This is a genomic window from Klebsiella spallanzanii, from assembly GCF_902158555.1.
Taxonomy (GTDB): domain Bacteria; phylum Pseudomonadota; class Gammaproteobacteria; order Enterobacterales; family Enterobacteriaceae; genus Klebsiella; species Klebsiella spallanzanii.
In genome coordinates, this window is sequence record NZ_CABGGS010000034.1 from 283,771 (window position 1) to 340,054 (window position 56,284).

The window sequence follows — 56,284 nt, forward strand, 5'->3', positions numbered from 1 at the left end:
GCACCCTTGATGATGAGGACATCCTTTGTTTGGGGAGGGTTTCGAGCGCCCTGCAAACAGCAACAACATCAAGAAAATGGGATGAGCTTTTCGGGAAGAAGAAAGGCTGAGTCTCAGGAATGAGACAAACGTGCAGTATTACCAACACTGCACGTCCTTTATTGTGCGAATTTTAAACAGTAAAAAAGGATCAAAAGGATGAGTAGAAATAACGAAACAAGCGGCGTTGAACTGGTTGTCTTCGGCGTATTTGCTTTCTGTCTGGCAGTTGTTGCCTGGCTAATGAAAACTTTTGATGTTGAATGGCAAACAGCACTGGAAACTGCGCCTGGCCTGATAGTCTGGTTGCTTGTTGTCGGTGCGGGGATCTTTTTCGGGATCAAAATGGAAAAAGGTCTTGTTCGCTGGGGTGCCCCACTGGCGATCGCCCTTCTGATTCCGGTATTCAAACCAATTCTTAAGGAAGCCGCCGGAGTTCGTGAAATGGGCGGGCTAGTTTTCGATGATATGGTTTCGTGGTACGGAACTGGCTGGGGAATGTCGCTGATGTTCTTCGGGATTCTTATCATCGGATACGGCTTGCTTTATTGGTGGCACCGCAAGAATTCATATTACTGGTAACCTAAATAATGAGTACCATTATGTAGTTAATTTAAATAAAAAAGGATATTACAGATGTCTAAATTAGTAGAAGAGTTGAAAACAGCACTTGCTTTTGATCACAATAAGATCATCACAGGAGAGCTAACAGAAGAGCAAGCTCTAAAAATTGCTAATGACCTGCATCAATTAGGAAGAAAGCCAACAGATCAAGAAGTTTATGATGTAATTAAAAAATACTATAATGGAGAATTATTAAGTTCCGCTAATGAAAGTCGAGATCAAGCAAGAACTAACACTTTGCAGAAAACAATTTTAAAAATGATTCAAAGTCAGAAGAAATAATAACAAGGGAATGATATAAAGTGAAGCTGGAAGATTTAGTTCAGAATCAAAATGAAACAATTGATTTACTCTATAATGAATATGATTCTATTATGGAAGATATTAAATCTTCCGGCCTTGATAATGAAAAAATTAATAAGCTGCATGATGCTGGGTTAAAGCTATTCAATTTCATGGATGGATGCTATGCGGCATTAGATGCTGCGGAAGAAAGTTTAACCAATGAAAAAACAACACAACTAGCTGATTTGGCTGGACTTTTTTGTGATGCGCTTGAAGAGACGATCCCGAACCATTATTCAATAATGTGTGCGTATTATGGTGATAATTATAAGCCAAGTAAACATGCCTTTGCAGGGCTGCAACAACTAATAGTTCAAGTAAAGAATAAAAAAGAAATTAAGGAATTAAAAGAAAAATGTATAGACAATGGCCTACCTGTGAAAGGGTTTGATAAAAAAAGAAGATTCAGAATGACAAAAACACATGAGCGTATCTATTCTGCCATACTTGGAATTTTAAGTATTGCTGTTATGGTAACACTTCTATTTTTCCTAGAGATCGATGACTCATCAAAGAGCAAATACATTATATTAAGTGTTGTGGTTTCTCTTTTAGGTGGAATTGGTGCTCGATTACTATCAGGCGCTTTAAACTTTAAAATAAAAGATACTACAGCAACTGCTGGTTATGCTGCATTTGTTATTATATTTCTGATATTGCAGGGAGTCAGGGTTTTTTAACTAATGATTCGCATAATGCACTCTATGTATAAAGACGAACCTTCACCATTCCGGTAAACAACAACCCCATTTTACCGGAATGGCTCAGAACCCTTTTGTAACATAGCGTCATACATTATGCGCACTAACTTCAAGCCACGAGGATTGTAGCCAGATTGGTGCAGTCGTTAGTTCGCATAACAGTTGGATTGTCTTGCGCCCTCTGGTTCAGAATCGCGGCAAAACCGCTATGTGGAAGTCTCCAGCTAAGCTCTCACTGCGTTCGAGGGATTCTTTGGTTTTGTTTCGTCCGTGTCTGGTCCACCATCGAGCAGCGTCTGACATTAGCTGGAGTGCCGGATCGCGGAACCAGTCGAGCATAAACAGCGTTCGCTCTCATCCGGAACGGGGATCCGTATCTACAACGGTTCGTCACAACCGCTCAATCTTCTATAATGGAACAACCACAGTCGTACCAGGGAAAAAAATGCTCTGTGCGCTTAATGCTGCAGCGTGATGGGACAGTGGATAATCCACAAGTTGAGAGTGGCGATCCGGTATTATGTGCAGAAATTATGTCAGCGCTAAAAGAAGCAAAAATTCCCCCTGCGCCTGATGAACAAACCTATCTGGTATTCAAGAATGCCACGCTGGATTTCACCCTGTAAAGCTTATTCAGGGCATAAGTTGCCAGCGTCCACTCGGCAGAAATGCGGGTAAATAGGTAAAACAGATTTGGGGCCATCAGGCCCCTGCATCATTTTTAGAACTCGACGCGGCCGCCGAAATTATAACGCCGCCCTTCCAGCATCGACGTTTGCCGATATGACGTGGTGTAAATCGGGTTCACATTAAACAGATTGTAGATACCGCTCATCAGCGTAACGTGCTTATTCAGGTGATAACGCGCACCTAAATCAACCAGCGCATAGGCCTCTGTTGAACTGGATTTGCCGATATCCGGTGAATTGCTGCGCCAGCTTGCCTTGGTCCACAGTTCCAGATCGTTCGTCGTATTCCAGGTCAGTGAAACGTTGGCCATGCTGCTGGGGAAATCGCTCAGCGCGTAACCCTTATAGTCACCGCTTTTCTGCTCACTGTGCGTATAGGTGTAGTTCACGTTGGCTTTCAGCGCGGCGGTGGCCTGCCAGTCGCCGTTCAGCTCCAGACCATAAATCTCCGCATCACCCACGTTAATGTATTGCGACACGGTGTCAGCGGTATAGCCATTGTATTGACACTGCTGGGTAGCAGAGGAAGTACAGATGGTGTGATCGCTGATTTTGTCCTTGAATTTGGTATGGAAGATGGTGGCATCCAGCGCCAGCGCATCTTTCTGCCAGTACACGCCCAGTTCGGTGTTGATGCTCTGCTCCGGCTTCAGGTCATCATTACCAATACCAATTTCAGAATAGGGATAAGCACCATAGACGCTGGTAAAACCGGCATTATTCTGACGCAGGTCCGGCTTCTTATAACCCGCGGAAACGCCCCCTTTCAGTGCCCAGGCCTCATCGATGGTCCAGTTACCGTACAGCTTCGGCGTCACGTGGTAGCCAAAGTAGCTGTCATGATCCAGACGCGCCGAGGTCGTCAGCGTGAAGTCCGGCACCATCATCCACGCATCTTCCGCAAATACCGCCCAACCATGGCGGGTGATCTTGCTGACCGGGGTCACGCCAGGTGCCTGTTTATCTTCTATGCCGAAGGTGTCATTCAGTTCATTGCGCGTAAAGTTCATGCCCAGCGTTAACTTGTGATCGGCCAGCGTAAAGGTGTTCGCACTATTGGCTTCGAAGTTATTCTGCTTAATAAACTGCGAATCCATGCCGGGCACGCGATACTCCGTGCGGGCTTTCTCGTAGCTGATAAAGTTCTTCACTTCTACGAGGTCATCGCCGTACCAGGCGTGCTGTGAAAGCGAGGCCGCATCGCGGTCAAAGCCCCAGTACCACTGCTTATCGTTGTGGGTTTTCTCCTGATTGCCTTTGGAGGCGTTCAGATCCCAAAGCTGAGTATCGGTGGGCGACATCGAAATCGTTGCATCCAGATTCCCTGCCTGATGTTTAACAAAACGTTCTTTGGTCGGGCTATCATCATCGCGGCGGTCAAGGTAATCCGCCCCCACGCTCACCCCGAGCTTGCCCGGGATCACAGGCCCCATAAAGAAAGCGTTGGTCTGGTTGGTATTACCGTATTCGCTTTTCTCCTGCAGGAAGTAATTATCCTCCAGCACTCCCGTCCATTTATCGAGGTTGTAAGCCTTTTTGGTGATGACGTTAACCACGCCGCCGATGGAGTCCGAACCATACAGCGAGGACATCGGCCCGCGAATCACCTCAACCCGTTCGATGGCGGCCAGAGGCGGCATAAAGGCCGCCTCAGTCCCGATATGGTGTCCGTAAGGCCGGGATTCGCGGGTAGACTGCTTGATGCCGTTGACCATGAATGAGGTATACGACGAATCCATACCGCGCATCTGCACATCGCCGGTTGCCAGGCTGCCGTGACCGTTGCCCACCAGCACACCCGGCATTTCGCGGATGGCTTCCGTCACGTTCTGATTCGAACGGGTATTCAGCGCTTTCTCATCGAGCACCGAGATCGTCGCGGGTCCCTCGCGTCTCTCCTGACTGAAACCGGTAGCCGTTACCACCATCTGCTCTTCGTTGACGGGCGTGCTGTCTGCTGCGTAAACGGCCGCTGGCAGGTTGGCGAAGGCGAGCGCAATCGCCACGTCCATGCGTGTCTTAATCGTCACAAAAAAGTCCTTAGAATTTGGTTAGATCAATCTTGAGAACGTAGTCAGACTGGTCGCTTTTCTCGTCCTGTTTAACGCTGGCATAAAGCGTTCTGCCATCCGCAGAAAGCACCAGGCTGTTGGGCATGGCCGCCGTTTTGATAGTGTGTTTGACATCGTTGGTTTTCGCGTCAATCACGCTAATCGAGCGATCGTTGCGATGGGTAACGTAGATCTCATTGCGCGCGGCGTTATACAGCACCGCAATCGAGTTAGGCGTGGCAATACGCTGAACCAGCTTGCCGGAGTCCAGTTGCACCACCAGCACATCGCGGGTATTGGTATCAGCGATGTACCCGACTCCCGCAGCGCTATTCAGGGCGATATTGAGGAAATAATGCTCAGTTTCAGCCGGATCAACCTTCACACGGGAAAGCAGTTTTGATGTTTTGCCATCAAGGGTAACCAGCTCCCCATTACCGGTGACCACATAAACCTTCTCACCCGTAGCATCCACAGCAAAACCCACCGGCTCGATTTTGCCGATTGTTTCCAGCAACTGTTGTTTACGCGTATCGACGACCCAAAGCAGGCCTTTGTCTTTACGTCCAATCCCGGAAACGTACAGGCGTTGATTCTGCTTATCGAGCACGATTTCACGCACGTGGGCCTTTTTATCAGGATCCGAATCATCGCTGAGCTGAATAGTTTTAATCACTTTGTTGGTCAGCGTATCCAGAAGCGTGACTGAACCGTCCAGGGCGTTACCCAAATACAGGATATGGTTTTCTTCATCCAGAGAGAGCGCAAAGGTACGGCGCTCGGTGGCTATCTTCTCATTAATCTGCAGAGAGTCGGCGGCCAGGCGAAACACCACGCCGGCCGTTTTATCTTTCTCAAAGGAGGGTGCCGAGGCGGCAAAGATCGTCTTCTGACCGTTATCATAGGCCAGCTCATAAACCCCATGACCCAATGACTGTGAGCGGAAATCCTTCTCGCTGAAATCCTTTGCCGACGCGCAAAAAGCATGAAGAGATAATGAAATGGCCAGCGCGCAGAGCGTGGTTTTCTTTACAGATGCTGTAGACATGTAATTTTTCTTTACAGTAGTTTACGGAATGCAAACAATAATGAAAATGAATATCATTTGCAATTGAAGGGTCCTCCATATTCCCTACCAAATTTTGTGTTGTAATCGAAGCGGCAGCGGTTTACACGTGCGCTGAAATGGCTACAGGTCACGCAGAGGATTAACTACATAACCTGCTGTAATATCCGGACTAATTCCGCCAGACTCCCCGCTTGCATCTTCTCCATCACTCTTGCGCGATGCACCTCTACCGTGCGTACAGCAATGTTCATCATCTCCGCAATCTCCCGATTCATCAGCCCTTTCACCACCAGCAGGGCCAGTTCACGCTCTTTGGGCGTCAGCTGCTGATAGCAGGCCAGGATTTGATGCCGCAAAAAAGCTTCGCCGGAGACCATCAAAGCGCGTTCCAGCGCCGTTTGCAGTGGCTTAACCGAAACCGGCTTTTGCAGAAAATCCACCGCGCCGTGTTTCATCTGCTCTACCGCCATCGGTACGTCGCCGTGCCCGGTGAGAAACACCACCGCCAGCGTACTGCCGCGTTGGCGCAGCGCTTCATGAACGCCCTGACCATCCAGCACCGGCATACGCATATCCAGCAGCACCACCCCGGTCTGATAGAGACAGGCCTGCGACAGGAATATTTCCCCCGCCTCCCAGCACATGACCTCATAGCCCAGGCTTTCCAGCAAAAACGCGCATGCCCTGGTGACCTCTACGTCATCATCGAGCAGATGAATTAATGCCATTACCGTTCCTCTTGTCGGTTGAATGCCAGTACCACCGCAGCGCCGGGCTGTCCGTCAGGCGCGGTCTGGTTTATTATGCTTATCTCTCCTCGCCCATAGCGCACCAGCCGCTGACAGATAACCAGCCCCAATCCCATTCCCTCTTTTCGACTGGTCTTAAACGGCTGGAACGCCTGATCTAACTGGGATGCGTCAATACCGCCGCCGTTATCCTGCAAGGTAATACGCACCCCAGTGGCTTCACGTACAGCGCTGATCCACAGCATTTTCGCTCCCGCCTGCGCCGCGTTAAGGATCAGATTCGCCAGCACCTGCTCCAGCAGTACCGGCGGCAATACGAGCGTCACTGAACGATCGACATCGCTGTTCAGCAGCAGTTGGGGAAATTGCTGCGGCACACGCAGCCACTGCCAGACATGGTCAATCGCCTGGCGAACGCTAATCTGTTCCCACTCATCCGCCAGCATGGGCTCCCCTTGCGCCTGACTGACCCAGTGACGCAGATTACGTAATGTATCCGCCCCGCGCTGGGCCTGCTGATCAATATGCTCCAGCGCGGGCAGCAACGGATGCTGCCGATCCTGTTTCTGCAAACGGATCGTACACCCCTGCGCATAATGGCGGATGGCTGACAGCGGTTGATTCAGTTCGTGGGCGAAGCCCGAGGTCATCTCACCCAGGACGCTCATCTGCCTGGCCGTTTGCAGGGCCTGCTCTTGTTCGCGTAACTGCACTGCGTTGTGTACCAACTGCCTGCCACGCCGTCGCACCAGCAGCATCACCCAGATATAGTTTAGCGTCAGCAGCAACAGGGCCAGCGCGGTTCCGCCCATGATGAACCGGTGCTGAATCAGCCAGCTTTTGACATCCAGCCACAGCCGGCGCTGCTGTGGATGCTGCCGGACTTCGCGCAGCAGCGCTTCTACCTGGCTGGTCGAGGCCGACGCCCCCCAGTGAAAGGCGGCATCCTCTGGCGCATTAAACAATGCGCGGGTCACCCGATCGGCCAGCGCATCGCTGACTTCGGGCAGCGCGGCAAACGACCAGTCGGGATACAGCGGCGTACTGGTCAGGCAAGGAATGACCGCAGGACGGCGAATGACCGCCACAAAATCGGCTTTATTTACCAGCCCTTCGTCGGCCATTTTTTCCAGCAGGCAGACCGGCACAATCGCCGCCTGCACCACCTGTTCACGCAGCAGATAGATCAGCGCATCGGCGGGAAAGCCGGTAAAACGCAGATGGAGGTCACGCTCCGGCCTCAGTCCGGCGTCGCTCAGCGCCTTCACTCCCAGCAAATAACCGCCGAAAGCCTGGGGATCGATGGCTCCTACCGTCTTGCCGATAAGATCGGTCGCTGACGAAATACCGCTATTGCGACGTGTTAAAATCACGCTGCCTATCACGTTGCCCGATCCGGGCGATGAGCGTAAAGACGCCAGCCAGCGCAGCGGAGAGTGGCTATTCAACTGCACAAACTGCGCCGGATTGGTCACCACAAACTGCACGGAACCGTTATTCACCGCTTCCTGCATCTGCTGCAAATCCAGCGGCTGAATATGGAACTGCTGGTCCGGTAACTGTTGATTAAGTGCGGCTTCCAGCGGCTGCCAGTGGCTGCGGGTAAAAACCTCGCCCCGCATCGCCAGAACGCCGATATTCCATGAGTCCGCCCATGCCTGAGCATTCAGCAGTAATGCCGATGCCAGCAGCGCCAGACGTCGCCGTTTTTTTGCTCTCACCCGATTATCCCTTTTCATTATGTTGTTTTAGATCAACAACCCGCCGGGTATGTGGTTAACCACAATAGAGCTGCCCCCGCCGCGATTTTTACACTGTAAATCATCAACATTCTTTATTCATCACATGCAAATCAACGACGTGACAAATGTTTAGTTGTTGCCGCGCGAGGGAGAAAATATGGACAGCAGTAAACGACAGTTTCTGGCGCAGCTGGGCGTTCTCAGCGCCGGCGCGTCTCTGGTTCCGCTGGCGCAGGCAAAATTCCCTTTTTCGCCGGATCGCCGTGAAGGTTCCCCTCGCCACCGCTACGCGATGCTCGTCGATCTGCGCCGCTGTATCGGTTGCCAGGCCTGCACCGTCAGCTGTGCGATAGAAAATCAGACGCCGCAGGGGGAGTTTCGCACTCACGTCAATCAGTATCAGGTGCAGCTTGATGATGAAGTGACCAACGTTCTGCTCCCGCGACTGTGTAACCATTGTGACAATCCGCCCTGCGTCCCGGTCTGCCCGGTGCAGGCCACTTTTCAGCGTGAAGACGGCATTGTGGTGGTGGATAACACCCGCTGCGTGGGCTGTGCCTACTGCGTACAGGCTTGTCCCTACGATGCGCGTTTTATCAATCATGAGACGCAGACCGCCGATAAATGCACCTTCTGCGTCCACCGTCTGGAAGCCGGGCTGCTCCCCGCCTGCGTGGAGTCCTGCGTCGGCGGCGCGCGGATCATCGGCGACATCAATAACCGTCAGAGTCGCATCTCGCAGATGCTCGCTTTGCACCATGATGCCATCAAGGTACTGAAGCCGGAAAACGGTACCTTGCCCCACGTTTTCTATCTCGGGCTGGATGAGGCGTTTGTTACACCGCTTATGGGGCGTGCTCAAGCCGCGCTCTGGCAGGAGGTCTGAATGACACATTCACTGATTATTGAAGAGGTGTTGGCGCGTCCGCAGGAAGTGAGCTGGTTACCGTGGGCGGTGCAATACTTCTTTTTTATCGGCATTGCCGCCTGCGCCGCGCTCTTTGGCTGCGCGCTCCACTGGCGTAAAAATCCGAACCCGAAGCTGGAAAACCTGACGCTGCTAATTGCCCTGACCTGCGCCATTACCGCCCCGCTGGCGCTGACGGCGGATCTGCATCAGACCGCTCGCTTCTGGCATTTCTACGCCTATCCCACGCCCTGGTCCTGGATGCCCTGGGGCGCGCTGTTCCTGCCGCTGTTCACGTTGTTTTTAGGCTTGTGGTTTGTGGCGCAGTGGGTCAAACAGCTCTTCAATAAAAGTTACAGCGTCACCAAATGGATTGCTCTTGCCAGTGCCCTCACGGCGGTTGGCCTGCTGGTCTACACCGGACGTGAAGTCTCTGTGGTGCAGGCGCGCCCGGTCTGGTTCAGCTATGCCTTCCCACTGGCGATGTTCTTCAGCGCTCTGCAAACCTTTTTCGCCCTGCTGATTGTGGCAACACGCGATGATTTTCCCCTTCAGCGACGCCTGGCGCAGTGGCAGCTCTCGGCGCTGATTCTGCTGGCCGTGGTGGTGGCGATGTGGGCCAGCGGCGATACCCTTTCCGGCACCGCTATTCGGCAATGGCTGGCAATTTCGCCATCCGCCCGCCATTACGCACTCGGCTGGCTGGCCTTCTGGCTGATTTCACTGTGCTTTTGCACACTGGCGTTGCGCCGCCCGTTGGGGTTGCCGCTGCGCAGTATGCTGGTCCTCAGCGCCATGGCGCTGTGCTGGTTAATGCGCTGGACGCTGCTGATTCAGGTGCAAACCCTGCCAAAATTCAACGCCCAGTTTAATCCCTATACTCTGCCCGCCGGGACCGATGGCTGGCTGGCTATCCTCGGGACGTTTGGCCTGTGGATAGCGCTGCTTATTATCGTTCGTGAAACCGTGAACGGACTCACAAGGAGAATGCAACATGGCTAATTTAACCCGTCGTCAGTGGCTTAAAGTCGGCTTCGCCGTGGGCGGAATGGCCACCTTCGCCCTGAGCTATCGGGAGGTGGCAAAGCGCGCCATCGATGGTCTGCTCAACGGCACCTCCGGGAAAATTACCCGCGACCGTATCTTCGGCAATGCGTTGTTCCCGGAGGCCAATGCCAATACGGGCTGGCGGCAAAATTCACAACAGGTCATCTCGATGACCCAATGTTTCGGCTGCTGGACGCAGTGCGGCGTAAGAGTGAGAGTGGATAGCGAGAAAGGCAAAGCGCTGCGCATTGCGGGTAATCCGTATCATCCCCTTTCCCACGAGCATCACATCGACTCTGCGGTGCCCTTTTCAACCGCGATGGAACAGCTCGCTGGTGAAAAGGGGCTGGATGGCCGCTCTACCGCCTGCGCACGAGGAGCCACGCTTCTGGAGGGATTATACAGCCCGCTGCGCATCCTTGAGCCAATGAAGCGCGTCGGTAAACGCGGCGAAGGGAAATGGCAGCGCATCAGCTTTGAACAGTTGGTGAAAGAAGTGGTAGAAGGCGGCGATCTGTTTGGCGAGGGGCACGTTGACGGCCTGCGGGCGATTTATTCCCCGACGACGCTCATCGACCCGCAGCATCCGGGATTTGGTCCGAAATCCAACCAGCTGCTGGTCACCAATACCAGCGACGACGGGCGCGACACCTTTTTGCGCCGCTTCGCGCTGAACAGTTTCGGCAGCAAAAACTTCGGCGCCCACGGCTCGTACTGCGGGCTGGCCTATCGTGCAGGTTCCGGGGCGCTAATGGGCGATCTGGATAAAAACCCGCATGTGAAGCCCGACTGGGATAACGTCAAGTTTGCGCTATTTATGGGCACCTCACCCGCGCAATCCGGTAACCCGTTTAAGCGTCAGGCCAGACAGCTCGCCAGCGCCCGCCTGCGCGATGATTTTCAGTATGTCGTTGTCGCACCGGCATTGCCGCTTACCACGGTCATGGCTGACGATCGCGGACGCTGGCTGCCGGTGATCCCCGGGAGCGATTCGGCGCTGGCAATGGCGATGATTCGCTGGATTATCGAGAACCAGCGTTACAACGCCGACTATCTGGCGATACCCGGCGCGCAGGCAATGCAGCAGGCTGGGGAGAAAAGCTGGAGCAACGCCACCCATCTGGTGATTACCGATGAACTGCCGGAGCTTACCGGGCAGCATTTAACCCTTGCCCACCTGAAGGCGAACGCTGCCAGCGAATCGGTGGTGGTCAGTGATAGCGGTGAACTTGTCGCCGCCAGCGACTGCCCCCGCGCTGCACTCTTTGTTACCCGCCAGCTTACGCTCGTCAGTGGACAAACGGTCACGGTCAAAAGCAGCTTTCAGCTGCTGAAAGAGTCGGCTGAAAAGCTTACCCTCGCGCAGTACAGCCAGCAGTGCGGCGTTCCGGAGAAGAAAATAGTCGCCCTGGCGCAGGCGTTCACCGCTCACGGACGCCGGGCCGCCGTGATCACCCACGGCGGGATGATGGCCGGGAACGGATTCTATAACGCCTGGGCGGTAATGATGCTTAACGCGCTGATCGGCAATCTCAGTCTAGAAGGCGGGGTGTTCGTCGGCGGCGGCAAGTTTAACGGCGCGACCGACGGACCGCGTTACAACATGGAGAGCTTTCCCGGCAAAGTGAAGCCCAAAGGGCTGAGTATTGCGCGCAGTAAAACGGCGTATGAATCTTCCGAAGAGTATCGCAACAAAGTGGCGGCGGGCGTTTCGCCCTTCCCGGCCAAAGCGCCGTGGTATCCGTTCGTTGCCGGGCAGTTGACCGAACTGCTCACCTCCGCGCTGGAGGGGTATCCCTATCCGCTGAAGGCGTGGATCTCCAATATGACCAACCCGCTGTACGGCGTTCCGGGATTACGCGCCGTGGCGGAAGAGAAACTCAAGGATCCGCAGCGGCTTCCGCTGTTTATCACCATCGACGCTTTTATGAATGAGACTACCGCGCTGGCCGACTATATCGTTCCGGATACTCACAACTTCGAAAGCTGGGGGTTCAGCGCCCCGTGGGCCGGGGTCGCCAGTAAAGCCACCACCGCTCGCTGGCCGATAGTCCCTTCCGCCACCGCCAGAACCGCTGACGGTGAGCCGGTGTCAATGGAGTCATTTTGCATCGCGGTAGCAAAGCGCCTGAATCTACCGGGGTTTGGCGCAAACGCCATCACCGATGCTCAGGGTAACCGCTATCCGCTCAACCGGGCCGAAGACTATTACCTGCGTATGGCCGCTAATATTGCGTTTATGGGTAAAGGGCCGGTTGCCGAAGCCAACGCGGAGGAACTTACGCTCAGCGGCGTACAGCGTATTCTGCCCGCGCTCAGCCAGACCCTGAAAGCAGAGGAAGTCCGCCGTGTAGCCTTTATCTATTCACGCGGCGGACGCTTTGCCCCGGATAAAAGCGGGCGCACTGATGGTCGCGTCGGCAACCCGTGGGAAAAGCCACTGCAAATCTGGAATGCGGAAGTTGCCGCCCACCGCCACGCCATTACCGGCGAACGCTACAGCGGCTGCCCGGCGTGGTATCCCGCCAGATTGTCGGACGGACGTTCTGTAGATGAACTTTTTCCAGCGCAGCAGTGGCCGCTAAAGCTGATCTCGTTTAAATCTAACACCATGGCCAGCGCCTCGACGGTGATCCCGCGCTTGCATCACCTCAAGCCGACAAACCTGGTGGCGCTGAACCCGCAGGACGGCAGCCGTTACGGGCTGGCGCACGGCGACAGAGTGCGTATTTCAACCCCCGGCGGTCAGGTAGAAGCTGAGATCAGTCTGTTAAGCGGCGTAATGCCCGGCGTTATTGCTATCGAACACGGTTACGGACATCGGGAAATGGGCGCAGCGCAGCACACGCTCGACGGTGAAGCGCTGCCGCTTGCGGCGCAGATAAAATCCGGTATTAACCTTAACGATCTGGGGTTTGCCGATCCGACGCGCGAGGTCAGCAACACCTGGCTGGACTGGGTCAGCGGCGCGGCGGTGCGCCAGGGGCTACCGGCGAGGATTGAGCGGGTGTAGCGCTCTTCCTGCGGCAACGTGAGGGTTGCATGTGAGACCGGTACTTTGCTGTTTGTCCTGAAAGCTATGTTTTTTCAGGTAATTAACAGTAAAAGTACCGGTCAGTTATCGACGGTGTCCAGTTATTTTAAAAGTGGATGAGCCCGCACAACGATAACCGATTGTCATAATGACACCAGAGATTCATTCAGCTTCTAACTGACCCACCTCCAGCGCCTGCGCGAGGGTCATAAAATTCTGCGGGGTTTCGTCCAGGTTTAGCTGCTGTAGCAGATCGTTCAGGTGCTCTCTCATCAGATCTTGGGCATGGGCTGAATCCCCGACCTTCAGCGCGGCAATGATATTGCTGTGCTCGTCGCACTGACAGTGGGTGGTTACGTCCTGCTGATAGAGCATCACTATCAGCGAACTCAGCACCATTAAATTGTTCAGGATATCGCGCAGCACCTCGTTATCGGCGATCCGCGCCATCAGCTCATGGAACGCGCCCAACTCATAGACAATGCGCCGTCGGTCCTGAGCGTGCAGCGACTGGTGTTCGTTATGCTGTTGGCTGGCAATCTCTTCGGCGAAAAGCGCCATTTTTTCCGGCGTGATGCAGGAAATAATTGCGCACTCAATGGCATTACGAGCAATAAATACCTCGCGAGCCTGCTTTGCCGTTGGCCGGGCCACCATCGCGCCATAGTTAGGTTCGATAGTGACAATCCCCTGACCCGCCATGCGCTGTAGCGCCGTTTGTACATGATTACGGTTTGCCTGCAGCGCCTCGACGATTTGCGCCTCAATTAAACGCGTTCCAGGACGTAGCTTATGCTGCCCGATAGCCTGGGTGAGCGATTCCACTACCCGGTTAACTTCACGCTGCTTTGGCGTCAGTTTTTCACTCATTACGTTCTCTACCTTGATTTACTCTCTGGTCCAGACTCTTTTTCCACGAAAATAGACTGCCTCAACAGCAGGCAAACGCGCAACGACTTGTGCCGAACAGGCAGCATTTAGCAAAATAAAACTGGCTTCATCGTTCACTTCCGGCCAGGCCATATCACCGCTGTCGCTAAGCGGCAGGCAATGACCGGTGGCGATAGCCAGCGCCCGGCTCAGCTCAAACTCCGTACCGCGCGTATACAGCCGTGCCCAATCATGCGCTTTCGCCAGCATACTGGCAGAACCAAACGGCGACCAATGATCGATAACGCTATCGGTGCCGCTTAACAGGCGCACACCACGTTCGCGTAAATAGGGCAGCGGCATCACGCCCTTGCCTAACGGCAGGCAGGAAGCCAGCGACACGCCAAGCTCCACCATCCGCCCGGCCAGTTCGCTCAGTTCCGCGCGTTCGACTTGCGCCAGACAGTAGGCGTGGCTCAACGTCAGCCTGCCGCGCAGCGTCGGCTCCCGTTCTAGCGCATTCAGTAAATAGCGGATGCAGGCAATACCTGTCGATTTATCTTCATGCAGGTGGTAATCAATGCCCTTACCCGCTTCAACGGCTAGCGCCAGCGTCGCTTCCAGCGAACGGACCATATCACCATCCACTTTTGACGGATCCAAACCACCGACCCATTCACAGCCCAGCGCCAGCGCTTCACGCATCAGCGACAGCGACCCCGAACGCAGCAGGCCATGCTGCGGAAAGGCCACGATCTCGCACTGCAGCCGCTCTCGCCAGGGGGCCAGCGCCTCCAGCAAATGTCGCAGGCTTTGCAAACCGCTGACCGGCTCGATATTGCAATGACTGCGAACGTACGTCGTGCCCTGCTGCTGTAATAGCTGCAATAGCGCATGCGTGCGCTGCACCGAGGTGGACAGCAGCGTCGGCAGTATCTCTTGCTCAAGGGCGATCATCGCAAAAATATCCTGCGCTCCGTTCTCCCGCGCCGCACGCCAGGGACCGCCATAAAAGGTTTTATCCAGATGAATATGTTCATCGCGGGTGGCGGGAAGCATCAGATACCCTTGGGCATCCTGCCAGGCGACGCCCGGCAGACGCTGGATTCCGGCATAGATAGCGTGGATCCTACCGTCCACGATATCAAGGGTAAACTCCGCGCATTCAGTGCCCTGCACCACGCCCTGACGGCAGATAAACCCCTGCTCCAGGCGGACGTTCGTCAATAAATAGCGTTCACTCATCGGCGTTTCCCCGGCGGCAAAGCGGAAAAGTCGGCGGCACAATCTCCGCCAGCGGCGGGTGGTTAACCGTCCGTTCTGGGTAGCTGTGCAGAATATGGCGGAAGATATGCTGCGACTGAGCATGCAGTTCTGCGAGATCGTAGCCGGCCTGCACCATACGTCCTTCCCAGTAGACCTTGCGGCCGGCCACGATTGTGCCGGTAACATCGCGCCCATTACCACTCAATACCAGCGCGGCGATAGGGTCGAATATCTGGCCCAGCGCGGGCTGATCAAGGTTGACTACCACCATATCCGCCTGGCAGCCCGGCGCGAGCCGCCCCAAATCATCGCGCCCCAGCGCCTGCGCCCCGCCAATCGTCGCCATACGATAATAATCCGCGCTGCTGGCGGCGGCGATATCGCCGGTCACCACTCGGCTCAGGATCACGCCGAGATGCATATTGCTGAACATATCCGACGGGAAGGTATCAGTGCCGAGGGCCATATTGACGCCAGCCGCCTTAAGCTGCGGATACTGTTCGAGATATTTTGCATGACGACCGGAAACCAGCGGACAGGAGACCACCGTCGCCCCGGAATGGGCCAGCCGCGTAATATCCTGCGCAATCCGCTGCGGGGTGGGCTGCGCGCCGCCCAAAAACTGGCCATGCGGCAGCAACATGTGGCGGTTGAGCAGCCCGGCGTCGTCGAGTACTTCCAGCGAGCTCTTGCCCCGGTAGCGGCTGGCGATTTCCTGGACTTCCAGCTCACTCTGACAGCAATGCAGGCGGGTGGGACAGGCAAGTTCCGCCACCAGCGCCGACAGTTCGTCGAGCCACTGCGGGTCGCCGCCTTCAATTCGGTCCGGTGCTAGCATGCCGCTTAACGTTGGTACGCCGCGCTGGCGCAGGCGCTGGAAAAAACGCTGCGCGTCTTCAAGGCCGCGACGGGCCTGCCCTCTGTCTTCGCGGCGACTAAAATTCCCTGCGGCATCGGTAACATAATAGCCGGACATAAACGCCGGGCCGAGCCAGGCGCGCGCACCGAGAGACTCAGCAACATCTGCCGCATAAAGGTACTCGTCGACATCCTCCGCCCATTGGCGGTAGAGGATCGAGGTTATCGGCGCAAAGCTGGTGATCCCGTTGCGCAGCAGCTGGCTGTAGGCGTAACGCTTGGCGAAATCGAGCTGTTCGCGGGTATAGAGGTCGCGCCGCTGCCAGTCGTCGGCGACGATCCGCCCTTTCCGCCAGCCGGGCTGGTTATCGAAAGCCAGCACGGTGGTGTCTAAATCACCCAGCGCATCGAGATCGATAAAACCGGGGCCGACCAGACTGTTGCCCGCGTTGATCTCTTCATCGATCTGGCCCGCATAATCGTGGCCAACAAAGAGAATTTTATCACCCTGATAAACCACTTCGCCGTCGGCATACAGGCAGTGATCGCCTTCGCGGTAACCCACGACCCAGGCGGCGCGAATACGCGTTGTTTTCTCAGTCATTAGAAAAGGCACTCCCCATTGTCCGCCACCAGCACTCCGCCTTTAAACACCTTCCGCTCGCGCGGGACCTCCACCAGCGCTTCCACCATACTGCGACCGGGGATCAGCACCAGATCGGCGCGGCAGCCGGGCGTAAGTCCATAATGGTTAAGTGCCATCACCCGCGCGCCGCCGTGGGTAATGCTCTGCGCCGCACGCAAAATCTCGCTATCTTTACGCCAGCGGTAGCGCAGGCCCATCGTGACCGCCCGCTGGATCATGTCGCCGTTGCCATAGGGACTCCAGGTATCGCGTATGCCGTCGTTTCCGGCGCAAACCGCCACCCCGGCGGCATCAAGAAGCTCCCACGGCGGGACAGCAATATCGGCAGGCGCGGTCGTAGCCACGCTGACGCCCAGTTCCGCCATCTCCTCAGCGAAACGCTGCTGGCGAGCGGGCTCCACCATCCCCAGGCAAAAGCCGTGGCTGAGAGTCACCGCGTGCTGTTTCTGATAACGGCGGGTAAATTCCAGAATCAGTTCAAGGCTGAATGCCCCCAGTTCGCCGCGTTCGTGAAGGTGAATATCAATTTTTTTATTGTGCCGACAGGCCAGTTCAAAAATGATTTGCAGGTGGCGCTGCGGGTCGCGGTCAAACGAGCACGGATCCAGCCCGCCAACCAGTTCAGCCCCCATTTCCAGCGCGCGGTCCAGCAAGGCTTCGCTGCCGGGGTTTTGCAAAATTCCGCTCTGCGGGAAAGCGACGATTTCAATATCAACCTGCTGCGCCAGCCGTCGGCGGGTCTCCAGCACGCCTTCCAGATTCGCCAGGCCAATCTCATTATCAATATCGACATGGGTACGGATAAACGAAGTGCCTGCCGCAATGCCGCGCCGGGCGATCCGCTCGGACTGCACCTGCGCATCAGGTCTCTGTTCATGCCGGTAGGCGCGTTCGTTGGCGATAATCGCCGCCAGATCGCGCGGGACGTTATTGCGATACCATTCGCGCCCCAGCAGGGTTTTGTCGAGATGAGCATGTCCATCCACCAGGCCGGGAAAGGCCTGATAGCCGCTACCGTCAATCACGGTAGCGAATTCAGGCGGCGCGAGCGCCTCCGCGCTGGCGACAATTTTCCCGTCCTCAAGCAGCAGGTCAACGGGAGACAAGGAATCAAAAGGCGTGACTTTTCTCAGCAAAATGGCGGTCATTTACGATACCTTCGCTAACGGAATAGAGGTGGAACAGGCCATCACTTCAATCGGGAAGTGACACTCCAGTTGATGATTCTCGCTGAGGCTATGTGCGGGCGGCATTGTCTGATGGCACAGCGGTTTGGCATAGGGGCAGCGTGGCGCGAAGGCACAGCCTGGCGGCGGAGACAGCGGGCTTGGCGCTTCACCGCGAATCGGTTCGCGGGCGCTGGCCGGGGCGTCAAACTGCGGAATCGCCGCCATCAGCATGCGCGTATAAGGGTGCGCCGGACGGGCGAAGATCTCTTCGACGCTGCCCTGCTCAACCAGCCTGCCAAGATACATCACCCCAACCCGGTCGGAGATATGCGAAATCACCGCCATATTGTGGCTGATAAAAAAGTAGGTCAGACCGTTCTCCCGCTGCAACTTGCGCATCAGGTTGAGCACCTGCGCCTGCACCGAGACGTCAAGCGCCGAGGTGGGTTCATCGCAAATCAGAAAACCCGGCTGCGTCGCCAGCGCGCGGGCAATAGAGATACGCTGGCGCTGGCCGCCGGAAAACTCATGCGGGAATTTATCCAGATCGCTCGCAGAAAGCCCCACCTGCTCCAGCAGCTCGCCGCAGTACGCTCTGGCCTGGCGAGTGGTGCCAACCTTTTTCGCCAGCACCAGCGGTTCGGCCAGCGAGCGGGCGATGCGCCAACGCGGGTTGAGGCTAGCGTAGGGGTCCTGGAAGATCATTTGCGTGCCGCTTTGCCCTGCTGCATCGGCCATTTGCCCGCTGCGCCAGGCGTAATTTATCTCGCCGGACGAAGGCTGATAAAGTCCGGCCAGCGCGCGGGCGACGGTCGATTTTCCGCACCCTGACTCGCCCACGATACTGAACGTCTCCCCCTGACGAATCGCGAGGCTAATGCCGCGCACCGCGTGCAGCTCCTTTTTCGCCGCCGGGCGAAAGAGCGAGGTTTTTTTCTCGCGCCCAAGGCTAAAGCGAATATGCAGATCGCGAATGGTCACCACTTCCGGTGGCAGTCCCGATGGCTCGTTCATAGCGATTCTCCTTGCGGATGGAAACAGGCCAACTGGGCCTCCTGTCGGTGATGCATCAAGGGCTGCTGCTCACGGCATTTTGCGCTGGCATGCGGGCAGCGGGGATTAAACGCGCAGCCCTGCGGCAGAGCATTGAGGCGCGGCATTGCGCCATCGATTTGCATCAGGTATTCGCGCCTTTCGTTCATTGACGGAATGGATTGAATCAGCCCGCGCGTATAGGGGTGCTGAGGGTGGCGAATCACATTGGCGACCGGCCCGGTTTCGACAATGCGCCCAGCGTACATCACCGCCACTCTGGAGCAGACCTCCGCCACCACCCCCATATCGTGCGTAATCAGCATTACTGCCGTTCCGTGCTGTTCGCATAACCGGCGCAGCACGCCCAGGACCTGTGCCTGCACCGACACATCCAGCGCCGTGGTGGGTTCATCGGCAATAACCAGCTGCGGGTCGACGCACAGCGCCAGCGCAATCACCACCCGTTGGCGCATCCCGCCGGAAAGCTGGTGCGGATACTGATTGATGCGCTGACGTGGGCTGTTGATCCCCACTTCCGTTAGCAGCGCGACCGCCCGCTCCCGCGCCTCGTCAGTCGACAAGGGAAGATGGGTACGGATGGTTTCAATTATCTGTTGTCCGATGGTCAGCACCGGGTTCAGGCTGGTAAGCGGGTCCTGAAAGATGCAACTGATCGCTTTGCCCCGTAGCTGACGCCGGGCTTCATTGTCCAGATTATCGATACGTTTTTCGGCAAACCAGATTTCCCCTGCGCGGATACGCCCTGGGGTTTGCAGCAGCCCGGCGATAGCCGCGCCGGTCAGGGATTTCCCTGCGCCCGATTCGCCCACCATGCCGAGGATCTCACCCGGCTGCATCGCCAGCGTCAGATCGTGAATCGCCTGCAGGTTGCCTTTGCGGTGCAGGAATTCAATGCTCAGATTTTTCACTTCCAGTAACGCCTGTGGAGAAGCCGTCATCGTCGTTCCTCTTAGCGCAGCTTAGGGTTGAGGGCGTTGAGCAGCCAGTCGCCCAGCACGTTAAACGCCAGCGAAAGAATGACCAACAGGGTGGCGGGAAACAGCACAATCCACCACTGCCCGGAAAAGAGATACTGGTTGCCTTCGTTGATAAGCGTGCCGAGCGAAGGCTGGTCCGGCGGCATGCCGACGCCGAGAAAGGACATGGTGGCTTCGGTAAGAATGGCGACACCAAGGTGCAGCGTCGCCATCACCAGTACCGGGCGCATGACGTTAGGGACAATGTGCGCCAGCATGATATGCAGGTGGCTGCCGCCGCTGATTTGCGACGCCATCACGTATTCCCGCCCTTTCTCCAGCAAGGTCAGGCCGCGCACCGTGCGAGCGTATTGCATCCAGCCGGTCAGGGCAATCGCGCCAATCAGGATAGCCGGGGCAAAATGGCCGATATACTCTTTCGGGATGGCGACGCGCGCGACGCCGCTGACCAGCAGGGTGAACATAATGGTGGGAATACTGAGCATGGCATCGGCAAAACGCATAATCAGCGTATCCACCACGCCGCCGAAGTAGCCGCTGAGAACTCCAAGCGCGACGCCGAGAGCCACGGAGGCCAGCACGCTCAGGCCCCCGATAATCAGCGAGATATTCAGGCCGTACAGCATCAACGAGAGAATATCCCGCCCCTGCACATCGGTGCCCAGCCAGAAGCGTGGTTCGCCGCCGTTCATCCATGCAGGCGGTAATTCTGAGTCCATTAAGTCGAAACCGGCGGTATCAAAAACATTGTGCGGCGCGATCCAATGGCTGAATAAAGAGCACAGTAATATCAGCGAACAGCAGGTAAAGGCGACTACCGCGCTTTTGCTTTGCCAGAATAACCATAAAAAATCGCTATCAAGAAAAGAGCGCCAGCGCGCCGCCAGGCGGGTGCTAAATTTTCGCCCCGCTGCCGTATCTGAATAATGATGAGGTTGCATCGAAGCTCCTTATTGCGCGCGCATACGTGGGTCGATCAGGTAATACAGCAGATCGACGATGGTATTGATCACAATAAATATCAGGGCGATAAATAACAGATAGCCGGACAGCACCGGGACATCAACGTAATTAATGGACTGAATTAACAGCAACCCCATTCCCGGCCATTGAAAAACGGTCTCAATAACAATTGCAAAGGCGATCAGCCCACCAATTTGTAAACCAATGACCGTGACTACCGGCAATAATGCATTACGCAGGGCATGACGAAACCAGATGCGGTAATTTTCAATGCCGCGTGCGCGGGCGAATTTAATGTAATCGGCTTTCATCACTTCCAGCATTTCCGTGCGCACCAGACGCATAATGATGGTAATCATTGACAGCGCCAGCGACAGCGACGGCAGCACAATCGAGCGCCAGCCGGATGCGGTCAGCAGGCCGCTCGACCAGAAGCCCATTTTAACGGTTTCGCCGCGACCGCTGGAGGGGAACCAGCCCAGCCAGACTGAAAAGACGATAATCAGCATAATGCCTATCAGGAACCACGGCAGTGAGACGCCAATCAGCGAGAGGATCTGCACCCCCTCGCGCAGGATTTTGTTGCGCGTGATGGCAACCCAGACGCCCAGCGGAAAACCTACCACCAGCGAAATGACCACCGCGACAAACACCAGCTCCAGGGTTGCCGGCAGGCGTTCCATAATGAGCTGAAATACTGATACCTGGTTGTAATAAGAGATGCCGAAATTACCGTGCAGCAAACGGGAAATATAATGTAAAAACTGCACAAATACCGGGTCATTTAACCCCAGACTGGCCCGTAGCTGCATTCGTTCCACTTCCGTGGCGCTTTCCGGTAGCATATTCGCCACCGGGTCGCCAAGATACTGAAACAGAATAAAAGAGATCAGCGCGACACCGGCTAGTAACATCGCCGCCTGAAATAGCTTACGCAATAAAAACAACATTATTGCCTCCGAATTAAAATAATGGTCTGCGCGAATAAATGGGGAGCAATATCACCCTATTACCTGTACGGGGTAGCCCAAGGATATTTATCCCCCAACAATGAATATTCCGCAGACAATTAATTATGGCGTAACGTTACCGTACCAAAGTCGCTGTACGTTATCTGGCGTCTGTTTTAATTGTAGATTTTTACTCATCGCCCACACCACCGGTTCAAAATGCATCGGCAGGAACGGCAGGTCTTTATTGGCAATTGCCACCGCCTGGCTGAGTAAAGCAATACGCTTCGTATTATCGAGTTCACCCACCGACTGGTCGATAAGCTTATCGGCTTCACTATTGCTGTAGCGCGGAATATTAAAAGTGCCTAAGTTTTTACCGTCGTTGGTATGCAGTAGCTGCACCGCCACGCTGTAAGGGTCCATGATCGGCAGGTTGGCCCAACCCAGTACGCCAACATCTGTGCGACCGTTTACCAGGATCGGGTCATAGACGCTGGCCGGATGCACGTTTAGGTTGGTTTTGACGCCAATTTTGGCCCAGAAGCTTTGTACCGCCTGGCACCATTGCGCCGCATTAATATAGGTGCCTTCCGGGCAATCAAAGGCCAGATTAAAGCCGTTTGGGTAGCCCGCTTCGGCCAGCAACGCCTTTGCCTTTTGCGGATCGTAGGCAATATCCGGGCTGCTTGCCGCGTTGTAACCCGGAATATCCGGCGCCAGATAGTTGTTGGTTGGCTTCGTCAGGCCGCGCATCACCTTCTGGGTAATCGCCTCGCGATTGATAGCCATCAGCAACGCCTGGCGCACGCGCAAATCTTTCAGCGGGTTTTCGGCCTTCTCATTTTTAGCGTTAAGCTTGTCGCGCATATTCAGACTTAAATAATCCACCCGCAGCGACGGGCTGATCTGCATATTGATCTTTGGATTACTCTGCAGGCGCGGAATATCTTGCAGCGGCACCGACGTTACCAGATCGTATTCTCCTGCCAGCAGTCCTGACAGGCGTGTAGCGTCAGATGTCACCGGCTTAAACACAATCTTATCGATATTGCCGCCGTGGGCCGCATTCCACCAGTTCGGGTTGCGTACCAACACCATTTGCGTATCACGCTGGCGGCTTTGCAGAATAAATGGCCCGGTGCCGTTGGTGTTGTTGGTGGCGTAGCCTTCTGTCCCCTGGCTGATATCCGTCGGTTTGAGGGCGTTATGCTCGGTCAGCCACTCTTTATCCATGATCATTACGCCGGTCAGCTCATTCAGCGCAATACCGGTTTTCTTCACCAGATGAATATCAACGGTATATTTATCGATGGCCACCGCGTCTTTAATCGTCGAGGCGTTGGCACGGATGCCCGAGGCAGGATCGGTCACCCTGGCCACCGAGGCCACGACATCGTCGGCGGTAAAATCGTTGCCGTTGTGAAATTTGACGCCCTCACGCAGCTTAAAACGAATCGTCGTATCGCCGGTCTGCTGCCAGCTGGTCGCCAGCCAGGGCTGAATTTGCAGATTATCATCGCGCTGCACCAGCGCTTCATAAATATGATTCTGGAAGGTCAACGCCTTGGTCGAGGCATACGCATCTGGATCCAGCGTCGGGATATCGGCATCGGTCGCCCAACGAACCACATTTTCCGCACTTGCCTGCTGACACATTAGCCCGACCATGCTTCCTACCAGCAGCGATAACACTAATTTTTTCATCATTCACCACTCGAATTGTTTGCTAATAACATTGCTAGCAATTGCAATAACAATGCCATGTTGTCTATTTTTGCTTCGACTCATGCTCAAGGATCCATTCGGCGCTGTCGTTCCAGACGTCCATCATGGTTATCTTCCCGCCCTTTACCTCATAACGGTCAAGGTAGCGATTACCTTCAAACTCGCGGCCGTCCGGCCAGCAGCCATAGAGCGTGCCGGTGCAATAAATCACCGTATGATCGTCGCCTTTAGCCATCCATTCGAAGTCGCCGGGCTGCTTTTTGACCCAGCGATAGCGGGCGGCATTAAACGCCGTCACCTCGTGGACGCGGGCCATACGCCGCTTGCCGGTAAACGTTATCTGGACGTTTTCAGCCATCAGCGCGGCGGCACGATCGGGGTCCGGCGCCATTGAGGCCTCAAGGAACGCTTTTACAATCGCGACGGCCTGTTCATGTATGGTTGTCATCGTACTTCTCCTCAATTAAGTGCACTGCTTCGGTTCAATAAGTCTGTTTACGGTGCAGACTCTGCTTCGTTATGACGCCTGGGTGAGATAGTGCTCGGCGATTTCCCCCGGCGTGGTGAGCCAGACGTCATCGCACTGCGCAACCAGACGCGCCAGGGTCTGCTTAAGGTGATAAAAACGAAATGGTTGGCCGACGATATAAGGATGCAGCGCAATGCCCATCACCTGCGGCTGCTGGCAACTACGCTGGTGGAGTTCGCTGAATTGATCTTCAATCATCTGGCAGAATGTCTCGATGGAGACACCATTGGGAATAATGGTTGGAATATCGTTGATTTCTTGCGGATAAGGTACCGAGAGCAAGGTACCGCTGGCAGTTTGCATCGGTGTAGGCAGGTCATCATGCGCCCAGTTCAGGTTATAGCGAAATCCCTGCCGATGCAGGAAATCAGGGGTTTGCGGGCTTTCAGAAATCCAGGGAGAGAGCCAACCGGTGACGGGTTTTCCCTGGAATTTACTTAGCCGCTGCTGACAGTAGCCAATCAGGCGCTCTTCATCCGCCGGGGCAAGGTCGCCCTGGCGCTGGGAGTTGGTGTGACCATGGGCAATCAGTTCGCTATCAGATAGCGACAGCCAGCGTTCCAGCAAGTCCGGACAGTAATCGAGGATTGCCGTATTGCTGATAACCGCAGGCGGGATCGCCAATTCATCAAACAGGTCCGCCAGGTGCCAGGCACCGACCCGGTTGCCATAATCCCGCCAGCTGTAGTTAAGAATATCGAGCCGGTTTGCCGCCTGAGAGAGCTTTGCCCCCTCCTGGCAGCCGAACGCAAAGTGCTCAAGGTTGATGGCCACATACAGTGCCAGCCGCTTGCCTTCTGGCCAGGTCATCGCGGGTGTATCGGCGGCAGAACGCCAGGGGAAACGCTGATGATAGTCAAGTTCCCAGATGATATCGGGTGTTGGCATGGTAACGCCTCTTGTTCAGGGGGGTACCTGTCAACAGCAACATCCATACCAAGATAGCATCATTGCTAGCAATAATTATCGACGCAAGATGAATTTATATCCATATGGTAAGAGGTGTTATTTTGACTGTTCCTTGTTATTCTGCAAAATTGTTGCTTAGGTGATTATCATTCAGAATATTGATTATTCAGGGAATGTCCTGGCAGCATGCTGTACTTGCCGACTCGATATCCAGACCAACAAAACGAAGTCCGGCGAGCTTATTCACATCTGCCATGCAGGTGTTTTTGCCACAGGGAGAATAACCGTGAAATTTGCATCAATCCCTTTCAATCAAAATCAGGTGGGATGGCCGCTTAATGAGATTGACCACCAAATACAACCGCAGCTGAGCGGTGATATCAACGCTGATTGGGTCGTTATCGGCTCCGGCTATGCTGGCGTGAGCTTTGCCCGCCGGTTAGCCAGCCTCAACCCGCAGCTGAAAATTGTGCTTATTGACGCCGAATCTGCGGCGACCAGCTCCTCTGCCCGAAATTCAGGGTTTGTCATCGGCCTGCCGCATAATATCGGTAGCTCTACCGCCGAGCTGAAAAAAGCGCAGGACTATCGCGCCCTGCTCCAGGAAGGGATCCGCCTGTTAGAAGAAACGGTGACCGCACAGCAGATTGAGTGTGAGTGGGAAAACGTTGGCAAATATCACTGCCAGATTGACCCATCCAGCGAAGCCATTATGCAGGAATACGTGGATAACCTTCAGCTTATGCAGGAACCCTACAGCCTGTTGAATAGCGAAGAGCTGTATCAGAAGCTGGGAACCCGGCTCTACAGTAAAGGCATCTATACCCATAGCTGTATTCTGGTAAATCCGGCAAAACTGATTGCGGGCCTCGCGCGCCATCTCCCGGAAAACGTCACGGTTTATCATCAGACGCCAGCGCTGGCTATTCACAACGAAAACGGCGGCATCAGGGTGACAACCCTACAGGGAACGATTCAGGCCAGGCAGATTATGCTGGCGACTAATGCGCTTTCTCGTGAACTCTCTCCAGTGATAAGTCGCCAGGCGTCAATGGCGACCTATGCCAGCATCACCGCCCCGCTTACAGCTGAACAGCGCCAGCGCCTGCCCGCCATGGAAAGCTGGGGACTGACGCCGGTGAATGCCATCGCCGGGGCCACGCTGCGCTATACCCGAGATCATCGTTTTCTGATCCGCCAGCATGTCGATCCGGCGCTGCGGGGCGTCATCACTGCGGGACAAACCGCCAACGCCGCGCGGCAGCATCTAACGCTGTTCCACAATGCGTATCCGCAGTTGCAGGATGTGCCGCTGGAACGGACCTGGTCCGGGACTATCAGCGTCACCCGCAACGGTGCGCCGGTCTGGGGGCGACTTGCGCCGCAGGTGTGGACTGCCGGAGGCTGTAACGGTGCCGGGGTGTCAAAACAAACCATCGCCGGGACGCTGCTTGCCGATCTGGCTCTCGGGCAGGACAACCCGCTGATTGCGGCGATGCAGTCGCTGGGGCAGGCAAACTTTATGCCGCCCTCCCCGTTCCTCGATATCGGCGTGGCGGGTGCATTGTGGAAGGAGCGCTATATGGGGCGTAAAGAAACGGCGATGTAGTCGCCGTTGGCGGGAGTTAAACAGGTTTCAGTCGGCAGGATTGAAACCTGTTGTCAGGCTTAGTCCGGGATCGTTTCACCTTTACGCAGCGTCAAGACTTCAAAACCTTGCGCGGTGACAGCAATAGTATGTTCCCACTGCGCCGACAGCTTTTTATCGCGGGTGACCACCGTCCAGCCGTCTTTTTTGGTTTTTATCCGGCTATCGCCCTGATTCACCATCGGTTCAATGGTAAATACCATCCCTTCTTTAAGTACGGCACCGGTGCCGGGTTTACCGTAGTGCAGCACCTGAGGATCTTCGTGCATCTCTATACCGACGCCGTGGCCGCAGTACTCCCTGACCACGCTGTAGCCGTTACCTTCGACGTAAGACTGGATGGCATGGCCAATATCGCCGAGCGTTGCTCCTGGTTTAACGACCTTAATGCCCTTCCACATCGCTTCGTAGGTTTTCTTGACCAGCCGACGGGCCAGCGGGGAAACCTCGCCAATCAGATACATTTTGCTGGAGTCGGCAATCAGGCCCTCTTTTTCCAGCGTAATATCGACGTTAACGATCATGCCGGATTTCAGATGCTCGCTTTCTTTTGGCATGCCGTGGCAAACCACTTCATTGATCGAGGTATTCAGCACATACGGAAAATCGTACTGACCTTTACTGGCAGGCCGTGAATGCAGCTCGTTGACGATAAAATCCTCAACCCGGTTATTGATAGCCATGGTGGTGACGCCGGGTTCAATAAAGCTGTCCAGCATGTCGAAAACCGAAGCCAGCAGTTCGCCAGCATGGCGCTGTCTGGCAAGTTCGTCTGCCGTTTTAATGGGAATTGATAGCATTGATTACCTCCAGTAAACGGTCAGAACCAGACTTCAGCATCATCAGCTTAATTTGCTGATGATTAAGCTCGGGATAGAGCTCACTCATCATCCCAAGGCGGATCCAGTACTCCGCTTGCGCGTTGACCGAACGCGACATCGCCTTACTGGCATCACGGATGTCGTCATGCAGCAGGTCAGAAATTTTCACAATACCCATTTATACGTACCGTAACGATTTATATATGTATCGTATATTACGCCACCGCGATGAAGCGGGCAACTTTGGTAACCCATGTTTTTTGAAGCCCGTGCGATCAATATTAAAATCATTCGCTCGAGTGACGTTATCATCAGGCCTGTAGCAGAAGTTTCTTCCTTAACCCTGACCTGGATATAATTCGACTCAAATACTTTCTGATAACTGCAAATCTCAACACTGAGAACCGTTCCTTCTTAATTTCACGAACTCACCTCGCTTACCTGGCAACTCATCAGTATGTATTGAGCATCTTTACGCTTATGGTGATCTATTAACGGCACAAGTCGCCTGAAATGTTCACTTGCACAATGCAGATCAAGCGCCGCACGATCCGGCCACTCTTCGATAAAAATGAAATGACCCGGATCTTTTTCATCAATATACAGATCATAAGCGATACAAAGAGGTTCCTTTTTAGTGGACGCTATTAACTCGCGGTATAAAGGCATAACAGCCTCAATATCCTCAGGTTTTATAAAATCTTCGGCGATGACTTTTAACATTCCAACCTCCATGAAAAAGAAGAATTTGTACACTATGGCGTAAAGAGATTTTTGGCAAAGGTAACTTAGATTTTCCACACGGCACCGTATTCACCCCCATTTACCCCTACCACATACAGTTAATCATTAAACAATAAATGTTTATTGTAAAACAATAAACACCAGGGTAATCTGCGCACACTTTCCGCTACACCATTTCCAGGAACGTCACGTCATGAACAACATTAAGGAGAAAATATGATCGGGTATCGATATCGCAAAGACAGGCAAATTCTGTGCGCAGGCATGGCTTTTGTCGCGATGATTGCGGTCGGAATTTACCTGCAGCCTGGATTCAAAACCCCGACTAAGCAGGTCACCGGGGACAAGGCACTGGTTGCCTTTTTAACACCGTTGCTCAAAGGCGCGCACGGTAATATCGCCGCGGCCCTTATTACACCTGAAGGCGTTCGCTATGGAATTTGGGGTAATGATTATGCCCGGCAATTTGAGATTGGAAGCCTGTCCAAAACAATGACCGCCAGCATTCTTAACGATGCCATCCAGCGCAGGGAGGTCACAGCATCGACGCGGGTCGGCGACCTGGTGCCAGAAATTGTCGGTCCTGCGCGAAATATCACCTTACAGGAACTGGTATCGCACCGCTCCGGCCTGCCTTCGCTCTCCCTCTCATTAACGCAGAAAATCGCCATGCTTACAGCCATCGTGAGACGAGAAAATCCGTGGAACTACGGTCAGGCAGAGTTAATAGAGATGGTTAACCGCACGCAGATGCCAACGGTCAAAATGTTTGATTACTCAAACTCCGGTTTTGCCCTGCTGGGGCTGGCGCTGGAACGCGTCTCACACCAGCCGTTCGCCGCACTGCTTGAGCAGCGTCTGTTTGCGCCGCTGGCGATGACCCGCTCGTTTGTGGCGCAAGAGAATACGCCGCCTGACGCGGCATTTGCGCCGGGCTGGTCGGCCGCAGGTTTGCACGAAGCGCCATGGTTTTTAAACGCTTTCTCCCCTGCAGGCGGAGTACGTTCGACCATCGCTGATATGGTCAAATACGCCCAGGCGCTAATGGCCGGAAAGCTGGCAGGAAGCCAGGGGATGATCCCGAGGTTTGCAACCGACGATCCTGACTCACGGGTCGGCTATTCGTGGTTTACCACTCATGTCAGAGGGCGGGATATTGTCTGGCACGACGGTCAATCCGCCGGTTATGCAGCGGTAATGGCCTTCGACCCCGAGCATAAAACCGCCGTCGTGATCCTCTCCGATACCGCATGGTCAGTGATTGCTCCGGCAATAAAATTACTGCTTTCCACGGTATCATCCGTTAAGGAAAAACGATGAACTGGATTGATATGCTGTGGGCCCTGTTAACGCTACTGTCGATGGTAATTTTTATTTCCGGAAACTGGATTGCGCAGCGAAAAATACGTTTTATTAATTATGTTATCATCGCGTTCATTGCTATTTATATCGCCGAATCATTACAGACTATCGATAATCTGAGCAAAATTGGATATCTGTTCCGGATGCTGACCTGGACGGTGCAGGCGTCATTCATTGCCATCAGTCTCTTTAACGTCTGGCAGCGACCGTGGTTTAGTATCCCGACGCGTGGAGCGACGGGTCTGAACGTTGTCTTCTCTCTGATACTTATGTCATGCTTAGGTATCCTGGTTCTGTAATCATTTCATTGTTCAGGAAGGTTTAAGGTGAAAAGCGCTCGCAACAAACTCAGTCTGTTCTTAATGACCGGGATATTACCGCTATTTTTAATCCTGGCATTAATTACGCCAGTGTGGATCTATTTTACCGGCGAGTCGTTCTTCCTCGCTAATATGCTTAAATTTGCCGAGGTTCCGCTCGGTAACGAAAATGGCCTGTCGGTCCCTACTTTTAAGCTGCTGATACTGCTGGCTCTCCTTTATTTACCCGCAGGGCTTTTCGCCTGGGCCATCTGGCAAGGGATCTGCGTGACCCGGTACGTCAGAAAACGCACCATTCTGAGCCTCGACCTCGCGCTCAGAGTACGTAAAATAGCGCTGGCGATGCTGGGAATGGGCGTTTTGCTGCCGCTGTTTCGCTTTCTGGTCCCGCTGGTTTATTTCTGGCCGCATCCCTATGCCCAGATCATTCTTTTGCTTAGCGATTTTGTGCTGCTGCTGACGGGCGGCTTGTTATTTGTGACGTTTCACTCCATGCTCGAAGGGATCAGAGCGGAAAATGAGAATAAGGAGTTCATCTGACTATGGCGGTGGTGGTTAATCTGGACAAATTGCTGGTGGATAGAAAAATGACGTCCAGGGCGCTGGCGGCCTATATCGGGATCACCGAGCAGAACCTATCGTTGCTCAAATCGGGAAAGGTGAAAGGTATTCGTTTTGATACGCTGGCAAAAATTTGCCAGGCGCTGGAGTGTCAGCCAGGCGATATTCTCGCCTGGGAGGCGGATTAACGCCCCTTATCAATCATACAGTTCCACTGTTGGCTCACGCTGCTCTGGCTGGTCGCTATTTGTAGCGACAGGCTGGCATCCAGGGTATGTGTGACGCTGTATTCAAGCGCCACGTCATCCAGATCGCGGGCGACACGTTCAATACGAAACAGAGGGCGACCGGGTTCAATATTTAATAACCCCGCCGTGCGGGTATCGCAGCAAACCGGCGTATAGCGCTCCGTGGCGTTGGCCGGCGAGTAGCCGAAGGTTTCCCGCAGCTGCTTATACAGCGACCGGCTGCCGTCAACGTGGCTCAAATCATTATAAATACGGCCATTTAGCCAGGTCAGTACGTGGCCAACCGGCCGCTCCCCCTGCACCAACAGCCGCTCCAGGCGCATCAGCTGGCTGCCTAAATCCAACCCCATCTGCTCCGCCACCTGGCGATCGGCCATCGTCGAAATTAGCGACAGTACTTCCACCTCAACCGTACCAGGTCCATCAAAGGTGGTCAGTACGTCAGGGAGGTCGGTGTAGTATTTCTGCAACGCATCGCGGTTAATAAAGGTCCCTTTACCCTGCTCCCGATACACCATGCCGATGCTGGCCAGCGAATCAATCGCCTGCTTAATAGTGCCGCGCGCAACCTTGAACTCCCCGGCGAGCAGCAGCTCACCGGGAAGTTTATCGTCATAGGTAAAAGAGAGGATCCGCTGCAGGATAACGTCTTTTATCCTTAAATAGAGAGGGAGTCCATCCGACTCAAACATACTTGTGCTCCACTCAGAGGTAGTGTATCTGGCTCCTGTATGCGCTCAGTATATCCTGATTTATCGCCTGATTGCCGTCTATGTTTGCGCTGGCAAGAATGGGCGGCGTGCGCTCATTTTCCAGCATGATTTCACAAATAAGTAGCACCAGGCTGTTAGCAATAGCCGCGCCCATAATGGTGGAGAGCGGCGCGGCTTTTTGCGCCAGGCCCGGAAGGCTAACGGCTGCATCGCCATATTCGCAGTGGTTATCGATGGTGATGTCGGCAATATCGACCAGCAACTTGCCGCTGGAGTGGCGCGACGTCACCCGCGCCGCCGTTGCGAGGCTGGTAATAGCAATAACCTTTGCCCCACAGGCTTTCGCCGCCAGCGCGACATCAATCGTAATCGCGTTTCGCCCGGAGACTGAGTGAATCAACAGCGTATCACCCGCGCGCAGCGGCGACTGCTCAACCAGCACTCGCCCCAGATTTTCCACATTCTCCACCGCGCTGGTCAGCGTTAATGGCCGGACGTTAAGCATCAGCGCGGGGGTAAAAAGCGGATTGATAATGGCCAGACCGCCTGCCCGATAGCTCATCTCCTCCGCAAGGATCCCGGCATGGCTGGCGCCAAAAACGAAGATGTTACGCTGCGCCATAATGCTTTGGGCCATGATTTCCGCTGCCTGCGTTAACGAATCGGGGCGCTGCTCAAGAAAAGCCAGCTTCTGGCGGATCTGCCCGTAGTACTGTTTCAGTGCCTGACTCATAGACTTCCTCCTGATATCAGAACGTCAGCAAGCGGGTCAAAAGGTGAATGAACGGTGCGAGCACGAACATATCGCTGTCGCCGGCCCACAATGCGGTATCGGGAATGGTGTTGTTGATAAAACCGGTGACACAGAAATACTGCCCCCATGCAACTACCGTCGAGGTAATAAATCCCGCCAGCAGCGCACCTTTATAGCCGCCGGTAATGTTGCCGAAAACGCCTGCCGTTCCGGCGTGGAAGAAAATCACAATCATGCTGGGAATAAACACGTAGCCGGTATAGCGGCCAATCAGGGTCAACCACAGCAGTGAACCAACAAACGCGCCGACAAATCCCAGCACCACCGCGTTTGGTGCAAAGTTAAACAGAATCGGACAGTCCAGGGCGGGCTTTGCGCCGGGAACCAGCCGCGAACCAATGCCGTTAAACGCCGGTACCATTTCACCAATAAACATCCGCACGCCAAGCAGTACCACGGCGATGCCGCCGGTAAACATCAGCGACTGTTTGAGCGCGTAAATATAAAAGCTCAGATCCCCCGATTGCGCGAGAATTTCAGCCGCCTTCGCCGTGCCTTTTATCTGCAAAATAAAGGTGCCAATAAAGAACAGTAGCGCCATAGTTAACGCGGTCACTACGTTGGAATCGCGCAGAAAACCGAGTTTTTTCGGGACTTTGATATCTTCGGAGCTGATTTTATTACGGGCGAATATCTGCCCGAAAATCGCCCCCAGCAGAGCGACGGAAGCCGACGTATGCCCCAGCGCCACGTTGTCGTTACCGGTAATTTTGCGTACCCACGGCTGGACCAGTGCGGGTTGTAAGGTCCAGTACAGACCCATAATGACCGTCAGCATCAGCGTCAACTGCACCGCTGAGATGCCGGGTTCGGTATTCACCATCACCCCGGCAAAAATCATCGTTGTCCAGAACATCATGTGTCCGGTCAGATAGATGTATTTAAAGCGCGTCAGCCGGGCCAGCAGCAGGTTGATGGCGAATCCCCCGGCAATCGCGATCGTCACGCTGCTTCCGTAACGTTCGCTAAAGCGCGCCTGACCGATAATATTAGTCAGGTTCATTGAACTGAGGCCGAAGACTTCGGTCCAGATAGGCTGAAAGATGAGCAGCGCGGAAACGATAATCCCCGCTCCCGCACCGATAATCAGAAAGCCAAGAATGCCTTTCAGGGTGCCGGAAACAATGTCTGCTAAGGATTTCTTTTGCAGCACCAGGCCCAGCAAGACAATCAGGCCAATTAAAATCGACGCCTCACCAAATATATTGATGGTTATCCAGCGCAGCACGCCAAGAAATTCACTCATGACGACGCTCCCGGTGGCAGAATATTGGCCTGCGTCAATGCCCTGATTATTTCAGCGTTGTCGATATAATTGTTCACCACCACCACCGGGCAGGACAGGTGTTTTAGATTGTCAACCAGTTCGGCATTGGTGATCACCACATCGGCATTAGCCGATGCGGCTGAAGAAACATCCATATGTTCAACGGAGGCCTGAATACCGTGCTGTTTTAACACCGTTTCGACGTTCATTTTTAAAATCAGGCTTGAGCCCATACCTAAACCACAGACTGTCAGAATTTTCATCGCTATTCACTCCGTGTTAATTAAGCTACAAACGCTGCGAGCAGCCTACGACGCGCTGGCTAACAGCTGATAAAGTTGTTCAGGATCGTGAGAATGCATCAGGGTATGCAGGTTATGTTCATCGCTCAGCACGCTGACGATATGCTGGATAAGATGGATGTGCGCATCGCTGCTGGTTGCCGAAAGCCCCAGCACCACCTGCACCGGGTCGTTTTCCGTATGACCAAACGCCAGCGGCTCGTGCAGCCGGATTAGGCTGATTTGCGCCTTAATGGCCCCCTGTTCGGGGCGGGCGTGAGGCAGCGCCAGCCCTGGCGCAATGACAAAATAGGGGCCAAGCTCACGGTAGCTATCAACCATGGCCTGAACGTATTGCGGGCTACAGGCTCCTGCGCGGCAGAGCGCGTCCCCCGCTGCGCGGATTGCCTCCTCCGGGCTGCTGGCCGGGCAATCAACGTTTATCGATTGACTTTCGATCATAGGCGGCTCCTTGCGTTAAGTGGTGGCGAATAGAGGCCAGGGTGGTCTCCAGCGCCTGCTGAACGAAGGCGCGACCTTTCTCTTCGCAGGCCCTGGTGGGATCGCCCAGCACGGCGTAATCAGAAAACTCGGTCCAGCGTATTGGCTGATAGCGAAAATTCTGTGGGAAAACGGGATAGTGCGCGCGGGCGTTCGCCATGGTCACAAACTCCGGGGCCAGTGCCAGCATCAGTGAAGTTTCAACTTCGTCAGCATGCATATAGCCGGGATAAGCCACCGCCGAGGTTTGCCGCTTTTGCACCTCCTGCTCCATACCCGCCCAGCTGTAGCTGAGCAGCGTGATATCTTTCTCTTTTAACTGTCGGGACGCCGCTTTAATGGCGTCAAAATTGCCGTAATGCGCGTTGATCACTGCCGTTGTAATAATGCCGTAGCTGGCCATGTTCTCCGCCAGCGACACCAGCAGCGACGTCAGTTGTTCATTGCCGATATCAATGGCCCCCGCGTGCCCACGCAGCGACCACACCTGGCTGTAAGAAATAACGGGCAGGCTCAGCGCGCACTCACCTAACTGTTCATCAAGCAGTGCGCAAAAGCGCTCGGCCAGCAGGTTGTCGGTATCCAGCGGCAGATGATCGCCGTGTGGCTCGACCGCACCCAGCGGCAGCAAGGCAATCTGCGCCTTCTGCAGTGCCAGCCGGGCTTCACGTTCATTTAAATGGTGCAGCTTCATTGCACCTCTCCTTAACCAAAAGCGAAGTAACGCGCCGGATTTTCGACAAAGAAATCATGCAGTAACGCTTCGCCGTCAAACCCGGCCTCCCGCGCCTCTTCGACGAATCTTGGCCGCCAGTCGCTAAGGATAAACTTCAGTCCCAATCCTCCTTTACCGTAATGCGCGCTCATCGATTTACGGGCAAAATCACCGCCGATTAAGATTTGTTTTTGGTAACCCCGCTGGCATAACGCCAGAATGGCCTGGGTGCGGATGTGTTCAGCGTGATATTTGATGCGGCTGATGCCGTCAAACGAGAGAAACGCCCCGGTGTTGGCGATCTGACGGTGCAACCATGGATCGGGATTGCGATCCATATGGGCAAAACATAAACGGGACAAATCAAGCCCCAACTTTTTAAAGATCTGTGCCTGTTCTAATCCCATCGTCCCCATCTCGGTATGGCTGTGCATCGGCGCTCCAGTACGCTGCTGGGCGCGAACAATAACCTCTATGGTTTTTTGTTCCAGGGGAGAAATAGTGTTGTAACCCGTGCCACACTTCACGACGCCAGCCCGATACGGAGTACCCTCTATTCCCTCGGTTACCTCGCGGCAAACGTGTTCAACCAGTTCATCAATCTCCGAATTTTCAATCCATTCGGTAAAAGTTTGCCTCAGGCCCGGACGCTGACTGCTCCACAGAAAACCTTTGTTAAAACCGGCGGTGGCGATAATGTGCAGTTGCTGCCGCTGGGCCATTTCGGCGACGGTTGCCGCATGGCGGCCGTAATCCGGGGCGGTGGCGTCGTAGATAGCGTTGCCACCAGCCAGACGGAAATCACTTAATTCACGCTCGGAAGCCTGCGGGTCGTCCAGCAAAAGGTCATCATCCTGACGCTCCGCCCAATATGGCGGAATACAGTAGATATGGTCGTGGCTGTAGGTTATGCCCAGCTGATTAGCAGCAATATCGCCGTTTAAGGTACGAATGATCCCCATGTTTCTTGCTCCCCGGAACGGATAAGAAGGTGTTTTCAACATAGGTGAACGCCACTTGACCAGTCAAGTGATCAAGTTCGCATCAATCATATAAAATTCTTATCTGTGAGGTTGGTCGAAATATACTCGTTAAGTGACAGTGTCACAGGAAGGGTTATTACAGTAAAAAACCATTCCTCATGGAGAAACACGCTCACCCCGCAGACGGAAATAAAAATTTAACTATATAAAACAATAAGATAATTATCATAAAGGGAAATAAATTCCAGACTAATAATTAATAATATTGATTAAAATGTTTAATTGAATGAATCGATAAAAGGAGTATTGTTAAAAATAATGATGAGCGGAGATAACCAAATGTTACGTGATTTTTTGATGGTAGAAAAAGAAGATCGCCTGGTCGAACAGCGAATGGCCAGCAGCGAAAAAGCTAATCCAGCGGACGTCACTGAATGGATTATTGTCAATAAAAATGGCGATAAAAAAGGCCGTGTGACGTTATTCAATCAATTTACCACCCGACGCTCATATTGCGTGAATTATCGCATTACCCAGTTCGATAATAGCGGAAACGTGGTCGTAGACCGGCTGGCGGAATCTCTCTAAGGACCTGGCAATAATTATATCGATGGTTTATCAACACAGATAACGACCGGCCCGGCTATCCGGACCGATCGCTCTCCCTTAGCCCGGTCCGTCGCTGGCGGCGGCCAGCAGCGGTACAATCACGTCGCTCAACGGCGTAGGAATATGGTGAATCCGGCCATATCGCTGAACGACACCGTTGCGAATATCCCATTCAAGCGGCAATCCCGCTTCGCGATCTGTGAGTATGGAAGTGCTTAAGTCCGAGGGCGCACGATGAAAACCGGCGATGATCTCCTGCGGTACGCCATCGTCCAGGCTGGCACCAGCGGCGCGAGCAACCGTCAGACACTCTTGTAGATACGCAAGGGCAAGCACCGTGATATCTTCGCGGGCGAACATCCCTGCCCGTCTTCCTGTCAGCACCATCAAACCCGCGACCGCATTTTGCAGCAGTTTACGCCACGCGACGGAGTTAAAGTCGGCGCTTATATCCACCTCGCAGCGCGTGTCTCGTAGCGCGTGCCGCACCCGCTCGGCCCCCGGCACATCAGGCAGCGTCAGGCGCGGTTTCGCCCGCAACCAGACGGACGCTTCAGATTCGCGCTGCGCCGGAAACCAGACAACCGATGGCAGCACAACCGCATTCGCGATGTGGTCCGCGAACAGCGCTTTCTGTTCAATACCATTTTGCAGTACGCAAACTACCGTTTTTTCGTGACACAGCGCCCGCAACCATGGCGCAATAGCCGCAACTTGCGTCGTTTTGACCGCCACAAAAACGAGATCAAATAATGGCGCGACGATTGATGCCGGATCCGTGACAACCGGCCCCGGGACAACAATATTTCCGCCATCAAAACGCAGCGACAACTGTGAGTGCGCACGGCGACCGCATACCAGAGGCGTGCGGCCAACTTCGTGCAGCGCGGCGGCGATAGTCGTGCCAATTGCGCCAGGACCAATCAGCGCAATGGTGGGTTCCTCAACGGTCATCTGTGCCTCCCGGCCTCTGAGATTTCACGGGTATTAACATAAACGCGACGGTGTTCGCATTACCATTTTATTCGTATGGGTAATCTGAATGTGTGTGTCACCGTACACACTTTTTCTCCATCAACAAGGAAGGTACATGTTTCCAGAATACAGAGAGTTGATTTCTCGATTGAAAACCACGCACCCGCGCTTTCAGTCGCTATTCGAAAAACATAACGCACTCGATCACGACATTTCCCGCATAGAAGGAGTCGATGGCAAAGGATACAGTCTCGAGCTAGTACATATGAAGAAAGAAAAACTTCTGTTGAAGGATGAAATGCTCAAAATCCTCCAACATGAAAACCTTAACCAGGCCTGACGCGTTGTTAAAGGCCGCCATCTGGCGGCCTTTCTGATTTCTCAGTTACGATCGAATAAACGCCAGCAAATCGGCATTAATCACCTCGGCATGTGAGGTGTGCATGCCGTGCGGATAGCCGGGGTAAATTTTTAGCTGACTATTCGGCAGTAGCTTATCTTGTAAAATTGCAGCGTTTTGGTAAGGAACAACCTGGTCGTCATCGCCCTGCATCACCAGCACCGGTAGCGTGATCGCTTTTAAATCCTCGGTCTGGTCGGTTTCAGAAAAAGCCTTGATGCCATCATAGTGCGCCTTTGCGCTGCCGGTCATGCCCTGCCGCCACCAGTTCTGAATGGTGCCCTGCGACACTTCCGCGCCATCACGGTTAAAACCATAAAACGGGCCAGACGCCACGTCGAGATAGAACTGTGAGCGATTGGCCGCCAGCGCCTTGCGGAAACCATCGAAGACTTCAATCGGCGTACCGCCGGGATTGCTTTCCGTTTTGACCATCAGCGGCGGAACGGCGCTGATAAGCACTGCTTTGGCAACCCGCCCCTGCGGCTGACCGTACTGTGCAACGTAGCGCGCGACCTGACCGCCACCGGTGGAATGCCCAATATGCACAGCGTTATGCAGATCCAGATGTTCCGCCACCGCCGAAGCATCTGCGGCATAATGATCCATATCGTGGCCTTCACTCACCTGGTCTGAACGACCGTGACCACGTCGGTCAATCGCAATCACCCGGAAGCCTTCAGCCAGGAAAAACAGCATCTGATTATCCCAATCATCGGCGCTTAAAGGCCAGCCGTGATGAAAAACAACAGGCTGCGCCTCTTTCGGACCCCAGTCTTTAAAGAAGATATTGACGCCGTCTTTGGTTGTCACAAATGCCATGTTACAAACTCCTCTATTGAGAAAACAAGGCTGCGGGCCTGATGCCTGCAGTTAGTCGGGTGTAAAGGCTGGATGCTCTGTCTGATAACGATCGTGTCTCGTTAGGGTTGAAAATGACTCTGGCTGAAGAAGTGTAGATGATTTTTGGCAATGCAGGTTTTGCCCCTGAACGAAGAAATGCCGTTATGGTGTGATAATGAATCCATTTTCCATAAGAATCAGCTCAACAAAAAATATCATCACAGCTGCAAAACATATTATCAGCTCAGCCAACATCGCTAACAGACACGCCAATCCTGGATATATCTACCGACATAAACAGAGAATTCTTTACCCAATTTTTGTTTTTTTTTGGTTTTGCCAACAAGTTTATGGCTACTATCACACCGTCAAAATACAGGAGTATTACAGTTGTATTCAGTGAGGTGACGTATGAAAACACAACGCCATCATATAATAATGAAATTGATCAGTGCCGATGGTTTTGTTCGTGTTACAGCACTTGCAGATTATTTGCAGGTAACAAAAGAAACCATTAGATCCGATCTTAACGAGCTTTGCAAAAAAGGTTTACTTAATCGCTGTCATGGTGGCGCCTGGATAGATATAAATTCACTTGATTGCGTCACCAGAAATGAAATTATTCACGTTCTTGAATCAGGGGATTCATACGGCGTGGTAAAAAGAGGCTCTCCTGTTATGAAAAACAACGTATGTGTTCTCGGTTCATTTAATGTTGATATCATCAGCTATTTGCCAAGACTGCCCAATGCTGGAGAATCGCTACTTTCCGATAAATTAATGTTTTCTCCCGGAGGAAAAGGTTGTAATCAGGCGCTGGCATCCAGCTACGCTGATGCTAACGTAAGTTTCATTACTAAAATTGGCTCAGACCATTTCAGTGAATATGCCAGTTCATTTATTAATGCTTCATCAATAAAAAATCCGATTGTTTATAAATCCTCCGAAGTACAAACAGGCACAGCGACAATTTATGTCGATGAAACAACTGGGGAAAATATGATAGCTATATTTCTCGGCGCTAATATGACCATCAGCCACGATGAGGTTTTACTGCAAAAAGACGCTATTGTTCACGCAAACATTATTCTTCTACAGCTGGAAACCAATGTTGATGCACTACAACAGATAATTAACATCGCCCAAGATAACGAGGTTCCGGTGATTATTAACCCCGCGCCTTACAGCGCATCTATTCATCAATTTCTTGATGGCCTTGATTATCTCACACCAAATGAAACTGAGGCCGGATTGCTGACAGATACTCAGGTCATCGATGCCGACTCAGCGATGGCCGCAGCACAGGCAATTCACCGCATGGGGGTTAAAAACGTCGTGATTACCTTAGGTAAGAAAGGTTCCGTTGCTTTTGACGGCAGGAGGTTCATTTTCTCTCCCGCATTCCCAGCGGTTGTGAGGAACACCGCTGGTGCCGGTGATGCGTTCAACGGTGCTCTGGCATCTGAACTTGCCAGGGGGCGTTCTCTGGAAAACGCGCTGATCTACGCATCCGCCTTTGCATCACTGGCTGTCGAAACCCCAAATGCTTCGGACATGCCGGATAACCAGGCCGTTCTGCATCGAATTAATACAACTCAGTATCGCCAGTCAATTTCGGAAATGAAAAAATAAGGAATCTATTATGAGCTCCATTAACCAACCACTAAATATTCTTTTTATTGGCGAGTCATGGCATATCCACATGATCCATTCAAAAGGATACGACAGCTTTACCTCAAGTAAGTATGAAGAAGGTGCTACATTCCTGCTGGACTGTTTACGTAGTGCTGATGTTTCCGTTACTTACATGCCTGCTCATCAGGTGCAAATTTCATTCCCCCAAAGCCAGGCAGAACTCGATAAATATGATGTTATCGTCATTAGTGATATTGGAAGCAATACTTTTCTTTTGCAAAACGATACGTTTTATCAATCCAAAATTAAACCAGATGCGTTGAACATGATAAAAGAATATGTTAGCAACGGCGGTGGTTTACTCATGATTGGCGGATACCTTTCATTTATGGGCATTGAAGCCAAAGCCAATTATAAAAATACCGTACTGGCTGATGTCCTACCGGTTATTATGCAGGATGGCGATGACCGTATAGAAAAACCGTCAGGAGTCTATGCTTGCCCTGTCGAATCAGAACATGAAACAGTTTGCAATTTTACCGACTGGCCACTTTTCCTTGGTTATAACAAAGTAACAGCGAAAGAACATTCAGCGGTTGCGCTAACAATCGATAAGGATCCTCTTCTTGTATATGGCGATTTTGGCAAAGGCAAGACGGCCTGTTTTATGAGCGATTGTTCTCCACACTGGGGTAGCCATGAGTTTATGAACTGGAAATATTACACAAGAATGTGGGTAAACATTCTGCGTTATATCGCCAGAGGTTAAATACACCGGGTTCGAAGAAATGCTCTTCGAACCACTTCCCTGAGCTATCAATATACAGGATGGACGTATGAATAAACATAAATACTCAGTTCCATTGCTGATGCTGGCAACAATTCTGGCCGGAACCCTGTCGCCCATGCAATCAGCAGTAAATGGTGAACTAGGCCACTGGCTTAAGGATGGAAATGCCTGCGCGGTTATTTCCTTTGCCAGCGGTCTGGTGGTGATGTTTTTTATTATCATGGCCAAAAAAGAGACCCGACAGCAGTTTGCCTCAATCCCTTCGCTGATAAAACAACGGAAAATCCCGCTGTGGAACTGGTTTGCTGGCCTCTGTGGCGCCATGGTGGTATTTTCTGAAGGAGCATCCGCTAGCGCATTGGGCGTGGCGACCTTCCAGACCGCATTGATTTCCGCTCTTATTCTTTCCGGGCTGCTGTGCGACCGCTTTGGTATTGGCGTTAGCGAGAAAAAATATTTCACCTCGTACCGAGTGATTGGCGCTATTTTCGCGGTGGTCGCTACGGTATTTGTTGTATCCCCTCAATGGCGATCGACATCATTCATCCTTCTGGCCATTCTTCCCTTTATGGCGGGGCTGCTGGCTGGCTGGCAGCCTGCTGGGAATGCAAAAGTTGCGGAAGCCACTGGTTCAATGCTGGTTTCTATTACCTGGAATTTTATCGTCGGCTTCACCGTTCTGGGCATTGCGCTCCTCATTCGTATCGCTCTGGGGCACGTCAGCTTCCAGTTACCCGATGCCTGGTGGATGTATCTCGGCGGTCCATTGGGGCTGATGTCCATAGGACTGATGGCGATTCTGGTACGCGGGCTGGGTTTATTGATGTTAGGCGTGGCCTCCACGGCCGGACAACTACTGGGCTCAGTGCTGATCGATGTGCTTATTCCGGCGCTGGGCAACACCGTCTATTTTGTCACTCTCGTTGGTACGGTTTTTGCCCTTATCGGAGCAATTGTCACCACTATCCCCGATTTTAAGAGCGCACGACTGGCTAAAGCGGAGGCGCAATCATGAAAGGTTATATTCAGACCGTTACGGGCCCCATACGTAAAGAGGACATGGGGTTAACTTTGCCACACGAACATCTTTTTAATGACCTCTCTTCCGTTGTCGATAAACCCTTTTACCGCTGGTCTGAGCAGATTGTAGGCTCCTGCGTTTGCGCCGGGAATCAGTGGGCGCTCAAACACGATCCCTATTGCTGCGCAGATAACATGAGCAAAAAGGATATCGATGACGTTATTGAGGAGATTAAAAGTTTCATGGCGCTCGGTGGGAAAACCATCGTCGACGCTACCGGTTCAGAGTCCATTGGCCGCGATCCGCTGTCTCTTCAGGAAGTTGCTCTGCGTACTGGTATCAACATCGTTGCCTCCTCAGGCCCCTACCTTGAAAAATTTGAAGGGGAAAAGCTGCACCAACAGGTTGAAACGCTGGCCAGGATAATCGTTCGGGAACTGAATGAGGGAATTGCCGACACGGGTATTCGGGCGGGAATGATTGGCGAAATTGGCGTCTCGCCGGAATTCACCGACGCGGAGAAAAACGGCCTGCGTGCTGCCTCTCTGGCCCAGAAAGACAACCCGGATGTCGCAATCAATATTCATATGCCCGGCTGGTTAAGGCGCGGCGATGAAGTTCTGGATATTGTTCTCAAGGAAATGGGCGTTTCACCAGAAAAGGTTTCCCTTGCCCATTCGGATCCGTCCGGAAAAGATCTTGATTATCAACGTCGAATGCTCGACCGAGGCGTCTGGCTGGAGTTTGATATGATTGGGCTGGATATTACTTTTCCAAAAGAAGGTGTGGCACCGGGGGTACAGGAAACGGCGGATGCCGTCAGCAGGCTGATTGAGCTGGGTTACGGAAACCAGATAGTGTTAAGTCATGATGTTTTCTTAAAACAAATGTGGGCAAAACATGGGGGCAATGGATGGGGCTTTGTACCCAATGTCTTTCTGGGCTATCTGGCCAGTCGCGGAATCGATCAGGAGTCGATTAAAAAGCTCTGTATAGACAATCCGGCAAATCTACTTGCCTGACGCCCGGTGGCGGCTAGCGCCTTACCGGGCCTACGGAAAATGCACAATTTATTGATATTGTGGGTTTTGTAGGCCTGGCAAGGCGTCAGCCGTCGCCCGGCAGAAACGCTCGCCATGCTAACAGGATTTAAGCATCCCTTCACCCAACTAAACCACGAGCGCGCAGCACTTCGCCAACCACCGATACCGCAGAAAAGGCGTTTGGCCATCCGGCATAGAAAGCGGCATGGGCGACGATCTCCCCTGCCTCCTGCGCGGTGAGACCATTGTCCATCGCCCGGTTCAGATGGTAGCCAATCTGCGCGCTTTGCCCGGAGGCAATCAGCGCGCTGACCGTCACCAGGCTGCGGTCGCGCGGCTTCAACCCCGGCCTCTGCCACAGATCCAGAAATAGCGGGTTGGTTGTAAACTTCACAAGGCCAGGAGAAATCGCGCCAACATTCTCTTCTACCGTTGTTGAGCGCTGGTTTTCTGCCTCCTGATTAAGAGGAAGCAGTTCCGGCGAAGCCGAAGCCAACTGCTCGCGGCGAATACCCCGAGCGGCAAAAATATCTTTCGTCACCGCAATAGCGGCCATGGCGCTTGGCCAGCCGGAATAAAAGGCCAGATGAGTGATGATTTCAGAGATTTCAGCCGCAGTGACCTCGTTATTCAAAGCAACGTCAACATAGTGTTTCAGTTCAATGGGTTGATTACGGGCGATCAGAATAGCGACGGTGACAATACTCCGGTCGCGACGCGATAGTTCAGCTCTCTGCCAGAGATCGTCTGCCAGCACCTCGCTGCCGAAACGGGCAAGCGCGGGCGCAACGGATTGAATATCCTCAACGGACAATGCGGATGGACTAAGTTGAGCCATTTTTTCACCTCTTCTTTCTTCGGCCTGGACAGGAGCGTCCAGCACCAATGATATTGCCGCAGCGGCAATAAAAGCGTTCACGATAAACTCCTTGTCGGCAAGTTAGTCCGTCAGTCTTTCCACCAGCAGGCGCTGATACTCAGGCAACTGGCTGCGGCTGGCGCTTTGAAAAACCAGCGGAGGAAGCCAGGCCCGCGCAGCCTCCTCAAGGCCTTTGGTCATGACCGATTGTTCCGGATAAGGATGAGAGACGATGACCAGCGTTTTGATCTCAGCAGCAGTAGCGATACTGGTATAGCTCAGCAGAAATATGACGATGGCCAAAAACCAAAATTGGCAAGGGATATTGCGGTGTGGGTATTTCATCGAGGTCTCCTTCTCTTTTGCCACAAGGGTAAGGTGCGCAATAAGAAGGAGCCAGCCCTTGCTATCGAATGGGCCTGTGAATGATTTTCATCAATCAGACTACAGACCGAGCGGTTTTAGCTCGCGGACGAGCGAGATTAATAAGCGCAGCCCGGTTGGCAGCTGATGACGGCTGGAATAATAAATATAAAATCCAGGTCCCCAGGATGCCCAGTCGCTCAGCACCAGGCGCAAACGCCCTTCTCTGACGTGCTGTGCAATCAGCGGTTCCGGGAGGTACATCAGGCCGAATCCTTGCAGGATAGCCACCACGCCCGTTTCCGCCTGATCGACCGTTAACAAAGGAGGCACTTTAATGGTGAGCTGTTCTTCACCCCGCTCAAACTCCCATTTGTAGATCCTGTTATTTCCCAGACGATTGCTGACGCAACGGTGCTGGTGAAGATCGTCAGGATGCTGGGGTACGCCGAAGCGAGCCAGATATTCCGGGGATGCGGCAACAACCCAACGAACGTCGGCGGACAGACGCTGCGCCACCATATCTTCAGGCACGGTGGCGGTATCAATGGATGCCACCGGTTCGCTTACCGCCTGAGCCAGGCTCTCTCCTGCCGCCGTCAGGGTGACGCTTTTGGTCGTACGGTTCAGCAGACGGACGCCCAACCGCGCCTCAAACCCCTTCAGGGCGTGGCTCAGCGTTGATGCGCTCACGCCAAGTTCGACGGCAGCCTTACTAAAACTGTGATGCCGTGCGATGGCGCAAAAATAAAGAAGATCGGCCATATCGGCACGGTTCAGATTCATACGGTCTCGCTAAGGTAATAGAAACTAAGCTGAAAATTCACGGTACCCTGACTCAATACCTTAATGCAATGCACGACTTCACGCCTACATTGTCCAGCGTATTATCAATGATTGATTCGTCGTGCCAATAATTCTAACGTTGACATTGACCCTGAGAACTAGTTTACTAGTACAAATTCTATTTCTCAGGTATCGAACAATGCAACACATCATCATGATGACTCTGCACGGCTGGTGGCGTACTTCCCGATAACGGGCAGTATCGTCACGTCTGCAGTTTGCACACCGATACCCGGCCCGCCAAGAGCGGGCTTTTTTTTGTCCAGATTTTACGCATACGGTACGCACACCGTAAAACAAGCAGCCGGGAACCGCTGCGCAGGCCCTGGTTTCACTTCACGTGCAGAGTCCTTTCCGGGAACGATGGACCCCGGATTAGCAGGCACTGCGCATACATCAAGGAGCAATAATGAGTACATTACTCAACCCCTACTTTGGCGAATTCGGCGGTATGTACGTTCCGCAGGTCCTTATTCCCGCGCTACGTCAGCTGGAAGAAGCGTTTGTTAGCGCCCGCGAAGATCCGCTCTTTCAGGCTGAATTTACCCATCTCCTGAAAAACTACGCCGGTCGTCCGACGGCGCTGACCAAATGCCGCAACCTTACGCAAGGTACCCGCACCACTCTGTACCTCAAACGTGAAGATCTGCTGCACGGCGGCGCGCATAAGACTAACCAGGTACTCGGCCAGGCGCTGCTGGCAAAGCGAATGGGTAAAACCGAGATTATTGCTGAAACCGGAGCCGGGCAGCACGGCGTGGCGTCGGCATTAGCCAGCGCGCTGCTAGGCCTGAAATGCCGCATCTATATGGGGGCGAAAGATATCGAACGCCAGTCGCCCAACGTTTTTCGCATGCGCCTGATGGGAGCGGAAGTCATCCCCGTTCACAGCGGTTCATCCACGCTAAAAGATGCCTCAAACGAGGCGCTACGCGACTGGTCCGGTAGCTATGAAACCGCTCACTTTATGCTGGGCACCGCTGCCGGGCCACACCCATTCCCGACTATCGTGCGTGAATTCCAGCGCATCATCGGCGAAGAGACCAGAGTACAGATACAGGAAAAAGAGGGACGCCTGCCGGATGCCGTTATCGCCTGCGTGGGCGGCGGCTCCAACGCCATCGGCATGTTTGCTGACTTTATCGATACCCCTCAGGTCGGACTGATTGGCGTTGAGCCTGCGGGCCACGGTATTGAGACCGGTGAACACGGCGCGCCGTTAAAGCACGGGCGTACCGGTATCTACTTCGGTATGAAAGCCCCGATGATGCAGACTGATGAAGGTCAAATTAAAGAATCGTGCTCCATTTCCGCAGGCCTCGATTTCCCGGCCGTCGGGCCGCAGCACGCTTATCTCAACAGCATTGGCCGCGCAGAATACGTCTCTGTGACCGACGATGAAGCGCTGGCAGCATTTAAAACCCTGAGCCGCGCTGAAGGGATTATTCCTGCGCTGGAGTCCTCCCACGCCCTCGCGCACGCCCTGCGAATGATGCGCAAAAATCCGGACAAAGAGCAGTTGCTGGTGGTGAATCTTTCCGGGCGCGGCGATAAAGATATCTTTACCGTACACGACATTCTGCAAGCGAGAGGAGAAATGTGATGGAACGCTATAACGATGTATTTGCTCAACTCAAAGACCGTGGAGAAGGCGCATTCGTCCCCTTCGTGATGCTGGGCGACCCGGGACCAGAACTCTCGCTGCAAATTATCGACGCGTTGGTTGCCGGCGGGGCCGATGCGCTGGAGCTGGGGATCCCGTTCTCCGATCCGCTGGCTGACGGCCCGACGATTCAAAACGCTGCCCTGCGCGCTTTTTCTTCCGATGTCACCCCTGCCCGCTGCTTCGATATGCTGGCGGCTATCCGCGCGAAATATCCCGCCCTCCCAATCGGCCTGCTGATGTACGCCAATCTGGTATACAACCGGGGAATCGATACGTTTTATGCCGATTGCGCCCGCGTTGGAGTCGATTCCGTGCTGGTAGCGGACGTTCCGTTCGAAGAGTCTGCGCCGTTTCGCCAGGCGGCAATGCGCCACAATGTTGCGCCTATTTTTATCTGTCCGCCCAACGCTGACGATGCGCTACTGCGACAAATTGCCGCTCACGGTCGCGGTTACACCTACCTGCTGTCGCGGGCGGGGGTAACCGGAGCCGAAAATCGCGGCGCTCTGCCGCTGCATCACCTGGTGGCGAAACTCAACGAGTATCAAGCGCCGCCGGTGCTTCAGGGTTTCGGAATTTCAACTCCGGAGCAGGTTGTGGACGCATTAAAAGCGGGGGCTGTCGGGGCGATTTCCGGTTCAGCGATTGTGAAAATTATTGAGCAACATCTGGACGATCGGAATGCCATGCTGGCTCAGTTGAAGGACTTCGCCCTCAGCCTGAAAGCAGCAACCATCTGACCGGCATAGCACAACGTTAAGGCGTTAAAAATACCGGTTATTGCGGTTAACCGCAGTAACCGGCAACACCACCGACCTGCTGAAATGCATGCGTGCAATAGAATAGTGTAGAGAGCCGGGAATCCCCCATTTCTCTGGCTAACGCCTTCAGATCGGCCCTCTTTTCACCATCGAGAATATAAAGGTAGAAATGACGTCCGTTGCTGTTTTTTAAGAGCATATTTTTCAGCAGTTGCGCGGGAAGCCTCACCGCATAGCGCTCTCGATCGCCGACGCTGTTCATTGCCGGATGTTCAATGTAGCGATAATCGATATTCAGATTATTAAGCAACTGGAGTAATTCATCCTGATTCAAAGCTTGTATACCCACATTGGCGCGACCTGGGATCCTGACGGATTAGTATCGGTAAACGGCTTCGATATTGTAGCCATCCGGATCGAGAACATAGGCTGCATAGTAGCCGCCGCCGTACTGCGGCCGCAGGCCTGGCGCACCGTTATCATGACCACCGGCATTCAGGGCCGCCTGATAAAACGCGATGACCTCCTCTTGCGAATGCGCGCGAAAGGCGATGTGGGTCCGGGGAACATAGGGAACCCCAACGGTTATCCAGAACGTTTCCGCCGCCAGCTCCAGCCCGGTCTTTTGCAGATTGCCAAATCCGGCCCGTTCCCCCGGAGGGGCCTTGCTGATCCCGAGACCCAGAGCAGAGAGAGCCGAAGTGTAGAAAACTTTACTGCGCTCGAATTGGGTAACGGTAATACCGGTATGATCAAACATAAATTTCTCCCTGGAAAATGAGTCTCGTATCCCTGCGGTGCAAAGCATCGGACCAGATAGCCCCCGAGCATTCACAGTTGTTATAATAATAACCGTTTAACCTGCGGCAGACTGTGATACTACGGACATCTTAGCCAACGTTTTCAGTGAATCAACGCTTGCTGCTCTGGCGAAGATACTGCAAAATCGAGCAATCAAATCCCCCTTAAAACATCATTCAAGCATTATTGAGCATGTGAATGATACTGTCTCCTGGCGGCATCTGTGTGATACCTGCTGAGTACAGGGAAGTCTTACGTTCTTACTAAAAGGAAAGTCAATGCACGCACCTGCATCAAACGCCAGCCAGCCCTTAGCGACGCGTATTGCATTCTTTATTTCCGGTTTTGCCACCGCAACCTGGGCAGTACTTGTACCCTTCGCCAAAAGCAATACGGCAGTTAACGATGCCATGCTGGGTACGCTATTGCTGTGCCTGGGGATGGGAGCGCTCATCGCGATGCCGCTCACCGGTATACTGACCAGCCGCTACGGCTGTCGCCGGGTGATCGTGTCATCCGTCGCTATCGTCATCATATCTCTGCCGCTGCTGGCCACCATTAACAATGCCTGGCTGCTCAGCATCGCGCTGCTGATATTTGGCGTCGGTATTGGCGTGACGGATTGCGCGATGAATATTCAGGCTATCATTGTCGAGCGTCAGGCAAGCAAAGCCTTGATGTCCGGATTTCATGGTATGTATAGCGTGGGCGGTATCGCAGGCGCGGGTGTAATGACTCTCTTTCTTACCCTCGGCCTGAGCGCCTTTTCCGCCACGCTGTTAGTGGTGCTGATCGTTGCCGGACTGATGCTTATCAGCATCAAAGGTCTGTTACCGTGGGCCAACCCCTCCAGCGGGCCCGCGCTGGCGGTACCCCACGGCGTCGTTCTATTGATCGGCATTATCTGCTTCGCCGTCTTTCTGGCCGAAGGCACGGTACTCGACTGGAGCGCCGTCTTTTTAACCGAAGTTCGCGGTATGCCGGAGAATCTTGGTGGACTCGGTTTTGCCTTCTTTTCCGTGGCAATGACCGTTGTTCGACTGAGCGGCGACCGTATGATGACGCGGTTTGGCTTTATACCGCTGGTTTTTGGCGGCGCTATTCTGGCCGCTATCGGCTTTTGTCTGGTGATTTTTGTCCCCGCCTGGACGCTATCGCTGCTGGGCTATGTGCTGGTCGGCGCGGGCTGCGCCAATATTGTCCCTGCGATGTTCTCAGCCGTGGGTCGCCAGCAAATAATGCCTCAGTCAGTGGCGGTTCCCGCAATTACCACCATGGGCTATCTGGGCGTCCTGGCAGGGCCTGCGCTGATTGGTTACGTTGCCCACCTTAGCTCATTAACCTATGCCTTTATTTTTATCACCGTGTTGATGCTGATTGTTGCCGGTATGTCGCGCTCGGTTGCACCGGAAAAGTAGACATATTCACGGCGACAACCAGAGACGAGAAACCATCAGGGTGGTATACACAGGCTACCGCCCTGATAAACTAACCACTTAAGACAAGCTCATTTTTATTCAATAGAGGCGCGTCTATGTTATCTGATTGCGATAAAGCGATTGTCCTGCTGCATGAAATCTACGGCATCAATGCGCATATTCAACGAACCGCAGATACCTGGAGAAGCCGCGGTTTTGATGTTTTTATTCCGCCGCTGTTTCCCCACTCAGCACCTTTTCGCTATGAGCAACAGGACATCGCCTATCGCCATTTTTGCGACAATGTCGGCTTTGATACCTCCGGCATCGTATCCCTGTTGACTGAGCTAAGAGCAAAATATGGCACGCTGATACTCATCGGCTACAGCGTCGGCGCAACGTTAGGCTGGCTGGCCGCCAGAAGCGGGCTCTGTGACGGCGCGGTTTGCCACTATGGCTCGCGGATCCGCCAGTTCAGCGACACAGCGCCGCCCTGCCCAACGCTTGTTATTATCGCCAGCGATGAGCCTGCGTTCGATCCTCGCGAAATGCAATATGAACTGGAGAGACACCCTTCCGTGACCTGCCGCATGTTCAACGCGCAACACGGCTTTTGTGATGCGGATAGTCTGGCCTGGGACGCGTGCCTTGCGCAGCAGGCAGCCGAAGCCGCAGAAATTTTCATCTCTCTGACTCAGCAGAAACTGGAGGCATAATGCATCAGGTATTTCACTGCTGCCGCCAAATGATAAAGAGCTGCACGATCTAAGCTGAGGTGCCGTGCGGTTACTGGAATGTCATGACCATTGAGTCAAAGTCAATCGTCCACTTATAGTGTCTGAGAAACTGGTGGCTGAGAAAGCCGTCGAGGATCATCCCCGATTCCGTGTGATATAGCGCTTCGGGCAAAACGCCAAATAAACCCGTTAGCGACGTTTGCTTTAGCGGCCCTAAAGCGACGCTATCAATGCTCAGGCGGGTTATTTCAAATCCGCCGCCGCCGAGCCCTCCTTTGCTATTTTCTGGCGTATATGCGCCCTGTTTATCGCGTTTTATTCCGACATAATCCAGAGCGCCTTGCTGCAGCAGGATGGACGCTTCCGGGTCATCCAGGCCGGAATCGAGGAATAAGGATACCCCTTCTTTACCGTTAACCGCGCCTTTCACAATCATGAACTGCGAACCATCCAGGATGAAGGGGATTTCTGTTGCCGTCGCTGAAACACTGCTGATTGCGCCGCCCCTGGGTTCCAGAACAAGCTGCCGCCCAGGATAATCCATGGTGGTGAGAAACTGATGAAACACACCGGTCGACAAAATACCGTCAACTTCAATGGTCTCCCCGGTGTTCTCATCGGTAAAAACCCACTCAGGCGGAAACTCCGCTAAATCGATCGGTACGTCATGCAGCGTAACGGTTCCCAGACCCAGGTGCGTCAGCCGCGAATAGCGGGTTTCAGCGGTTTTACCCCCAGCATAAATACCGGTATAGCTAGCAACGGGCTTAATCCCCATTTTCTCAGTCGTTACCGAATTCAGAACCAGGAGGTCTGCGCCGGTATCGATAAAGACGTTCATAGGCTGTCCATTCACGCTGATGGATACCACTGGCAGATTATTCATTGAAATAAATGGCAGTACCGATTTATCTCCTCGCCATTGAGGTCGATAGGGTTTTGTATCGCCAAAATCTTTCATCAAGGTAAGGAGTGCTTGTTCGCTGTCGGAAAAGTGCTGTAAGTCGGTATCACTATTCATCAGCGTCTGTGCTTTTGCATATTGCCCGGTTTGATAATAGACGTACAGCAGCCCGGAGCGACTTTTTTGATACCAGGCAGAACTCATTTCCACGTTGGTAAAATATTTCTCCGCATCAGTATATTGTCCTCGTAAATAATGGATTAACCCGATAGCGTAAGACGAGCTGTCTTTCCACGCCGCTATTGTCAGCAATGGTGTGAGGTGTTGTTCCGCTTCAGCCAGGTTTCCATTCATCAGCTCATCCTGCGACAGTGCCCAGCGTAACGTACTGTTCTGTGGCTCTTTAGCCAGGCGCGCTCCCTTTTCTGCAATCAGTCGGGCGTAATCTCCCCGATGCAATACTTCGTTATTCTCCGTTTTCGGGGGATGAATAATCTGAGATGCGGAGGCGGTATCGCCTGCTGATGCAATAACGGCCAGCAGAATAAAAACGGACAACCCAGGTAAATTTATAAGCATGACAGTTCTCCATGAACATAGAATAAAACTTTTTGTCACTACGTTAAAAAAATATTTTATTAGAGACTGTTATGTTCTAATTCTTTCGGCGTCAGCGACTGACGGCCAGAGGAATAAATAAAAGATTTTTCGACCAGTAATTAAATACCTGGCCGACAGTTTATCGCTATCAATGCGGTATCAAAGAAAGAGCTTATTCTCTTCATTAATTAAGGTTGCTTTTTCAAGTATTTTTGCCACGGCTATAACGCATACCGCAATAAAAAGCCAGGAGATTGATTGCAGCTCGAATCCGAAAAGTATTTCTCGCTCTCCTGCGGGTTTTAGCATTGTTAGCCAGTAGCTGAGCAGCGGTTCGACGGCAATTGTCATCATCACCCAGCCCCCCAGTGAAACGCCTATCTTACGCATATGTTGCGCCGCCTTCGCGGAGAAATAGTCCCTGCGCGCATAGGTACAAAATAGCGCGCGCAGATGGAATAAACTGTAGCAAAGGGGTATCAGAACCAGAAAACTGATGGCGCCAGCCCCTGCGGCCTGCCACCATGGCAACGCCTCCAGCCTGATATTAAGCGTCGAGAGTAGCCTATCCGAGAGAGAAAGATCGATCCCCAATAGTTCACTTTTTAATGACCACGACGGAAAAAACAGAACGACCGCATTCATCATGATTATCGCTACCATCAGTAGCATAGTGATACTGACCATCTTTTGGCTGAACCGCGCAAGTGCATCAGTAGTCATACAATCCTCTGTAAGTTTATCCAGGCTATTGATGACAGAATACACAAAGATTAACGCAAAACAATAATTGTTTATCGTTTTACATTAAAATAAATCTTGGCATGATAAAATTATCTATATTTTTCAGTTTGTTAACTATCTTTTGTGTCTATCATTAATTATGTCAGGCAATGATTGCCTCTGAATAATAGCGACGAATGTATGATTTCTGGTCAATCAAACTGCGTGACCTTGTCCTTACTGCTAGATTGGGATCTTTGATCAGGTGGAATAATCAGGAGGGGCCATGTTTTCCTACATTATGCTCGGTACTAACGATCTACCGCGCGCGATTCGCTTTTATGATCCACTGATGGAATTACTGGGGCAGCCCCAAAGCGGCCGCAATGACGAAGGCGCATCGTGGGGAACATTTAGCGAAAATGGCACCACCGGCCTGTGCGTAGGCAAACCGTTCAATAAGCAGCAGGCAACAACGGGCAACGGCACTATGGTTGCGCTGAATGCGCGTTCCGTTGAGCACATTCAGCAGTTGCATAAGCTGGCGCTAAGCCTGGGAGGAACGGATGAAGGTGCTCCCGGACACCGTCCGCAATACGGTGAAGGATTTTACAGCGCCTACGTCAGGGATCCGGACGGCAATAAGCTGGCGTTTGTTTATTACGCCAGCACACGCTGAGCCCCGAAGGCCAGGGAAGTCAGGTTGAGGTCAACGAATGACGAAACCACTCGCGCATTGTCTGGAGATCGGCAGGTTCATGGAAATAGTGCTCTGCGCCTTCCACCGTTTCCAGCACCCCACCATTCTGGCGGGAAAATGCCCGGACGGCGGTATAATCCGCCAGGCTATCGTTACGCCCGACAAGGATCCCCAGAGGGCCTTTCCAGGTGACGGGTGAATGCTGCCTGAGATAATCGAGATAGTCCGCCCGAAATACCGGACCACCGGTTATAGCGATAGCTTTCTCGCGAGACAGTTGCTCTTCGTCAATACCGGCGCTACTCATCATTTTTCTGACCAGCGCCAACAGGTCAACCACCGGCGACAGAAAAAGCGTCTGGCTGAAATCGCTGGGCTTACAGGCTATAAGGCTGAAACTGGCCCCCATACTACAGGCGAAGAGTGCAATTTCACTAAAGTGCTCCCGCGCCCAGACATGAATACACTGAATATCGCTGACCGCCTGAATAACATGACACTCTTTTTCATCGCGGATACGATAGCCGTGCCCGGGGAGATCGAAGCTGAGTACCTGATAACCCTGCACAGCGGCCTCTTCGGCCAGGATTGCAATACAGGTATCTTCTTTATGCGAAAAGTTGCCATGCACGGCAAGGACAACTTTCTCACTCGATTGCTCGCCCCAGAGGGTGCAGGGTATCCCGTTGACGGCAAATTGGGTTCTGAACATAGAGCCGGATCCTTATAGACATGTTCATTGCGCGGGTAGTTTTATTCCCATATAAAACTCCGCCGATTTTGCCTTTTGCACCATCGCGTAATAATGACCTGAGGCAAAAAATGTCCAGATTTCAGGATGCTAACGATAAAACAATTCTATTTAAGCCAGCTGTTATGCTGAAGCCCCTTTTCTGCATCAACCTTCGGGAAACATCCCCGACGTAAACGCCGCTCTCATGGCCTCAATTTCTTTTTCCTGCGCCGCGTTCAATGCGGCCAGCATATTGCAGGTAAAATCGAGAAAACCGACGCCGTTGGCGGTCACCAGCCTGCCATCGCGAACGCAAGGAACATTTCGGTACCGCGCCGCGCCGCGATAGGCTGAGCCCGCCCTGCTCTGAAGGTATGCCAGCCCGTTCGAGGTGTGATCGACATCATTGAGAAAGCCGTTTGCCCCCAGGAATGCAGAGGCATCGCATATCGCGCCGACCACAATCTGCCGCGTCTGCGCTTGTTCTACCAGAGGAACAACCCGTTGCGCTTCATCTCCCCACCAGTTCATTCCTCCCACCAGTACCAGGGCGGCATAATCCTCAGGTATGGTCTGGAAGGTATAATCCGGCAGGCAGCGAACGCCGCCAATTGACATCACGGGGCCCGCATCGGCAGCCACGGTTCTGACTTTATATTGCGGCTCCCACATGCCAAATCCCCGGCGCAGCGCTGGCGCCAGCAGGGCAAACTCCCAGTCAGCATATTCCTGGATAAGCACAAACAGCACTTCTTTACGAGTATCCGTAGACATCATTCTCTCCTTTGTAAATACAGAATCCGTGGTCGCAACATTCAGCGAGCGCTTTACCTGCTACGCTATCGGTGTGTTGTATAAATCACGACAAACTGTATGAATACACAGTATTGAAAGCAAGGCTATTTTCCTCCTCTGGGCAACTCTTATTCATTTTTGCGAGCCAGCTCCCCGGACAGAAAACTATCCGGGGATCGGGTTATCTCCTCCTTCGAGCTGAATCCACGGCTAATGGAATACCCCTGCGCGCCAGGAGAACCTCCGCAGCGATATCAAGCGTATATCCCCCCCGCTTCAGTCTGCGTGACCTCAATTCCTTTAGCGTGATCCCTGAGATATCTCCTGAATCCAGGCGCTTGCGGATTTCGCTACCGCTCAGGCGTAATTGTCTTCGCAGCACCGCCAGCAAACTGACCTGAAAAGTGCGCTCCAATGTGATACTCACCCTAATACGAGAAGCGCGCAGAAGGCTGATTCGCCATCGTTCTTCAACGACGAATTCAGGCACGCCTGACAGCGTGGCGCTGTTACGCCGCAGGACCTGCAGATCGTGGGAATAGTGCTGAACGGCAGATTCATCATTAGCGATAAATCGTCCGTAGAGTTGCGAGTTGATTTTGCTGACCGGCAAACGAGAGAACAGGCTGATGTTCCAGGTGTAAGCGCAGCATACGCACTTATAAATACTCCAGACATCAAGCATCTTTTTTTGTGAATTGACCCGGAAGGCCCCGGATGGCGTGAAATCCTGCCGCTCATGGCAGGATGGACAGCATTTGCTAATCAGCTGGTAACCCGCAGGGCTGACGTTCCATGTGACTTTCATGGTGAACCTTTTTTTAACCCATACAAAAGCGAGCCCGTCGATAACGGACCGTGATTTTTGCGATGTGAAAAATATTTAGAGAATACTTTTCAGTGGGTTAAAAAAAAATTTCCAACACGACTACCCTGTCTGACTGCGAATGAATATGCCAAGGGTAGCAAGGCGACTCCCCCTTTAATCATGCACAAAATCAATAAATATGAATTTTTCATTCACAAATCAGCTTAATTACATCTTGTTCACAAAACGAGAAACCGCTCACTGATCTAACAAACCTAAACGTTTATTTTTTACGTCATAAACGTTTAGGTCGAAGAAATAATCGTTTATATCACGGTTAATATTCATAAAGGCAGAG

General features: G+C 53.1%; 60 protein-coding genes and 1 other annotated feature. Of the genes, 23 read left to right on the top strand and 37 right to left on the bottom strand.

Features of this window, described 5'->3' with window-relative positions; genetic code table 11:
• Positions 1-198: 198 nt before the first annotated feature.
• From FN082_RS19290 to FN082_RS19305, 4 genes are all read left to right on the top strand, one after another.
• Positions 199-621 (top strand): hypothetical protein, encoded by a 423-nt coding sequence (locus FN082_RS19290; RefSeq protein ID WP_142982161.1) that lies wholly within the window; start codon positions 199-201, stop codon positions 619-621.
• A gap of 54 nt (positions 622-675) precedes the next feature.
• Complete coding sequence (locus FN082_RS19295) at positions 676-945, top strand: hypothetical protein (RefSeq protein WP_142982162.1); 270 nt, start codon at positions 676-678, stop codon at positions 943-945.
• A 20-nt stretch (positions 946-965) separates the two neighbouring features.
• A complete protein-coding gene (locus FN082_RS19300) occupies positions 966-1,688 on the top strand; it encodes a hypothetical protein (protein WP_142982163.1) in 723 nt (240 codons plus the stop codon).
• Positions 1,689-2,065: 377 nt separating this feature from the next.
• A complete protein-coding gene (locus tag FN082_RS19305) occupies positions 2,066-2,335 on the top strand; it encodes a cell envelope integrity TolA C-terminal domain-containing protein (RefSeq protein ID WP_142982164.1) in 270 nt (89 codons plus the stop codon).
• A gap of 95 nt (positions 2,336-2,430) precedes the next feature.
• Here FN082_RS19305 and FN082_RS19310 read toward each other — a convergent pair whose 3' ends face one another.
• The 4 genes from FN082_RS19310 to ttrS form a co-directional block, all read right to left on the bottom strand.
• Positions 2,431-4,410 (bottom strand): TonB-dependent receptor domain-containing protein, encoded by a 1,980-nt coding sequence (locus tag FN082_RS19310; RefSeq protein ID WP_407929276.1) that lies wholly within the window; start codon positions 4,408-4,410, stop codon positions 2,431-2,433.
• A gap of 28 nt (positions 4,411-4,438) precedes the next feature.
• The gene (gene yncE, locus FN082_RS19315) at positions 4,439-5,497 is read right to left on the bottom strand and encodes a 7-bladed beta-propeller protein YncE (protein WP_142982166.1); all 1,059 of its coding nucleotides are present in this window, start codon (positions 5,495-5,497) and stop codon (positions 4,439-4,441) included.
• Between the two features lie 164 nt (positions 5,498-5,661).
• Positions 5,662-6,246 (bottom strand): tetrathionate respiration response regulator TtrR, encoded by a 585-nt coding sequence (gene ttrR, locus FN082_RS19320; protein ID WP_142982167.1) that lies wholly within the window; start codon positions 6,244-6,246, stop codon positions 5,662-5,664.
• Positions 6,246-7,988 (bottom strand): tetrathionate respiration histidine kinase TtrS, encoded by a 1,743-nt coding sequence (ttrS, locus tag FN082_RS19325; protein ID WP_142982168.1) that lies wholly within the window; start codon positions 7,986-7,988, stop codon positions 6,246-6,248. Before ttrS ends, ttrR begins: the two co-directional genes overlap by 1 nt.
• Positions 7,989-8,166: 178 nt before the next feature.
• Between ttrS and ttrB the strand changes: the two genes are divergently transcribed.
• From ttrB to ttrA, 3 genes are read left to right on the top strand one after another with little or no spacing between them, the layout of a single operon-like run.
• Positions 8,167-8,895, top strand: a complete 729-nt coding sequence (gene ttrB / locus FN082_RS19330) for a tetrathionate reductase subunit TtrB (protein WP_142461770.1) — start codon at positions 8,167-8,169, stop codon at positions 8,893-8,895.
• A complete protein-coding gene (gene ttrC / locus FN082_RS19335; RefSeq protein ID WP_142982169.1) occupies positions 8,896-9,918 on the top strand; it encodes a tetrathionate reductase subunit TtrC in 1,023 nt (340 codons plus the stop codon).
• On the top strand, positions 9,911-12,976 hold the full coding sequence (gene ttrA / locus FN082_RS19340; protein ID WP_142982170.1) for a tetrathionate reductase subunit TtrA: 3,066 nt from the start codon (positions 9,911-9,913) through the stop codon (positions 12,974-12,976). The genes ttrC and ttrA overlap by 8 nt, the downstream gene beginning before the upstream one ends.
• Positions 12,977-13,159: 183 nt before the next feature.
• Here the strand turns inward: ttrA and FN082_RS19345 are convergent, their stop codons facing one another.
• The 11 genes from FN082_RS19345 to FN082_RS19395 all read right to left on the bottom strand — a co-directional run bounded on the left by FN082_RS19345 (position 13,160) and on the right by FN082_RS19395 (position 24,897).
• Positions 13,160-13,867 carry a GntR family transcriptional regulator gene (locus FN082_RS19345; RefSeq protein WP_142461787.1) on the bottom strand — a complete coding sequence of 236 codons (708 nt, stop codon included), beginning with the start codon at positions 13,865-13,867 and terminating at the stop codon, positions 13,160-13,162.
• Positions 13,868-13,885: 18 nt separating this feature from the next.
• Entirely contained in the window at positions 13,886-15,112 is a 1,227-nt protein-coding gene (locus FN082_RS19350; protein WP_142982171.1) for an amidohydrolase, read from the bottom strand.
• A complete protein-coding gene (locus tag FN082_RS19355; protein WP_142982172.1) occupies positions 15,105-16,595 on the bottom strand; it encodes a chlorohydrolase family protein in 1,491 nt (496 codons plus the stop codon). Before FN082_RS19355 ends, FN082_RS19350 begins: the two co-directional genes overlap by 8 nt.
• Entirely contained in the window at positions 16,595-17,785 is a 1,191-nt protein-coding gene (locus FN082_RS19360; protein ID WP_142982173.1) for an amidohydrolase family protein, read from the bottom strand. Before FN082_RS19360 ends, FN082_RS19355 begins: the two co-directional genes overlap by 1 nt.
• On the bottom strand, positions 17,786-18,820 hold the full coding sequence (locus FN082_RS19365) for an ABC transporter ATP-binding protein (protein WP_142982174.1): 1,035 nt from the start codon (positions 18,818-18,820) through the stop codon (positions 17,786-17,788). It abuts the gene before it with no gap.
• Positions 18,817-19,800: an ABC transporter ATP-binding protein gene (locus FN082_RS19370; protein WP_142982175.1), complete on the bottom strand. Its 984-nt coding sequence runs from the start codon at positions 19,798-19,800 to the stop codon at positions 18,817-18,819. Before FN082_RS19370 ends, FN082_RS19365 begins: the two co-directional genes overlap by 4 nt.
• An 11-nt stretch (positions 19,801-19,811) precedes the next feature.
• The gene (locus FN082_RS19375) at positions 19,812-20,780 is read right to left on the bottom strand and encodes an ABC transporter permease (RefSeq protein ID WP_142465979.1); all 969 of its coding nucleotides are present in this window, start codon (positions 20,778-20,780) and stop codon (positions 19,812-19,814) included.
• Positions 20,781-20,789: 9 nt separating this feature from the next.
• A complete protein-coding gene (locus FN082_RS19380; protein ID WP_142465980.1) occupies positions 20,790-21,752 on the bottom strand; it encodes an ABC transporter permease in 963 nt (320 codons plus the stop codon).
• Between the two features lie 123 nt (positions 21,753-21,875).
• The gene (locus FN082_RS19385; protein WP_142982277.1) at positions 21,876-23,459 is read right to left on the bottom strand and encodes an ABC transporter substrate-binding protein; all 1,584 of its coding nucleotides are present in this window, start codon (positions 23,457-23,459) and stop codon (positions 21,876-21,878) included.
• Positions 23,460-23,523: 64 nt separating this feature from the next.
• Positions 23,524-23,928: a nuclear transport factor 2 family protein gene (locus tag FN082_RS19390; protein WP_142465981.1), complete on the bottom strand. Its 405-nt coding sequence runs from the start codon at positions 23,926-23,928 to the stop codon at positions 23,524-23,526.
• A gap of 69 nt (positions 23,929-23,997) precedes the next feature.
• Positions 23,998-24,897 (bottom strand): polysaccharide deacetylase family protein, encoded by a 900-nt coding sequence (locus tag FN082_RS19395; RefSeq protein ID WP_139539798.1) that lies wholly within the window; start codon positions 24,895-24,897, stop codon positions 23,998-24,000.
• A 307-nt stretch (positions 24,898-25,204) separates the two neighbouring features.
• Between FN082_RS19395 and FN082_RS19400 the strand changes: the two genes are divergently transcribed.
• On the top strand, positions 25,205-26,527 hold the full coding sequence (locus FN082_RS19400) for an NAD(P)/FAD-dependent oxidoreductase (RefSeq protein ID WP_142982176.1): 1,323 nt from the start codon (positions 25,205-25,207) through the stop codon (positions 26,525-26,527).
• 59 nt (positions 26,528-26,586) lie between these two features.
• Here FN082_RS19400 and map read toward each other — a convergent pair whose 3' ends face one another.
• From map to FN082_RS19415, 3 genes are all read right to left on the bottom strand, one after another.
• Positions 26,587-27,366: a type I methionyl aminopeptidase gene (gene map / locus FN082_RS19405; RefSeq protein WP_139539800.1), complete on the bottom strand. Its 780-nt coding sequence runs from the start codon at positions 27,364-27,366 to the stop codon at positions 26,587-26,589.
• A complete protein-coding gene (locus tag FN082_RS19410) occupies positions 27,347-27,565 on the bottom strand; it encodes a ParD-like family protein (protein WP_004102160.1) in 219 nt (72 codons plus the stop codon). Before FN082_RS19410 ends, map begins: the two co-directional genes overlap by 20 nt.
• A 242-nt stretch (positions 27,566-27,807) precedes the next feature.
• The gene (locus FN082_RS19415; RefSeq protein WP_139539801.1) at positions 27,808-28,110 is read right to left on the bottom strand and encodes a putative quinol monooxygenase; all 303 of its coding nucleotides are present in this window, start codon (positions 28,108-28,110) and stop codon (positions 27,808-27,810) included.
• A 237-nt stretch (positions 28,111-28,347) separates the two neighbouring features.
• On the opposite strand from FN082_RS19415, the gene FN082_RS19420 reads away from it, so the two are divergent.
• The 4 genes from FN082_RS19420 to FN082_RS19435 are packed head-to-tail and all read left to right on the top strand — an operon-like array spanning position 28,348 to position 30,562.
• Positions 28,348-29,451 carry a serine hydrolase domain-containing protein gene (locus tag FN082_RS19420; protein ID WP_139539802.1) on the top strand — a complete coding sequence of 368 codons (1,104 nt, stop codon included), beginning with the start codon at positions 28,348-28,350 and terminating at the stop codon, positions 29,449-29,451.
• A complete protein-coding gene (locus tag FN082_RS19425) occupies positions 29,448-29,792 on the top strand; it encodes a hypothetical protein (RefSeq protein WP_139539803.1) in 345 nt (114 codons plus the stop codon). Before FN082_RS19420 ends, FN082_RS19425 begins: the two co-directional genes overlap by 4 nt.
• 27 nt (positions 29,793-29,819) lie before the next feature.
• Positions 29,820-30,353, top strand: a complete 534-nt coding sequence (locus FN082_RS19430; protein ID WP_142982177.1) for a DUF2975 domain-containing protein — start codon at positions 29,820-29,822, stop codon at positions 30,351-30,353.
• A gap of 2 nt (positions 30,354-30,355) precedes the next feature.
• Positions 30,356-30,562 (top strand): helix-turn-helix domain-containing protein, encoded by a 207-nt coding sequence (locus tag FN082_RS19435; protein WP_139539805.1) that lies wholly within the window; start codon positions 30,356-30,358, stop codon positions 30,560-30,562.
• Here FN082_RS19435 and FN082_RS19440 read toward each other — a convergent pair.
• Genes FN082_RS19440 through FN082_RS19470 form a run of 7 tightly spaced genes read right to left on the bottom strand, consistent with a single transcriptional unit; the run spans position 30,559 to position 35,875 of the window.
• The gene (locus tag FN082_RS19440) at positions 30,559-31,314 is read right to left on the bottom strand and encodes a GntR family transcriptional regulator (RefSeq protein ID WP_142982178.1); all 756 of its coding nucleotides are present in this window, start codon (positions 31,312-31,314) and stop codon (positions 30,559-30,561) included. The two genes, FN082_RS19435 and FN082_RS19440, sit on opposite strands and share 4 nt — an antisense overlap.
• A gap of 13 nt (positions 31,315-31,327) precedes the next feature.
• Entirely contained in the window at positions 31,328-32,068 is a 741-nt protein-coding gene (locus FN082_RS19445) for a sugar isomerase domain-containing protein (protein WP_142465984.1), read from the bottom strand.
• A gap of 16 nt (positions 32,069-32,084) precedes the next feature.
• Positions 32,085-33,395 carry a PTS ascorbate transporter subunit IIC gene (locus tag FN082_RS19450; protein ID WP_142461798.1) on the bottom strand — a complete coding sequence of 437 codons (1,311 nt, stop codon included), beginning with the start codon at positions 33,393-33,395 and terminating at the stop codon, positions 32,085-32,087.
• Positions 33,392-33,679, bottom strand: coding sequence for a PTS sugar transporter subunit IIB (locus tag FN082_RS19455; RefSeq protein WP_142982179.1), 288 nt, complete (start codon positions 33,677-33,679; stop codon positions 33,392-33,394). Before FN082_RS19455 ends, FN082_RS19450 begins: the two co-directional genes overlap by 4 nt.
• 45 nt (positions 33,680-33,724) lie before the next feature.
• Entirely contained in the window at positions 33,725-34,159 is a 435-nt protein-coding gene (locus FN082_RS19460) for a PTS sugar transporter subunit IIA (RefSeq protein ID WP_139539810.1), read from the bottom strand.
• Positions 34,131-34,892: a creatininase family protein gene (locus tag FN082_RS19465; protein WP_142982180.1), complete on the bottom strand. Its 762-nt coding sequence runs from the start codon at positions 34,890-34,892 to the stop codon at positions 34,131-34,133. Before FN082_RS19465 ends, FN082_RS19460 begins: the two co-directional genes overlap by 29 nt.
• A gap of 11 nt (positions 34,893-34,903) precedes the next feature.
• Positions 34,904-35,875, bottom strand: coding sequence for a phosphotriesterase family protein (locus FN082_RS19470; RefSeq protein WP_142982181.1), 972 nt, complete (start codon positions 35,873-35,875; stop codon positions 34,904-34,906).
• Between the two features lie 360 nt (positions 35,876-36,235).
• Here FN082_RS19470 and FN082_RS19475 point away from each other — a divergent pair, with 360 nt between their 5' ends.
• Positions 36,236-36,484, top strand: coding sequence for a hypothetical protein (locus FN082_RS19475; RefSeq protein ID WP_142982182.1), 249 nt, complete (start codon positions 36,236-36,238; stop codon positions 36,482-36,484).
• Between the two features lie 78 nt (positions 36,485-36,562).
• On the opposite strand, the gene FN082_RS19480 is transcribed toward FN082_RS19475, so the two are convergent.
• Complete coding sequence (locus FN082_RS19480) at positions 36,563-37,459, bottom strand: oxidoreductase (protein ID WP_139539814.1); 897 nt, start codon at positions 37,457-37,459, stop codon at positions 36,563-36,565.
• A 136-nt stretch (positions 37,460-37,595) separates the two neighbouring features.
• On the opposite strand from FN082_RS19480, the gene FN082_RS19485 reads away from it, so the two are divergent.
• Positions 37,596-37,820: a YdcH family protein gene (locus FN082_RS19485; RefSeq protein WP_139539815.1), complete on the top strand. Its 225-nt coding sequence runs from the start codon at positions 37,596-37,598 to the stop codon at positions 37,818-37,820.
• A 45-nt stretch (positions 37,821-37,865) separates the two neighbouring features.
• Here the strand turns inward: FN082_RS19485 and FN082_RS19490 are convergent, their stop codons facing one another.
• Complete coding sequence (locus FN082_RS19490; RefSeq protein WP_139539816.1) at positions 37,866-38,702, bottom strand: alpha/beta fold hydrolase; 837 nt, start codon at positions 38,700-38,702, stop codon at positions 37,866-37,868.
• Positions 38,703-39,134: 432 nt separating this feature from the next.
• Between FN082_RS19490 and FN082_RS19495 the strand changes: the two genes are divergently transcribed.
• The 4 genes from FN082_RS19495 to FN082_RS19510 all read left to right on the top strand — a co-directional run bounded on the left by FN082_RS19495 (position 39,135) and on the right by FN082_RS19510 (position 43,191).
• Positions 39,135-40,355, top strand: coding sequence for a PfkB family carbohydrate kinase (locus tag FN082_RS19495; protein ID WP_142982183.1), 1,221 nt, complete (start codon positions 39,135-39,137; stop codon positions 40,353-40,355).
• A 10-nt stretch (positions 40,356-40,365) separates the two neighbouring features.
• Complete coding sequence (locus FN082_RS19500) at positions 40,366-41,127, top strand: glutamine amidotransferase (RefSeq protein WP_139539818.1); 762 nt, start codon at positions 40,366-40,368, stop codon at positions 41,125-41,127.
• A 67-nt stretch (positions 41,128-41,194) separates the two neighbouring features.
• Complete coding sequence (locus tag FN082_RS19505; protein ID WP_142462384.1) at positions 41,195-42,163, top strand: DMT family transporter; 969 nt, start codon at positions 41,195-41,197, stop codon at positions 42,161-42,163.
• Complete coding sequence (locus FN082_RS19510; RefSeq protein WP_139539820.1) at positions 42,160-43,191, top strand: phosphotriesterase family protein; 1,032 nt, start codon at positions 42,160-42,162, stop codon at positions 43,189-43,191. Before FN082_RS19505 ends, FN082_RS19510 begins: the two co-directional genes overlap by 4 nt.
• A gap of 139 nt (positions 43,192-43,330) precedes the next feature.
• Here FN082_RS19510 and FN082_RS19515 read toward each other — a convergent pair whose 3' ends face one another.
• The 3 genes from FN082_RS19515 to FN082_RS19525 all read right to left on the bottom strand — a co-directional run bounded on the left by FN082_RS19515 (position 43,331) and on the right by FN082_RS19525 (position 45,220).
• On the bottom strand, positions 43,331-44,131 hold the full coding sequence (locus FN082_RS19515; RefSeq protein WP_142982184.1) for a carboxymuconolactone decarboxylase family protein: 801 nt from the start codon (positions 44,129-44,131) through the stop codon (positions 43,331-43,333).
• A 21-nt stretch (positions 44,132-44,152) separates the two neighbouring features.
• Positions 44,153-44,416, bottom strand: coding sequence for a hypothetical protein (locus tag FN082_RS19520; RefSeq protein WP_139539822.1), 264 nt, complete (start codon positions 44,414-44,416; stop codon positions 44,153-44,155).
• A gap of 99 nt (positions 44,417-44,515) precedes the next feature.
• The gene (locus FN082_RS19525) at positions 44,516-45,220 is read right to left on the bottom strand and encodes a LysR family transcriptional regulator (protein WP_142982185.1); all 705 of its coding nucleotides are present in this window, start codon (positions 45,218-45,220) and stop codon (positions 44,516-44,518) included.
• 226 nt (positions 45,221-45,446) lie between these two features.
• Positions 45,447-45,540 (top strand) — a sequence feature (Trp leader region).
• A 149-nt stretch (positions 45,541-45,689) separates the two neighbouring features.
• Here FN082_RS19525 and trpB point away from each other — a divergent pair.
• Both trpB and trpA read left to right on the top strand, forming a co-directional pair.
• A complete protein-coding gene (gene trpB / locus FN082_RS19530; protein ID WP_139539824.1) occupies positions 45,690-46,883 on the top strand; it encodes a tryptophan synthase subunit beta in 1,194 nt (397 codons plus the stop codon).
• A complete protein-coding gene (trpA, locus tag FN082_RS19535) occupies positions 46,883-47,686 on the top strand; it encodes a tryptophan synthase subunit alpha (RefSeq protein WP_142982186.1) in 804 nt (267 codons plus the stop codon). Before trpB ends, trpA begins: the two co-directional genes overlap by 1 nt.
• A gap of 46 nt (positions 47,687-47,732) precedes the next feature.
• Here the strand turns inward: trpA and FN082_RS19540 are convergent, their stop codons facing one another.
• Complete coding sequence (locus FN082_RS19540) at positions 47,733-48,056, bottom strand: YbaK/EbsC family protein (protein WP_142982187.1); 324 nt, start codon at positions 48,054-48,056, stop codon at positions 47,733-47,735.
• Positions 48,057-48,083: 27 nt separating this feature from the next.
• Positions 48,084-48,467, bottom strand: coding sequence for a VOC family protein (locus tag FN082_RS19545; RefSeq protein ID WP_139539827.1), 384 nt, complete (start codon positions 48,465-48,467; stop codon positions 48,084-48,086).
• A gap of 319 nt (positions 48,468-48,786) precedes the next feature.
• Between FN082_RS19545 and FN082_RS19550 the strand changes: the two genes are divergently transcribed.
• Entirely contained in the window at positions 48,787-49,926 is a 1,140-nt protein-coding gene (locus FN082_RS19550; protein WP_142982188.1) for an MFS transporter, read from the top strand.
• Positions 49,927-50,042: 116 nt separating this feature from the next.
• Positions 50,043-50,642, top strand: coding sequence for a dienelactone hydrolase family protein (locus FN082_RS19555; protein WP_142982189.1), 600 nt, complete (start codon positions 50,043-50,045; stop codon positions 50,640-50,642).
• 70 nt (positions 50,643-50,712) lie between these two features.
• On the opposite strand, the gene FN082_RS19560 is transcribed toward FN082_RS19555, so the two are convergent.
• Together FN082_RS19560 and FN082_RS19565 are read right to left on the bottom strand one after the other, a co-directional pair.
• Positions 50,713-52,146: a retropepsin-like aspartic protease gene (locus tag FN082_RS19560; protein ID WP_142982190.1), complete on the bottom strand. Its 1,434-nt coding sequence runs from the start codon at positions 52,144-52,146 to the stop codon at positions 50,713-50,715.
• A 180-nt stretch (positions 52,147-52,326) separates the two neighbouring features.
• Positions 52,327-52,815 (bottom strand): DUF2975 domain-containing protein, encoded by a 489-nt coding sequence (locus tag FN082_RS19565; RefSeq protein WP_185932135.1) that lies wholly within the window; start codon positions 52,813-52,815, stop codon positions 52,327-52,329.
• 361 nt (positions 52,816-53,176) lie between these two features.
• Between FN082_RS19565 and FN082_RS19570 the strand changes: the two genes are divergently transcribed.
• Positions 53,177-53,569 carry a VOC family protein gene (locus tag FN082_RS19570; RefSeq protein WP_139539832.1) on the top strand — a complete coding sequence of 131 codons (393 nt, stop codon included), beginning with the start codon at positions 53,177-53,179 and terminating at the stop codon, positions 53,567-53,569.
• A 19-nt stretch (positions 53,570-53,588) separates the two neighbouring features.
• Here the strand turns inward: FN082_RS19570 and FN082_RS19575 are convergent, their stop codons facing one another.
• From FN082_RS19575 to FN082_RS19585, 3 genes are all read right to left on the bottom strand, one after another.
• Positions 53,589-54,302, bottom strand: a complete 714-nt coding sequence (locus FN082_RS19575; protein WP_139539833.1) for an alpha/beta hydrolase — start codon at positions 54,300-54,302, stop codon at positions 53,589-53,591.
• Positions 54,303-54,488: 186 nt separating this feature from the next.
• Positions 54,489-55,097 (bottom strand): DJ-1/PfpI family protein, encoded by a 609-nt coding sequence (locus FN082_RS19580; protein ID WP_139539834.1) that lies wholly within the window; start codon positions 55,095-55,097, stop codon positions 54,489-54,491.
• Positions 55,098-55,299: 202 nt separating this feature from the next.
• Entirely contained in the window at positions 55,300-55,926 is a 627-nt protein-coding gene (locus FN082_RS19585) for a DUF1062 domain-containing protein (protein ID WP_139539835.1), read from the bottom strand.
• Positions 55,927-56,284: the final 358 nt, after the last annotated feature.

Bases quoted from the DNA above. Each gene is read 5' to 3' on its own strand.
- FN082_RS19490 (WP_139539816.1), bottom strand. From the start codon at position 38,702: ATGGCATTTGTGACAACCAAAGACGGCGTCAATATCTTCTTTAAAGAC.
- FN082_RS19375 (WP_142465979.1), bottom strand. From the start codon at position 20,780: ATGCAACCTCATCATTATTCAGATACGGCAGCGGGGCGAAAATTTAGC.
- FN082_RS19470 (WP_142982181.1), bottom strand. From the start codon at position 35,875: ATGGGGATCATTCGTACCTTAAACGGCGATATTGCTGCTAATCAGCTG.
- FN082_RS19445 (WP_142465984.1), bottom strand. From the start codon at position 32,068: ATGAGTCAGGCACTGAAACAGTACTACGGGCAGATCCGCCAGAAGCTG.
- FN082_RS19385 (WP_142982277.1), bottom strand. From the start codon at position 23,459: ATGAAAAAATTAGTGTTATCGCTGCTGGTAGGAAGCATGGTCGGGCTA.
- FN082_RS19420 (WP_139539802.1), top strand. From the start codon at position 28,348: ATGATCGGGTATCGATATCGCAAAGACAGGCAAATTCTGTGCGCAGGC.
- FN082_RS19435 (WP_139539805.1), top strand. From the start codon at position 30,356: ATGGCGGTGGTGGTTAATCTGGACAAATTGCTGGTGGATAGAAAAATG.
- FN082_RS19415 (WP_139539801.1), bottom strand. From the start codon at position 28,110: ATGTTAAAAGTCATCGCCGAAGATTTTATAAAACCTGAGGATATTGAG.
- ttrR (WP_142982167.1), bottom strand. From the start codon at position 6,246: ATGGCATTAATTCATCTGCTCGATGATGACGTAGAGGTCACCAGGGCA.
- ttrA (WP_142982170.1), top strand. From the start codon at position 9,911: ATGGCTAATTTAACCCGTCGTCAGTGGCTTAAAGTCGGCTTCGCCGTG.
- FN082_RS19345 (WP_142461787.1), bottom strand. From the start codon at position 13,867: ATGAGTGAAAAACTGACGCCAAAGCAGCGTGAAGTTAACCGGGTAGTG.
- FN082_RS19425 (WP_139539803.1), top strand. From the start codon at position 29,448: ATGAACTGGATTGATATGCTGTGGGCCCTGTTAACGCTACTGTCGATG.
- FN082_RS19360 (WP_142982173.1), bottom strand. From the start codon at position 17,785: ATGACCGCCATTTTGCTGAGAAAAGTCACGCCTTTTGATTCCTTGTCT.
- FN082_RS19510 (WP_139539820.1), top strand. From the start codon at position 42,160: ATGAAAGGTTATATTCAGACCGTTACGGGCCCCATACGTAAAGAGGAC.
- FN082_RS19465 (WP_142982180.1), bottom strand. From the start codon at position 34,892: ATGAAGCTGCACCATTTAAATGAACGTGAAGCCCGGCTGGCACTGCAG.
- FN082_RS19395 (WP_139539798.1), bottom strand. From the start codon at position 24,897: ATGCCAACACCCGATATCATCTGGGAACTTGACTATCATCAGCGTTTC.
- FN082_RS19370 (WP_142982175.1), bottom strand. From the start codon at position 19,800: ATGACGGCTTCTCCACAGGCGTTACTGGAAGTGAAAAATCTGAGCATT.
- FN082_RS19565 (WP_185932135.1), bottom strand. From the start codon at position 52,815: ATGATGAATGCGGTCGTTCTGTTTTTTCCGTCGTGGTCATTAAAAAGT.
- FN082_RS19450 (WP_142461798.1), bottom strand. From the start codon at position 33,395: ATGAGTGAATTTCTTGGCGTGCTGCGCTGGATAACCATCAATATATTT.
- FN082_RS19495 (WP_142982183.1), top strand. From the start codon at position 39,135: ATGAAAACACAACGCCATCATATAATAATGAAATTGATCAGTGCCGAT.
- FN082_RS19525 (WP_142982185.1), bottom strand. From the start codon at position 45,220: ATGAATCTGAACCGTGCCGATATGGCCGATCTTCTTTATTTTTGCGCC.
- FN082_RS19485 (WP_139539815.1), top strand. From the start codon at position 37,596: ATGTTTCCAGAATACAGAGAGTTGATTTCTCGATTGAAAACCACGCAC.
- FN082_RS19295 (WP_142982162.1), top strand. From the start codon at position 676: ATGTCTAAATTAGTAGAAGAGTTGAAAACAGCACTTGCTTTTGATCAC.
- FN082_RS19545 (WP_139539827.1), bottom strand. From the start codon at position 48,467: ATGTTTGATCATACCGGTATTACCGTTACCCAATTCGAGCGCAGTAAA.
- FN082_RS19580 (WP_139539834.1), bottom strand. From the start codon at position 55,097: ATGTCTACGGATACTCGTAAAGAAGTGCTGTTTGTGCTTATCCAGGAA.
- FN082_RS19585 (WP_139539835.1), bottom strand. From the start codon at position 55,926: ATGAAAGTCACATGGAACGTCAGCCCTGCGGGTTACCAGCTGATTAGC.
- ttrB (WP_142461770.1), top strand. From the start codon at position 8,167: ATGGACAGCAGTAAACGACAGTTTCTGGCGCAGCTGGGCGTTCTCAGC.
- FN082_RS19455 (WP_142982179.1), bottom strand. From the start codon at position 33,679: ATGAAAATTCTGACAGTCTGTGGTTTAGGTATGGGCTCAAGCCTGATT.
- trpB (WP_139539824.1), top strand. From the start codon at position 45,690: ATGAGTACATTACTCAACCCCTACTTTGGCGAATTCGGCGGTATGTAC.
- FN082_RS19365 (WP_142982174.1), bottom strand. From the start codon at position 18,820: ATGAACGAGCCATCGGGACTGCCACCGGAAGTGGTGACCATTCGCGAT.
- FN082_RS19480 (WP_139539814.1), bottom strand. From the start codon at position 37,459: ATGACCGTTGAGGAACCCACCATTGCGCTGATTGGTCCTGGCGCAATT.
- FN082_RS19555 (WP_142982189.1), top strand. From the start codon at position 50,043: ATGTTATCTGATTGCGATAAAGCGATTGTCCTGCTGCATGAAATCTAC.
- trpA (WP_142982186.1), top strand. From the start codon at position 46,883: ATGGAACGCTATAACGATGTATTTGCTCAACTCAAAGACCGTGGAGAA.
- FN082_RS19310 (WP_407929276.1), bottom strand. From the start codon at position 4,410: ATGGACGTGGCGATTGCGCTCGCCTTCGCCAACCTGCCAGCGGCCGTT.
- FN082_RS19390 (WP_142465981.1), bottom strand. From the start codon at position 23,928: ATGACAACCATACATGAACAGGCCGTCGCGATTGTAAAAGCGTTCCTT.
- FN082_RS19560 (WP_142982190.1), bottom strand. From the start codon at position 52,146: ATGCTTATAAATTTACCTGGGTTGTCCGTTTTTATTCTGCTGGCCGTT.
- ttrC (WP_142982169.1), top strand. From the start codon at position 8,896: ATGACACATTCACTGATTATTGAAGAGGTGTTGGCGCGTCCGCAGGAA.
- FN082_RS19520 (WP_139539822.1), bottom strand. From the start codon at position 44,416: ATGAAATACCCACACCGCAATATCCCTTGCCAATTTTGGTTTTTGGCC.
- FN082_RS19355 (WP_142982172.1), bottom strand. From the start codon at position 16,595: ATGACTGAGAAAACAACGCGTATTCGCGCCGCCTGGGTCGTGGGTTAC.
- FN082_RS19570 (WP_139539832.1), top strand. From the start codon at position 53,177: ATGTTTTCCTACATTATGCTCGGTACTAACGATCTACCGCGCGCGATT.
- FN082_RS19410 (WP_004102160.1), bottom strand. From the start codon at position 27,565: ATGGGTATTGTGAAAATTTCTGACCTGCTGCATGACGACATCCGTGAT.
- map (WP_139539800.1), bottom strand. From the start codon at position 27,366: ATGCTATCAATTCCCATTAAAACGGCAGACGAACTTGCCAGACAGCGC.
- FN082_RS19475 (WP_142982182.1), top strand. From the start codon at position 36,236: ATGTTACGTGATTTTTTGATGGTAGAAAAAGAAGATCGCCTGGTCGAA.
- FN082_RS19460 (WP_139539810.1), bottom strand. From the start codon at position 34,159: ATGATCGAAAGTCAATCGATAAACGTTGATTGCCCGGCCAGCAGCCCG.
- FN082_RS19575 (WP_139539833.1), bottom strand. From the start codon at position 54,302: ATGTTCAGAACCCAATTTGCCGTCAACGGGATACCCTGCACCCTCTGG.
- FN082_RS19380 (WP_142465980.1), bottom strand. From the start codon at position 21,752: ATGTTGTTTTTATTGCGTAAGCTATTTCAGGCGGCGATGTTACTAGCC.
- yncE (WP_142982166.1), bottom strand. From the start codon at position 5,497: ATGTCTACAGCATCTGTAAAGAAAACCACGCTCTGCGCGCTGGCCATT.
- FN082_RS19440 (WP_142982178.1), bottom strand. From the start codon at position 31,314: ATGTTTGAGTCGGATGGACTCCCTCTCTATTTAAGGATAAAAGACGTT.
- FN082_RS19350 (WP_142982171.1), bottom strand. From the start codon at position 15,112: ATGAGTGAACGCTATTTATTGACGAACGTCCGCCTGGAGCAGGGGTTT.
- FN082_RS19505 (WP_142462384.1), top strand. From the start codon at position 41,195: ATGAATAAACATAAATACTCAGTTCCATTGCTGATGCTGGCAACAATT.
- FN082_RS19500 (WP_139539818.1), top strand. From the start codon at position 40,366: ATGAGCTCCATTAACCAACCACTAAATATTCTTTTTATTGGCGAGTCA.
- FN082_RS19550 (WP_142982188.1), top strand. From the start codon at position 48,787: ATGCACGCACCTGCATCAAACGCCAGCCAGCCCTTAGCGACGCGTATT.
- FN082_RS19290 (WP_142982161.1), top strand. From the start codon at position 199: ATGAGTAGAAATAACGAAACAAGCGGCGTTGAACTGGTTGTCTTCGGC.